This is a genomic window from Streptomyces sp. NPDC047000 (assembly GCF_040644295.1).
In the GTDB taxonomy this organism is placed as follows: Bacteria; Actinomycetota; Actinomycetes; order Streptomycetales; family Streptomycetaceae; genus Streptomyces.
This window is the reverse complement of sequence record NZ_JBEYWE010000046.1, coordinates 1-46,787: the sequence shown is the minus strand read 5'-3', so window position 1 is coordinate 46,787 and position 46,787 is coordinate 1. Positions and strand designations below refer to the sequence as shown.

Sequence of the window (46,787 nt, the reverse complement as noted above, 5' to 3'; positions counted from 1 at the left end):
CGTTCGGGCGGGCGTTCGCGGTCCGGTTCTCCTCCGCGACGGCCCTCGTCGCCGTCCTGGTGAGCGCCGCGATCGGAGGCGTACTGCTGTGAGACACCTCGCCCGGACCGCCCTGCTCGCCCTCAGCGGCCTCGGCCTGCTGCACGTCTCCCTCTTCACCGACGACTACCTCCGCTACGTCAAGGAAGGCATGCGCCCGCTGCTCGTCGCCTCGGGCGCGGTCCTGCTCCTGCTGGCCGCCGCGGAGGCCTGGTCGGTACGTGGCGAGGCACACCGCGGCGGCGACACGCACGGCGGTGATCACACCCACGCCGACGGCGATGCGCCCGGCGGCGACGACACGTACGGTGACGGCGAGGCGCACCGGGGCGGTCACGAGGGCCATGACCACTCCGCCCTGCCGAGGATCGCCTGGCTGCTCCTGCTCCCGGCGCTCAGCCTGCTCTTCTACGCCCCGCCCGCCCTCGGGGCGTACACGGCCTCCCGCGAGGACGCCCGGAAGGTGACCCGGCAGGACGCGTTCGATCCGCTGCCCGCGACCTCACCGCTGCCGATCACCCTCACCGACTTCACCGAGCGGGTGCAGCAGGACCGCCGGCGGGCCATCAAGGGCCGCACCGTCCTGATGACCGGTTTCGTCACGCCCGTCAAGGGCGGCGGCTCCTGGGACCTGACCCGGATCATCCTCAGCTGCTGCGCGGCGGACGCCCAGTCCGTGAAGATACGCGTCCACGGCCTTCCGGCGCCCGCCGCCGACACCTGGGTCTCGGTGACCGGCACCTGGCACCCCGGCGGCACCCTGGGCACCGCCTCTGCCCCCGCCGCGCTGGACGCCCGCACGGTGAAGAAGGTCCCCAAGCCCGTCAACGGCTACCAGGACGCCCTTCCGATCGGCACGGCCCCCTGACCCACGCCGTACCGCTCACGCCGTCCTCGGCCGTGACGGTCCGGCGCAGTTCGACGCAGCACAGACCGGGACGGGAGGTGAGGACGGCGGTGAGCCGGTCGTCCTCGCCCGCGGCGGCCAGATAGGCGCGCAGGAAGGCGTGGTTCATGCCGCACACCAGGTCCGGCGCCTGCGCGGCCACCGGATGGAACGGGCAGTTGCGCAGCACCGTGCGCCCGGCGCCCTCCTCCGCGGGTTCGAAGCCGAGCGAGCCGAGCACGGCCCGGACCCCGCTCACGTGCGCCTGGGCGCCGAGCCTCCCGCCCCGCTCCCGCGCCACCCGCAGCGCCGCCTCCCGGGCGCTCTCGCCGGGCCGCTGCGCGGTGATCGCCTCGGCCAGCAGCGAGGCCAGCAGTTCGTGCCGGTGCGGAGGCAGCCGTACGGCCAGGGTGCCGGGGACGGGCTCGTAGAGCCGGGAACGGCGGCCGAGCCCGGCCCGGTGCGGGCCGCCGCCCGGCGTGCCGTGCCCGCCGCGGCCGGACCGCAGCAGCCCCGACGCCACCAGCTTCTCCAGATGGAAGACCGCCAGCTTGCGGGACATCCCGAGCGCCGCGGCCACGTCGTCGCGGGTCACGGGATGCGGGGCACGCCGTACGAAGTCCAGCAGCCTGCGCCGCGACTCGTCGCCCAGGGAGGCGAGCGCGGTCGTCGCGTCCAGGCCGGACGGCTGCGCCGTACCGGCCGCGGACGAATCGGACGTCACCCGTTCACCGTAACCCCGGCCGCCGCCGGAGGGACGGCCCGCCGGGGCGGGCTTGACTTCGAGAGCGCTCCAGCGGCTAGCCTCACCGCCCTGCGACAGGACGCGTCGGACGGAGCCAGCCATGCGTGTGGGTGTGCACATCAACCGGTTCAACCACCCGGGCGGCGGGCCCGCGCTCGGCCCGGAACTGGCCGCGGTGGGTGCCGCGGCGGAGGCGGCGGGGGTGGGCTGGCTGTCGGTGATGGACCACTACTTCCAGATGGAGTTCAACGGCGGCGCCGAGGACGCCATGCTGGAGGCGTACACGACCCTCGGCTATCTCGCCGGGCACACCTCCACGGTCCGTGTCGGCGCGCTGGTGACCGGGGTGACGTACCGCCACCCGGGACTGCTCGCGAAGATCGCCACGACGCTCGACGTGCTTTCCGGCGGGCGGGCCACGCTGGGGATCGGCGCCGCCTGGTACGACCGTGAGCACCACGGCCTCGGCGTGCCCTACCCGCCGCTCGCGGAACGGTTCGAGCGGCTCGAGGAGACCCTGCGGATCTGCCTCCAGATGTGGGACCCGGAGAACAACGGGCCCTTCGAGGGCGAGCACTACCGGCTGGCCGAGACGCTGTGCGTGCCCGCGCCGGTCAGCTCCCCGCACCCGGAGATCATGATCGGCGGCACGGGCGAGAAGAAGACCCTGCGGCTGGTCGCGCAGTACGCGGACGCCTGCAATCTGATCGTCGCCGACGCCGGCGAACTGCGGCACAAGCTCGCTGTGCTGCGCGGCCACTGCGACACGCTGGGGCGCGACTACGACGCGATCCGCAAGACGATCGTCCACTTCGGGGAGGGCGTCGGGAAGGAGGACCTCGACGCGTTCACCCGGGAGATCGCCCCGTACGCCGGGCTCGGCGTCGACACCGTCGTCCTCGCCCCCAGGGTGGACGAACCCGCCGGCTGGATCGAGCGGTTCGCGGCGCCTGCCGTGACGCGGCTGGCCGGGATCGCCTGACCCGGCGGATGCGTGGAGGGGGCCGGGGACCGCTCGTCGAGCGGTCCCCGGCCCCCTCCGGCGCGCCGTGGGACGATCAGACCGCGACGGGCTCGCCCGCGAGGCCCTGCAGACGGGTGACGACGTCGGTCACCTGGGCGGCGACCTCGGCGTCGTCGGCCGGGTGGGTCTCGGCGAAGCGGACCACGGAGCCGGGGATGGAGAGCTTGATGTCCTCGATCACCTTGCCGCCCGCGATACCCGCGGCCTTGCGGGTCTCGTCCTGCGCCCACACGCCGCCGAACTGGCCGTAGGCGGTGCCGATCACGGCGACCGGCTTGCCGGTCAGGGCGCCGGCGCCGAACGGACGGGACAGCCAGTCGATGGCGTTCTTCAGGACGGCCGGGATCGTGCCGTTGTACTCGGGGGAGAACAGCAGGAACGCGTCGGCGCCGCCGGCGGCCTCGCGCAGCTTCGCGGCGGCGGCCGGGACGTCACCCTCGACGTCGATGTCCTCGTTGTAGAACGGGATGTCCGCGAGGCCCTCGTAGAGGACGACCTCGGCGCCCTCGGGCGCGAGCTTGACGGCCGCCTCGGCGAGCTGACGGTTGTGCGAACCGGCGCGGAGGCTGCCGACGAGCGCGAGGATGCGAACAGACATGGGAACTCCAAGGGGGGCAGAAAGGGCACAGAAAGAGGCACCCGACGGGTGCAGGACGGGCGCACGGCCTGCCCTGTAACACCGCCGCAATAATCCGGACCGGGGTCCGTTTCTTATGTCTAGCATCCTAAGCGGACCGGGGTCCAGTTTTGTTCCCATGCTTTACGCTGTCTTCATGTCCCGCGCACTGCCGCCCTTCCCGCAGCCCCAGGAACCCGTCGGCACACCCCGGTTCCTGGAACTCGAGGCGGCTGCCCCCGACGAGCCGTGCCTGCGCGCCGACGCGGCCCGCAACCGCGCCCGCCTGCTGGAGGCGGCCACCCGGCTGATCGCCGAGCACGGCGTCGCCGGGGTCACGATGGAGGCGGTGGCCGCCGCCGCCCAGGTGGGCAAGGGGACCGTCTTCCGGCGCTTCGGGGACCGCACCGGACTGCTGATGGCGCTGCTCGACCACTCCGCGCGCCGGCTCCAGGCCGACTTCCTCGCCGGACCGCCCCCGCTGGGTCCCGGCGCGCCGCCGGTCGAACGGCTGCGGGCGTTCGGCACGGCGGTGCTCTACCGGACCGAGGAACAGCTGGACCTGCAACTCGCCGCGCAGCCCGACCCGGCCCGCCGGTTCGCCAACCCGCCCTTCGCGGCACTGCACATGCACGTGAGGATGCTGCTGCGGCAGATCGTGCCGGACGCCGACTGCGACCTCCTCGCCCACACCCTCCTCGACCGCCTCGACCCGGCGCTCGTCCACCACCTGACCAGGCAGCGCGGGATACCGCTGGAACGGCTCGAGGCCGGCTGGACCGACCTCGTCGCCCGGGTGACCCGCACCGAGCCGCCGGCCTGCTGACCGCCGTCCCCTCCGGGTCGCGGACCCGTCCCCTCCGGGGCGTGGTCCCGTTGCCGCCCGCGGCCCCTTTCCGCCTGCAGTCCCTTCCCGGCCCCGGCCCCTTTCCGGGGGCGCCCGTTCCCGGCGGCGGACCACCGCCCTCATGCCGTTCTTGTGACGACCGTTACCCCGCCGCACTGCGCCGCCCCGGCTTCTGCCAAGATGCCGTACGTCATGGTGCAGATACCGAATACGTCCGCCGCCTCGACGCCCGCGCAGCGCTCCGTTCCCACGAGCGCCGACGTGGCCCGCCTGGCCGGCGTCTCACGTGCGACCGTCTCCTACGTCCTCAACAACACCAGCGCCGTACGGATCAGCGAGCCCACCCGGCGCCGCGTCCACCAGGCCGCGAAGGAACTCGGCTACGTGCCCCACGCGGCCGCCCGCAGCCTGCGCGCCGGACACAGCCGGATCGTGCTGCTGCCCGCCCCGGCCGTCCCGGTCGGTTCCCTCTACAGCCAGTTCATCAGCGACCTGCAAGGGGCGCTGGGCCGCCTCGACTACACCGTCGTCCACTACGGCACCGCCGGCCTGCGCGGTGACGACGCCGCCCGCGCCTGGGCCGAACTGCGGCCCGTCGCCGTCATCGTGCCCGGACCCGGGCTGGGAGCCGAGGGCGTCGCCGTACTCAAACGCTCCGGCGCCCGCGCCGTCGTCACCCTCGGACCCGAACGCCTGGAGGGCGCCCACACCCTTCTGATGGACCACGAGGCCATCGGCCACCGCGCCGTGGAGCACCTCCGCGTCCGCGGACGGCGCCGCCTGGGGATCGTCGTCCCCGAGGAACCCGGCCTGGAGATCTTCTCCCGGCCCCGCCTCGCGGGCGCCCGCCGCGCCCTGCGGGGCACCGACGCCACGCTGACCGAACTGCCCCTCGCCTACGACGAGGAGTCCGCGGCGCGGCTCGCGGCCCGCCGCCGGGAACTCCGCATCGACGGGGTGTTCGCCTTCAACGACGAGTACGCCATGCTGCTGATGCGCGCCCTCCAGGACGACGGGGTCCGCATCCCCGAGGACACGGCCGTCATCGGCGCCGACGACCTGACGCTCGGCCGGCTGCTGCGCCCCAGGCTCAGCACCGTCCGTCTGGAGGTGCCGTCGGGCCGCGAACTCGCCGAACTGGTCGACCGCGCGGTCCGCGACCCCGGTGCCGCGCCCGAGACGTACCGGGTGCTCGACTCGGCGGTGGTGCATCGCGAATCCAGCTGAACGGCTCCGGCCAAGCGCCCGGTTCACGAAAGGCATGGCACCCTTCCGGACAACATGTCTACGAAGAAAGCGAGTTGGTGCAGTACAGGGCACAACAGCAGGCACGTTCGCGCTCGATCATGACTAAGATGCTGCACGCTCATTCAGACGGGGATGCGTTCGAGCACCGGATGCGGCTCCTGTCTGCCCCGGCTCACCGCACCCCGTCACACGGCGGCCGGCCGGACCGGCCGCCGGCGCTGGGCCCTGACGGCAGGGCCCACGAGAGTCCGCGGTGATCGAACGGAGCACATTGGCCATGTCGTTGCTCGAGCCGAAGACCTGGCAGTCGGCCCACCCCCGCCCCCTGTCGGGACCTGAGTACACCGTCACCGAGCCCGCCACCGGCGAGGCGCTCGGCACCGTCACCCTCGCCGCGGCCGAGGACGTCGCCCCGGCCACCGAGATCGCCCGCGCCGCGCAGCGCGAGTGGGCGCGCGCCCCGCACTTCGTCCGTGCGGCCGTACTGCGCAAGGCCGGTGACCTGTTCACCGCGCACGCCGGTGAACTGCGGGAATGGCTCGTCCGTGAATCCGGCTCCATACCCGGCAAGGCGGACTTCGAACTGCACGTCGCCGCCCAGGAGTGCTACGAGGCCGCCACCCTGGCCTCCCGCCCCACCGGCCAGGTACTGCCCACCGAGGCACCCCGGCTGTCGTACACCCGCCGGATCCCGGTCGGCGTCGTCGGGGTGATCTCCCCGTTCAACGCCCCGCTGATCCTGTCGATCCGCTCCGTGGCCCCCGCCCTCGCCCTGGGCAACGCGGTCGTGCTGAAGCCGGACCCGCGCACCGCGGTCTGCGGCGGTCTCTCCCTCGCGGCCGTCTTCGCCGAGGCCGGCCTGCCCGAGGGCCTGCTGCACGTCCTGCCCGGCGGGGCCGGCACCGGCCAGGCCCTGGTCGCCGACCCGCTGGTCCCGGTGATCTCCTTCACCGGCTCCACCGCCGCGGGCCGCGCGGTCGGCGAGGCCGCGGGACGCCGTCTCAAGCGCGCCCACCTCGAACTCGGCGGCAACTCCGCCCTGGTCGTCCTGGAGGACGCCGACCTCGACGCCGTGATCTCCACGGCCGCGTGGGGCTCCTTCTTCCACCAGGGCCAGATCTGCATGACGACCGGCCGCCACCTCGTCCACCGTTCCCGCTACGACGAGTACGTCGAACGCCTCGCCGCCCGCGCCGACTCCCTCGCCGTCGGCGACCCGCACCGTGCGCAGGTCCACCTCGGCCCCCTCATCGACGCGCCCCAACTCGCCAAGGTGCACGGCCTGGTGGAGGCCAGCATCGCGAACGGCGCCCGCCTCGCGGCGGGCGGCACGTACGAGGAGCTGTTCTACCGGCCGACGGTGCTCGCCGACGTCGACGACACCGCCCCGGCGTACACCGAGGAGGTCTTCGGCCCCGTCGCCCCCGTACGGCCGTTCGACACCGCCGACGAGGCCGTCGCCCTGGCCGCCGACAGCCCCTACGGACTCTCCCTCGGCATCGTCACCCGGGACACCGCCCGGGGCCTGGAACTCGCCGAGCGGATCCCCACCGGGATCGTCCACATCAACGACCAGACCGTGAACGACGAGGCCGTCGCCCCCTTCGGCGGCATCGCCGCCTCCGGCACCGGCGCCCGATTCGGCGGCGAGGCCAACGTGGAGGCCTTCACCGACCTGCGGTGGACGACGACGCGCGGGGACGTGGCGACGTACCCGTTCTGAGGCCTATCGACCCACGGCGCGCGGGCCGGCCCGCGCGCCGACCGGGCTCAACGCGCCGACCGGGCCGGGTTCCGTACCGCCCGCCCGTCCGCGCGCCAGGTTGGCCGCCCGCCGTCGGCGGTCTACTCGCCGTCGCCCGCCTGCCCGGCCGCCTTCGCCTGCTCGGCCTCCACGGACCTGCGGACCTCGTCCATGTCCAGCTTCCGGGCCTGTCCGATGACGTCCGTCAGGGCGGCCTCGGGCAGCGCCCCGGGCTGCGAGAACACCGCGACCCGGTCCCGGACGATCATCAGCGTCGGGATCGACTGGATGCCGAAGGCCGCCGCCAGCTCCGGCTGCGCCTCGGTGTCCACCTTGCCGAACACCAGGTCCGGGTTCTCCCGCGCGGCCTTCTCGTAGACGGGGGCGAACATACGGCACGGACCGCACCACGACGCCCAGAAGTCGATCAGGACGAAGTCGTTGTCCGTGACCGTCCGGTCGAAGTTCTCCTTGGTCAGCTCCACGGTGGTGGTCATGACGCAGATCCCTCATTCCTCATGTCGTCCCCCTGTCAGGGTGAAACGGTCCGCACAACACGGCCACCCGTGCCGCTATTCCGCCCGGCACGCACCCACCGGTCAGCCCCGCACCTACCCATGTGGCTCCCGCGCACGCCACCCACCAGACTGGGCCCCATGACGGAAACGGAAAACAGCGTGTACGACGTCGTGGTGCTCGGCGCCGGACCCGTGGGGGAGAACGTCGCGGACCGCACCCGGGCGGCCGGACTCTCCACCGCGGTCGTGGAGGGCGAACTGGTCGGCGGCGAATGCTCGTACTGGGCGTGCATCCCCAGCAAGGCCCTCCTGCGCCCCGCCATCGCCCGCGCCGACGCCCGCCGCGTCCCCGGCCTGCGCCAGGCGGTGCAGGGGCCCCTCGACACCGCCGCCGTACTCGCCCACCGCAACTACGAGACCTCCGACTGGCACGACGACGGCCAGCTCGGCTGGCTGTCCGGCATCGGCGCCGACCTCTACCGCGGCCACGGCCGCCTCACCGGCCCCCGCACCGTCTCGGTCACCGGTCCCGAGGGCGAGCGGCACGTCCTCACCGCCCGGCACGCGGTCGCCGTCTGTACCGGCACCCGCGCCGCCCTGCCCGACCTGCCGGGTCTCGCCGAGGTCAAACCCTGGACCAGCCGCAACGCCACCGGCGCGCAGTCCGTGCCGGACCGCCTCGTCGTGGTCGGCGGGGGAGTGGTCGCCGCCGAGATGGCCACCGCCTACCGCGCCCTCGGCTCCGAGGTCACCGTCCTCGTCCGCGGCAAGGGCCTGCTGCCGCGCCTGGAGCCCTTCGCCGGAGAACTGGTCGCCGAGGCCCTCACGGAAGCAGGCGCGGACATCCGCACCGGCACCTCCGTCGAGTCCGTCACCCGGGACGACGGCACCGTCGTGATCGTCACCGGCGACGGTGAGCGCCTGGAGGCCGACGAGATCCTCTTCGCCACCGGCCGCGTCCCGCACACCGGCGACATCGGCCTGGAGACCGTCGGCCTCGAGCCGGGCTCCTGGCTGCCCGTCGACGACACCCTGCGCGTCGCCGGCAGCGACTGGCTCTACGCGGTCGGCGACGTCAACCACCGCGCCCTGCTCACCCACCAGGGCAAGTACCAGGCCCGCGTCGCGGGCGCCGCGATCGCCGCCCGCGCCGCCGGCGTGCCCGTCCTGGAGACCGACGCCTGGGGCGCGCACGCCGCCACCGCCGACCACGCCGCCGTACCGCAGGTCGTGTTCACCGACCCGGAGGCGGCCGCCGTGGGCCTGTCCCTGGCCGAGGCCGAGCAGGCCGGCTGGCGGGTCCGCGCGGTCGACGTCGACATGGCGTCCGTGGCGGGCGCCGAGCTGTACGCCGACGGCTACCGGGGCCGCGCCCGTATGGTCGTCGACCTCGACACCGAGACGCTGCTCGGGGTCACCTTCGTCGGCCCCGGGGTGAGCGAACTGATCCACTCGGCGACCGTCGCCGTGGCCGCCGAGGTGCCCGTCGCCCGGCTGTGGCACGCGGTCCCGTCGTTCCCGACGATCAGCGAGATCTGGCTGCGCCTGCTGGAGGCGTACCGGGACAACTGACGCCCCTTCATGGCGATGTGACGTGACGTCAGGGCGCGGGCGGCTCGAACTCGAACCCGAGCTCCCGCGCCGCGGCCTCCGGCGTCGGCTGCGACCAGCGCAGCGCCGCGGCCTCGTTCGACGCCAGCGAACGCGGCTCCGCACGGTCGAGGTAGAGCGTCCCGTCGAGATGGTCCGTCTCGTGCTGCACGATCCGGGCGGGCCAGCCGCTGAGCACCTCGTCGAACGCGCGCCCCCGCTCGTCCTGCCCGGTCAGCCGCACCTCGGTGTGCCGCGCCACCACCGCCTGGTAGCCGGGCACACTGAGGCACCCCTCGTAGAACGCGGCACGCCCCGGCCCGGCGGCCTCGTACGACGGATTGACCAGCACGCGGTACGGCAGCGGCACCCGCCCCCGCGCCACCCGCACCTCGTCCGGTACCGGCGCCGGATCCTCGACGACCGCCAGCCGCAGCCCCACACCGACCTGCGGCGCGGCCAGCCCGACCCCGGGCGCCGCGTGCATGGTGACGCGCATCGCCTCCAGGAAACGGGCCAGCAGACCGGGCTCCAGCTGTCCGTCGAACGGCTCGGCGCCACACCGGAGCACCGGGTCACCGGCCGCGACGATGGCCAGCGGACCACCGGCGGAGAGAAGTTCCTCGACCCGTTCGGCAAGGGGTGCACGATCACGCGGAGTTGCCATCGGGCCAGCATGCCACGCGGCGGTCACGCGGACGGCACGACGACGCGGAGATCCGGTGTCCGCCGCCCGGCGGCGCGGTCCGCACGCACAGCGCCGCGAGGCCGTACCACCCCGCCGCCCACCCGGGCCGACGGGTGCTGCCGCTTTCCTCCGGCCCGAACCACCGGACAGGCCCTAGATTGGTCGGCATGAGCAATCTTGATCGCGAGGCGGTTCCCGCGGTGTGCGGCGGCCGCGGTTTCGTGGTGGCGGAGCCGGTGCGAGAACTCCTCAGCCCGCGCCGCGTGCGGCTCGGCGAGTCGACCGAGGTCCGCCGGCTGCTGCCCAACCTGGGCCGGCGCATGGTCGGCGCCTGGTGCTTCGTCGATCACTACGGACCGGACGACATCGCCGACGAGCCCGGTATGCAGGTCCCGCCGCACCCGCACATGGGCCTGCAGACGGTGAGCTGGCTGCACGACGGCGAGGTGCTGCACCGCGACTCCACCGGCAGCCTCCGGACGATCCGGCCGCGCGAACTGGGCCTGATGACCTCCGGCCGGGGGATCAGCCACTCCGAGGAGAGCCCCAGGCCGCACGCCCGCCTCCTGCACGGCGCCCAGCTGTGGGTCGCCCTGCCCGACGGCCACCGCCACACCGACCCGCACTTCGAACACTACGCCGAGCTGCCGGTCGTCACCGCACCCGGCCTGACGGCCACCATGATCCTCGGCACCATCGACGGCGCCGCCTCGCCCGGCACGACGTACACCCCGATCGTCGGCGCCGACCTGGCCCTCACCGGGGGAGCCGACGTCCGCCTGCCCCTGGAACCGGACTTCGAGTACGCGGTGCTGTCCATGTCCGGCGAGGCCCACGTCGACGGCGTACCGCTGCTGCCCGGCTCGATGCTCTACCTCGGCTGCGGCCGCACCGAACTCCCGCTCCGCGCGGACTCGGAGGCCGGCCTGATGCTCCTGGGCGGCGAACCCTTCGAGGAGGAGCTGATCATGTTCTGGAACTGGATCGGCCGCACCCAGCAGGAGATCGAACAGGCCCGCCAGGACTGGACGGAGGGCACCCGCTTCGGAGAGGTCAAGGGCTACGACGGCGCCCCGCTACCGGCCCCCGCCCTCCCGGCGACACCGCTGAAGCCCCGGGGAAGGGCTCGCTGACCTGGCGCGATGCCCGACTGAACGGCGACAGGCCGGCGACTCGCTGTCTCCCCACGGGTCGCCGTCCCGTCGCGTCCGGAAGAGCGGCCGGGAGTGCTGCAAGCCCGATGCGAGGGCGGTGCGGCATTCCACGGTATGTCCGTCCGCGGGCGGCCGCGGCAGGACTCTTGCCGACCCTTTGCCGACTTTACTGACGTGTCATCAGATATTCTCGAGAGGTACGTCCTTCCGTTGTGGTCGCCAGGCCGGAACCGAACACGTACGTGGGTCCAAGCCGGACCGATTCTGGTGGAACCACGTGCACCGACAGAGCCATACGTGGTTGGGGTGGCCGGTCAGCCGACCGGCGAGGGGTGCCCGCTCGTGCGGCTGCCGGGCCAGGTACGCCTCGGTGGTCGTGCGGATGTCGGAGCGGGTGAGCGGCACGTCATCACCTCGGGACGGCGGAAGGGGAGGGCTGAGAGGTCCGCGGCCGTCGAGGCGGCCGGTTCGGGGGGCACTGAGGGGGCGTCGGGGCGGCTCATGCGGGGGTCTCCTGCTTGTCACCGTCCGGCTCGGACGTGATCTGGTAGGACAGCAACTGCTGGAAGAGGCCTGGCTGTCGGGAGAGGTGGGCGTAGGTGCCCTCCTGGACGATGCGGCCTTCGTCGAGGACGACGATGCGGTCGGCGATGGCGACATTGGTGATGCGGTGGGTCACCAGCAGCACCGCCCGGTCCCGGGCGAGGGTCCTCAGCCGCTGGAAGATGCGGAACTCGGCACGGGGGTCGAGGTTGGCCGTGGGCTCGTCGAGGACCAGCAGCCCGGCCTGACGGAAGAATGCCCTGGCCAGGGCGATGCGCTGCCACTGGCCGCCGCTGAGTTCCTCCCCGTTGAGCCACTCGCGGGCCAGGAGGGTGTCCAGGCCGGCGCCGAGCTTGTCGACGACCTCGTCGGCGTCGGCCGCCTCGCACGCCTCGTGGACGGCCGCGTCGCCGCGCGTGGTGGGCTGTCCCTGGGTCACGTTCTCGCGCACGGTCAGCGGCCAGTGCGCGTAGTTCTGCGGCACGAGGGCGACCTGCTGCCACAGGGCCTGCGGGTCGCAGTCGCCGGTGGGGACGCCGTCCCAGAGCACCTGTCCGCCTGTGGGCAGGTAGAGGCCGCTGACCAGTTTCGACAGCGTCGACTTGCCGGAGCCGTTGAATCCCACCAGCGCGGTGACCTCGCCCCGGCGCAGGGTGAGGGAGACGTCGGACAGGGCGTCGCCGTCCTTGCCGGCGTAGCGGTGGGTGACCGACCTGACCTCGATCGTCTCCGGCGGCTCGGGGCGGTGCGGGCCCCGGCGCATGCGGAAGCCGCCGGCCTTGTCGAGGAAGCCGGTCCAGTCGTCCATGTACAGCCCGGTCCGTACGGCGCGGGCGCCGACGGCCACCAGGCCGCGGACCGACATGCCGACGGTCTGCAGGGCGAAGACGGCCGTGCCGGCATGTCCGACGCTGATGCGGCCGGTGGCGAGCAGCCACACGACAGCCGCCCACACCACCGCCGACCCCAGACCTCCGCACACCGCGCCGAGCAGGGACATCCGGGCGCCCTGGTCGGCCGCGGCCCGGTCCTCGTGGTTGATGCGGGCGACGGTGTGCCGGTACCGGCCGGAGAGGAAATCGGTCATGGTGCCGGCGCGGATCTGGTCGGCGGCGTCCTTGGTGTAGATGTGCCAGCGCAACACCGACAGCATCCGGTTGTCGCCGTTGCTGCGGAGGTTCGCCAGGTAGCGGACGCGCGCGGCGCTGACCTGGGCCAGGGCTTGCGGCAGGCTGGCGGCGACGAGGAGGGGGAGAAGGACCCAGTGCACGCCGGCGAGGACGAGGGCCCCGGCGAGGAAGCCGGCGGCCGAGGCGATCAGGTCCTGGCCTTCGCTGATCAGGTCGCCGGTGACCTGGGCGCCGCGGTCGGCGGCTTCGCGGTCGCGGTTGAAGCCGGGGTCGTCGTACGCGCACAACTCGACCTCGGCGCAGCCGGTGAGCAGCATCTGCTCGGCCTCGCGGGACATCAACGGGCCCAGCCGGGAGGAGAGCCAGTTGACGGTGATGCCGAGGAGCGCACGCACGCCGGCGGCACCGGCGAGCAGGGCGACGGAGGGCCATGCCTGGAGGAGCCGGTGGTAGACGTCTCCGTCGCGCAGCAGGGCGGTCAGGGTGCCGGCGATGGCGACCAGGCCCAGGGCCTGCATCACGCCGGTGACGGTCTGGCACAGCAGGAGGCCGGCGGTCGCCCGGCGGTCGACGCGCCAGGCCAGGGCCAGCGAGCGGCGCACCAGTTGCGGCAGGCGTCGGGCCATGTCGCGCATCCGGATCGAACGGCCGGCTGCCTCGCGGCTGCCGGTCAGGTCGACGTACCGCATCTGCGGCTCGGGAGCGGCCGGGGGCGTGCCGGCCGCCGCCGAGGGGGCGGACGCGGACGGCGCGGTGGAGGAGGCGACGGGCGCTGCGGGGGTGGTGCGCGGTCCCGGAACGCTGTCGGCTGATGCATCGGTGGGCTCACTCATGCCGCCCACCCCGTATCCGGACGTTCTGAGGTGAGCGTGCCGTCAACGCTGTACGTGATCAGGCCGGGCCGGCGTTCGATTCCGGGAGGCTGCTGCAAGGGGGCGGGGGTGGGGTGCACGGCGTTCCTCCGTCTGGGCGTCGATGTGGCACTGATGCTCTAAAAACGCGCTGGATCTGGTCCCGTCACGGCCCGATCGGGGGGTATTCGATGAACGCGAGTTCTCATGCCGGGGGTGGGCCGTGCGGGCTCTGGGGTGTCGCCGCTCAAACTCGTTCGATCAGGTCGGATCACTCCTTCGGGGGGTTGCGGACACCACGGATGAGCCTGAGCACGATAGGTGTCGTATGCGCACGACAACTGTCGTCATCCGCGTCCGGCCTCCGCGTGTCATCGGGAAACGGCGTTGTCGGTGGGCTGTGCCAGGGTGTGCGTCGTGGATGAATCGGTGGAGCGTGTCGACGGCCTGGATCGTGTGCTGGGGGTGGTCAGCCGCCGGGAGGCCGTCCGGGAGGGTTGGCTGCATCGGGTCGCCGTGACGCTGTGCCGTGATGATCGTGGCCGGATCCTCGTCCACCGGCGGTCGGAGCAGGTGTCGCGCTTCCCCGGGTTCTATGAGGTCGTGGTCGGTGGCGCCGCACATGTCGGCGAATCCTATGAGCAGGCTGCCGCGCGGGAGCTGGCCGAAGAGCTGGGCATTCGTGCGCTGCCGCGCCTACTGTTCACGTTCGTCAACCGCAGCGGTCTGAGCCCTCACTGGCTCGGCGTGCACGAAGCCGTGGTGCCGGACGCCGTGGTCCCCGATCCCGACGAGGTCGCCTGGCACGGCCGGCTGACCGAGCCGGAGCTCGGCTCGGCCCTGTCGGAGTGGCGCTTCACCCCTGACAGCCACGAAATCTTCAGACGGTATCGCGCGTTCCGGAGCGCGCGGTCCTGACCCTTCCGCCGCTCGGGCCGGGATGCCTGCCCGCGGCCGACGCGCCGTGTGAGAGGGGATGTTCGTGATACGGAGTACGGATGCTTGGCCGACTCCCGCTCGTTGAGCGGCTCGATGGCTTGCGGTCCGTGCTCTCCCGGAACGAGGTTCTGACCGAGGTGATGACCAGGGCGGCGACGTTGGAGGGACGAGTGGCCGGAGCTCACCGTGCTGCCGTGGCCGGGCTGACGTCCCCCTCGTACCCGGTCGTGCCCCGCGGTGGCCGAGGGCGGCGGCACGCCGCACGACAGCGGGGGTGTCTCGGCCGGTGCGCTGCCGTTGTTCGCATCCGGGAGACCGACGCGCCGGCACGGGTACGGGATGCATGGTGTCCTCCGTCGGGGGTTCGGGTCGGCACTCTGCTCTGAAAAACGTGCCGGATCGGAGGGCGTCACGGCTTTTTCGAGGCAATCGGCGAACTGATGTTCCGATAGGGCCGGTTGGCTGCGGCGGGTGGCGGCCGACGGATTCCGAACTCGTTCGATGGGGGGCGGGTCACCCGGCCGGGGGCTTGCCGACGGCTGATCGGAGAGCGCCGGGACGGGCGGCGTCGCATGGTTCACCCGGCCGGCGTGCTGCCGGCCGGGTGAACGGGCCCGGACTACCGTCCGCCGAGCGCCTTGTCGAGGGTGAGGGCCGCGTTGATGAGGGCGAGGTGCGTGAACGCCTGCGGGAAGTTGCCCAGTTGGCGCCCCGTCGGGGCGATCTCCTCCGAGTACAGGCCCAGATGGTTGGCGTACCCGATCATCTTCTCGAACACCAGCCGCGCACTGTCCGTCCGCCCCGCACGGGCGAGGGCCTCGACATACGCGAACGAGCACAGCGAGAACGTGCCCTCGGAGCCGCGCAGCCCGTCGGGCGAGGCGTCCGGGTTGTAGCGGTAGACGAGGCTGTCGCTGACCAGTTCCCGCTCGATGGCGTCCAGGGTCGACCCCCAGATCGGATCCTCGGCGCTGAGGAACCCGACCGTCGCCATGCGCAGCAGCGAGGAGTCCAGTACGTCACTGCCATAGTGCTGGACGAAGGCCCGCTGCTGGTCGCTCCACCCCTTCGCCATGACCTGCTCGTAGACGGCGTCCCGCTCGGTCTGCCACCGTCCGGCCGCCGACGGCCAGCCCTTCCACCAGGCGAGGCGCAGCGCGCGGTCGAACGCCACCCACGACATGACCCGGCCGTAGGTGAAGTTCTCGCGTCCGCCGCGGGTCTCCCAGATGCCTTCCTCCGCCTGGTCCCAGTGGTTGGCCAGCCAGTCCAGGTTCGCCCGCATCGCGGTCCAGCCCGTGTGCCCGATCTGGATCCCGTGCTGGTGCGCGAAGCAGATGCTGTCCAGCGCCTCGCCGTAGATGTCCAGCTGGAGCTGTGTCGAGGCGCCGTTGCCGATCCGTACCGGCGAGGAGCCCGCATAGCCCTGCCAGTGGCCGAGGGTCTGCTCGTCCAGGTCGGACGAGCCGTCGACCCGGTACATGACGTTGAGCGGGCCGGTGTCCCCGCCGCTGCCGGCCTGCTCCTTGACCCGGTCGTCGAGCCAGCCGATGAACGCCCGCGCCTCCTCCGTGAACCCCAGCCCCAGCAGGGCGTACACGGAGAAGGAGGCGTCCCGGATCCAGGTGAAGCGGTAGTCCCAGTTGCGTACTCCGCCCAGTTGCTCCGGGAGAGCCGTTGTCGGAGCGGCCACCAGGGCGCCGCTGGGCGCGAAGGTCATGAGTTTCAGCGTGACGGCGGAACGCTCCACCACCTCGCGCCAGCGCCCGCTGTAGCGCGACTGCGCCAGCCAGGAGCGCCAGAACGCCACGGTCTCGTCGAAGAGCTGCCGGTACGCGTCCGGGCGGACCTCGGCGGGCGGCCCCTCGGCGCCCATCTCCAGGACGAGGCCGTGCTGCTGACCGGCATCCAGCGCCAGCGAGAGGTGCAGGTCGCCGTTCCGGTCCGTGAGGACGCCGGCGAACCGCTCGTCCTCCGGTTCCCTGATGGGGTGCACGGTGAGTTCCGTGCCGTCCTTCGCGGCGAAGACCGCTCCGTTGCGGGTGATGTCCAGCGTGTGCTCGCTGCGTCCGTAGTCGAACCGCGGGGCGACCTCCACCTCGAACGTCATGCTGCCGCGCACACAGCGGACCAGACGGACCAGCCGGTGGCGGAAGGTGACCGTCGTCCCCGTCACGGGCATGAAGTCGACCACCTCGCCGGCGCCCGCCTCGGTGATGAACCGGGTCACGAGGACCGCCGTGCCGGGCAGGTACAACTGCTTGATCGTATGGGTCCGGTGGGCCGGACGGACCGTGCAGTGGCCGCCGTTCTCCGCGTCCAGCAGCGCCCCGAAGACACTCGGCGAGTCGAACCGCGGGGAGCAGAACCAGTCGACCACGCCCTCGGTGCTCACCAGCGCCGCGGTCTGCAGATCGCCGATGAGACCGTGGTTCTCGATCAGTGGATAGCCGTCCATCGGGGCGCACCTTTCGGTAGGTGGTTCACCGGATACCGCTAATGGGCCTTCCAGTTCGCGTTGTCGGGGATCGATTTCTCAGGAATCCGCACATGGATGACGGACGGGCCGTCCGAGTTCTCCAGCGCACCCCGCACGGCGTCCCCCAGTTCCCCGTACGTGCCGGCCTCCCACCCCCGGCAGCCGAAGACCTCGGCCAGCTTGCCGTAATTCCACCGGTGCAGCAGACACGGCTTGTAGAACGGTTCGTCGGAATGGAAGACCGCCGCGTCGGCGAGCCACTGCTCCACGGCGTAGACGCCGTTGTCGATGACGAAGATGACGGGATCGAGCCCGAACCGGGTCTGGGTCGAGAGGCATTGGGCGGTCATCTGGAATCCGCCGTCGCCCGAGAAGACCAGCACCTTCTGGTCGGGGCGCTTCGCCAGGCAGATACCCGTCGCGGCCGGTGCGCTGTAGCCTATCGACGAGTACGACGACTGGACGACGAACCCTCCCGGGGCGGGCACCTCGAGCAGCAGGCTCCCGAAGTAGTTCATGCTCGCGTCGGCGCCGACGATGGTGTTCCTGCCGATGTACTGCTGGACGTAGGTGTAGAACCCCTGGTACGTGATGGCGTCCGTCTCGCCCGCGGCCGGTGCGCCGTGAGCCGAGTTCCCCGGAAGTTTGCCCGCTCCGGGGGCGATGTCCGCCGCCAGGATGCCGTCCATCAGATGTTCCAGCGCGACCTGTCCGCCGAAGAAGGTTCCGAGCTTGACCGCGTCGAACGACGCGAACGCGGTCTTGTCGTAGTCCGGTTCCCAGCCCAGCGAGTTGATGTCCGTCAGCCACACACCGAGGGCCAGTACGAAGTCCGAGGCGGCGGCCAGATCCGTCACGGCCGTCGACGACGCCTGGCCGTCGAGCACACCGGCGAACAGCGCGTCGTCCTCGGAAAGGACGGCCTTGCTGAGGAGTTCCGTGACGAAGGGGACGTTCAGCTGCTGGATCAGCCTCGCGGCCTTGTCCTGGAGGCCGAGCCGGTCTATCTCCACACCGAGCCAGACCAGCGGGTTCTCGGCGCTCTCGAGCCGTGCGCGGATCTGTGCGACCGACTGGTCCAGGCTGGTCCCGTCCGACAGGGTCCTGGTCGGCTTCAGGACACCCCTCGGCGGCTCGCACGCCAGGTCGACCATGTCCTGGAGCAACTCGATGTAGATCGGCCGTCGTTCACTGATGCACTTGGTCAGCGCGTAATCGATCACCGTCGGGGCGAGGTCCGGATCGTCGATGCGTACGGCTGCGACCGTGAGGTGCTCGAACGACTGGAGATCTGTTTCGCGCCCGCTGATGAAATGGTGTGCGCTGAAGCCGGTCTGCTCGAACGTGATGGTCTTCTTGACACTCGGTGTGCCGTTGATCAGCACGAGCGGCACCTTTTCGACATAGGCGCCGGCGACCGCGTTCACGGCACACAGCGCGCCAGCGGAGTAGGTGACGCAGAGGGCGCCGATTCCCTTCAGCCTCGCGTATCCGTCCGCGGCGTAACCGGCGTTCACCTCGTTGACTTCCTCGATGATCTCGATGCCGCCCGGTGCGACGCACCGGTTCAGCCATTCGATCGAGTAGTCGCCCGCGATGGCGAACAGGTGCTCCAGGCCGAGTTGACGGAGCCGGTCCACCAAGTACTGTCCTACCGTGCAGCTCTCGTTCATGGCGGGAACACCTCCGTGGTCAGTAGTCGCTCGCGCCGCCGAAAAGCCGGGGCAGGTAGATGTCGAAAATTCCCGGGCAGCGGCGTTCCGGATACCGCTGGAGCAGGAAGTTCTTGAAGGCGTCGTCCGCCAGCCCGTCACCGACGGCCTGCCGGGCGGTGGAGAGGTATTCGATGTTGCGGGCGACCTCGTTCTTGTCGGCCGGCAGACCGTGCCCCGGCAGGAACAACCGGTGGTCCGACACCAGCATGTCCTGCAGCACCCGGATCCAGTGGTCCATGTGTTTCGTCAGATACAGATGCGTGCCGCTGTAGATCAGGTCCTGTGCGACGTACACACCCGTCTCGGGAAGACTGAGGGTGAGCTGGTAATCGATCTCGCTGTCCGTCACCCGGTCGAAGACGTATCTGACCCCGTCGATCGTCTCCTCGCCGGGACCGACGACGTGTTTGGGGACGACCACGTGCTCCGGGAGGAGGTCACCGAGTTTCCAGTGGTCGCTCCTCGATTCCTCCCCGTGCTCCTCGATGAAGGCCATGGTCTCGGGCAGCGCGTGGACCGGGACGTCGGTGAACGCGGCCCCCAGCCCGAACCAGTGGTCGGGGTGCCGGTGGGAGAGGTACAGCCTCTCGATCGGCTTGCCCAGACTGTCCGCGTAGTCCCTGAACGCCCTCGCACAGGGGGCGAGGAACTGCGCGTCGACGAGCACCAACCGGCTTCTGGTCTCGATGATGTGGGTGGCGTTCGCGATGTTGTCGTAGGCGAAGGACGCGACGCAGGTGTGGACGCGGACGTCGTCCGTCCGCTGCACGACCATGACGATGGGATCTGGCAACTGAGCCGGCATGAGAGCCCCTTAGGGGTGAGGGGTTATGCGGTCCGCTCCCGCAGTTCCTCCAGCGCGGCCCCGGCGACGTCGTAGGCGCTGTCCACGCCGGGCACCGGGTCGTCCTCGCCGGGGCGCCAGAAACGGCGGCGCGCCATGCGCATGGAACTGTCGAACGGCGGGATGGCGTTGAACACCTCGATCAGGTACGGCCCGTGGTACACCGGCTCGATCTCGTCCGAGACGATGTCCCACGGGATCCAGCTGTCCTTCACGGCGCCCCGGTCGGGTGCGGAGATGTGGACGTAGTAGAGCCGGTCCTGCCGCACCGCTCGCGCGACGTTCTGCCTGAAGACCGACGGACCCTGGCTCTCCATCACGACCTGTGCGGTGTCGATGGCGACGCCGCCCTGCGGCTGTTCGAGGCCCTCCAGGAAGTCGAGTACCTCCGAGACCATGTTGGGCGGTGGCGTCTCCCAGCTCTTGACGGGCTCGACGGCGAGCCGCACCTCGCGCGCCGTGGCGTACTCGACCAGCTCCTCGAAGACGGAACGCGCCGCGTGGTAGCGCGGCTTCATCCAGTCCTGCAGCGCGTCGCTCCAGATCGGCTCGTCGGTGTCCGTGAGCGGGAAGACGCCGTAGGGGTAGATGAACGGGCCGGACATGACGGAGTCGCCGCCCAGGATCCGGGTGATGTCGACGCGTGACTTGAGGTAGGACAGGGCCTGCCTGCGCTGCTCCTCGTACGGCGACGTCGGGTCGAAGGTCCGCGTGGTCCCGACGTTGGTGGTGAACTTCGCCTCCCCGAGCCCCGCCCGCTCGAACGCCTTCCGGAGGCCGGCGTACCGGTCGACCTCGAGCTTGTGGTCGACGGTCGCGGGCCGGGAGGCGATGTGCACGTCGAAGCCGTCGTAGCCCATGTCGGTCAGGGCCTTCAGATGGTCGACCAGGATCCGGGTGTACCGCGTGTCCTGCGGCCGCAGATCGGCCGTGAACATGAAGAAGCTGAAGAACACGTCTCGTCCGGGTGTCGCGTTCATCGTCACCACCCCAGGACGTCGGTGAGATAGGCGCGGGCCTTCTTGGCGTACTCGAGCGGGACGGCCTTGTTCGGATCCTGCTCGGCCTCCACGACCAGCCACCCCTGGAAGTGCGCGTCGGCCAGCACCTCGAGGATGGGCCGGAAGTCGATGGCGCCGTCTCCGGGCACGGTGAAGACACCCAGCTCGATGCCCTCCTGGAAGGACAGGCCCTCTTCCCGTACCCGGCTCACGATCTCGGGCCGGACGCTCTTCATGTGGACATGGCCGATACGGTCGGCCCAGGCCCGGGCCAGGTCCAGCGGATCGTCGCCGGCGAAGGCCATGTGGCCGGTGTCGAGCAGCAGATGCACCAGGTCCGGATCGGTCGAGGTCATCAGCCGGTCGATGTCGGCGCGGGTCATGACGCCGGTGCCCATGTGGTGGTGGTAGCTGAGCTTCATCCCGGCCGAGCGGGCGATCGAGCCGAGCTCGTCCAGGCCCGACGTCAGGGCGTCCCACTGGGCGTCGGTGAAGACCGGGCGGTTGGCGAACACGTCCACCGGAAGCAGGTGCGACGAGGCGCCGAACTCCGCCACGACCAGTTCGGTCCCGCCCAGCGCCCTGACGTGGGCCAGCGTCTCCTCGAACGAGGCGATCGTCTTCCGACGCATCTTGCCGATCGTGAAGTACGTGCTCGTCCAGGGCTCGGACACCCGCAGACCGCGGAGATCGAGGGCGGCCTTGAGCTCGGCGGCGTCCGAGGGGTACTTGTGCCCGATGCTGCAGCCCTGGAAGCCGGCGAGCGCCATCTCGCTCACGGCCTGGCCGAAGGGGATACCCGCGTCGATCGTGTCGAAGTCGTCGTTCCACCACAGGGTGCAGCAGACACCGAGCTTCACCTTGTCCGGGCTGAGGCGGTCGGCCAGCTCTGTCATCGTGTCGCCCCTTTCAGATACCGCTCCGCGATGCGGGGCGGCTGGGCCCAGGAGCCGTAGCCGGGTGCCTTGGCGCCCGGCGGATTGGCCCCGATGGCCCGCCACAGCAGTCCCTCCTGGTAGGAGGCCGCGGTGACCGTGGAGGTGCCCGCCGCACTCCGGGCGCCGTAGCGGTCGGTCCACTCGGGTGGCAGCGCGTACCACATCCCGGCGTACCAGAGTTTGATCACATTGCGGGCCACCGGGCCGAGCCGGTCGTCGCTGAAGATCCGGTGGCGCAGGGCCCGGTCGAACCGGTCCCGGTCGAGCGGGTGCCGGGCACGGCTCCCGGCACCACGGGAACCACCGGCAGCACCGTCACCGCGGAAGCCGTCGGCTCCACGGGAACCACCGGCACCACCGGCCGCGTCGGACCGGGCCGCCCGGTGGGCGTCCAGAAGGCCGTTGACGACCTCGTCGCCGCAGGCGGCCCGCACCTTCGCCAGATATCTGTGGGCCATTCCGGTGCCGAGCAGGTCCGTCTCCTCGAAGGCGGTGAGACCGGCGGACAGAAGGAGGAACTCCTCGAACGACGGGGCGGTCATCGCGTCACCGCCCGGATCGTCCCGGCGGCGTCCACCGTGTCCCGCGGCTCGGGCCCGGCCGCGCCGGGGATCTCGAAGGTGGGCGCGGCGTGCAGGCCGTCGCTCCCCGGCAGCGGGGTGCGCACCAGCCGGGCGAACCCGTCGCGCAGGCGGAACATCTCGCAGACGGCGTCCTGCAGGAGGGCCGGCCGCCCGTTGAACGCGTCGGTGAGCAGGGCCAGGAAAGCGCCGTATTCGGCGTTGAAGTCCTCGGCGACACGGGCGAGTTCCGAACCCGGCGGGTAGTCGGCCAGCCGGGCGCTCACCTTCACCTTGTACACGTCGTCCCAGGAGATGCTCAGCGGAGGTCCCGAAGGCGCACCCGGGTGGTCGCCCACCTGGTAGTACCGCCCGAGCTGCAACTGCCGGTACCGGTAGTAGTGGGCCAGTTCCCCGTCCGCGTCGTAGATGCCCGAGTCGAGGCCCTCGCCCTGGGCGGCGATGAAGCGGAGCGCGCTCTGGGCGGACTCCAGGCCGGAGACGACGATCATGGTCCCGCCGCCGGAGTAGAAGTACTCCGGCCCCACCTGGAGGGCCGGATCCCCGCGGAAGAGTCCGGGATCGCCGGCCGCCACCTTCTCGAGTCCTTCGATGATCTCCTCGTAGAACTCGCCGATGCTGTAGAAGCGCATGCCCTCGGCCGTGGGGCTGGAGACCAGGAGCGGGTTCCCGCCGTCCGGTGTGCTCAGCAGCCGCGCGTCGGGACTGGGCGCCCTGCCCGGCCGCTCGATCTTGCAGAACGTCTCGATCGCCTCGGGGGAGAAGGGCCGCAGATCGACGGTGAAGTCGTCCTCCCCGTCGGGCAGGTAGGCCGGATAGGACGGGACGAAGCCGGGGCGGGTCAGGTCGGGTTTCCCGCCGATGGCGTTGAGGACGTTGGCGACGAGGGTCAGGTGCAGCATCTCCTCCACCGCGGCCACCCGGATGATGTGGGCGGCGTCGGAGTTGGTGGTGGACCGTATGGAGTAGTACGCGGTCAGGTACGGGGGGATGGTCGCGTGCTCGAGCGCCATCGCCGTGTTCAGGTAGCTGACCAGGTCGTCTCGGTTCTCGATGGTCGAAACGGTCACCGGACCCGCCTTTCCTGGGACTGCTGCCGGGTGGTACCGGCCGCCGTGATGCCGACCGGTGCGGTCTCGGAGTCGAGCTGGGCCAGCATGGCCCGGACACTGCGCAGGCACAGGGCGGCGATGGTGAGCGTCACGTTCGACGTGCCCACGGTCGGCATGCTTCCCCCGCCGACCAGGTAGAGGTTGCCGTGGTCCCAGCACCGCTGGTCCGCGTCGACCACCGAGGCCGACGGGTCGCGGCCCATCATGTGGGTGCCGGCGAGATGGTTGCCCCCGCGGATCTCGTACCCCTCACCGTCGTGGACGGCGTAGCCCCAGAAGTTCGGGTCGTACGCGGTGTGGTCCTCGGCCCCCAGCCGGGCGAAGATCCGTCTCGACAGCTGCCGGGCGTACGCCACCCCCCGCATCGTGTACTCGGGGACGTCGTAGGTGAGGACGGGCCGCATGTTCCCCAGCCGGTCGGTGAAGTCGGGGCTCACGGTGATGCGGTTGCCCGGGTCGGCGGGGACCTCCACCATGAACGCCATCTGCAACTGGCGGGACACCCGGTCCACCAGGCCCTGGCGGAGGGACTCGCCGTAGCGGCCTCCGGAGTCGACCAGGTCGATCAGGTCGGTCATCGGCGCGCCCCGGGCCCAGCCCCAGCCGTCGTTGTGGATGTCGACGCCGAACGCCGCCTGGCGGCTGCGGAAGCGGCCCCCGCGCAGGTCGGTGATGCCGCCCGTGCAGTTCGTGCCGCGGAAGGTGCCGGCCACCTCCGGCAGCAGACCCCACGTCAGCAGATAGGCGTGGTCCATGAAGTTCCGCCCCATCAGGCCGCTCGAACCGGGCAGGCCGGAGGCCAGCATCAGCCGGGGGTTCTCCACCGCGTTGGCGGCCAGGACGAACAGCCGGCCGCGGGCCCTCATGGTGGTGAAGCCGGGGCTCTCGGGCCGGTCGTAGCGGCGGTACTCGATCTCGGTGACCCGGCGCGTGTGCTCGTCGATGTGCACCTTGTGGGCCACCGCCTGGGCCACCAGGTCGACCCGGCCGCTCTGGAGGGCCACGGCGAGGGTCTTCCCGGCGTTGTACTTGGCCTGCACCGGGCAGAGGGGCACGCAGTTGTTGTTGCCCTGGCAGCGCTCGCCGACCTCGACCTGGTACGTGCTCACCGCGCCCTGCGGCACATAACCCTTCCCGCCGTCGTAGGCCGGGTTCGGTATCCCGTTCCGGCCCTGCGGGAACGGCCGGACCCGCAGCTCCCGCAGTTCCCCGTCGAGGTGGACCGGCATCCCGTCGACGTCCTTGGCGACCGTCCGGTCCAGATAGGACAGGGGGATCCCCCTCATGGGGAAGACGTAGCCCTCGTCGAAGGTGATCCCGAGGTACGCCTGGTCCTCCACGTCGGCGGAGACGCCGATCTCGCGTTCGGCCTCGTTGTAGTACGGGGCGAGATCCTCGTAGGCGAGCGGCCAGTCGGCCCCCTCGCCGTAGAGCGTCCGCATCCGGAAGTCCTCCGGCAGCATCCGCAGCGTCTTGCCCTCCCAGTGCATGGTGGTGCCGCCGAGCACCCGCGTGTACGTGGTGTCGGTGGCGAAGGGCCCGCTCTGCACGATGTACGACGAGGCGTCGGGCGCACCCGGGGTGATGGGCCGTGCGTCGGTGCCGCGGGGCATCGGCGCGTTGGGGACGGCCGGGTAGGGGGCCTGGTTGTCCTTGCTGACGGCCGAGTAGAACCGGTCGAGATAACTCTCGTAACCCCTCAGGGTGAGGTCCTCGGCCGGGCCCGCCTCGAGTATCAGCACCCTCTTGCCGGCGTCGCTCAGCCGTGCGGCGACGAGGGCGCCGGATATCCCGCCGCCGACGATGACGGCGTCGTAGAGCACTTCGGCGGCCGCCGCCGGGTCGGTGCGCTGCGGCGCTCCCTGGGGAAACTTTGTGTACACAGGGCGGTCACTCCTCCACTGCCATGTCTGGCCGGGACCGAACTCCGTTGTGTCTGCTGGGTGTCTGCCGCGGATGCGCCTCGGCGGTCGGCGTCGTGGCCGGGCCGATACGAAAGGGTCGGAACCGGCCGTGTCCATGGGCTGCCGCGGGACATCTGGGGGAGCGAGCCGGACGGACGGCGCAATCGGGCGCAGTTGTTCACGGCGGCATCGGTGGTCGGGTTGCGTATCGGTGCCGCTCCTGGTGGAGCGGTGCGCAGACCACTGCCGCGTCTCCGACGATACGCGGGAACCGTCAAGATCGCCGAGTGGGCCGCGGGCATGTGCCCCGGTCGCGGCCGTCGCGCCGGTCGCCCGGGCCGGCCCGGCGGCACGGCCCGCCCGTCGCCGTGCCCTGCCGCCCGTCGCCTTCCGCACCGAACTGAACGGACGTCAGATGTGCGGGCCCGGTCGGTGACCGTGTTGCGGTCCTCCCCACCGGTGTTTCCATGGAAAGAACGCATGCGTGAGCGCGAGCAGATATCCGCGGGGCACACGTCCGCGCGGAGGGAACGGACCTCATGCCCACCAAGGTGATCCGCCATCCGGAAGGAAAGGAACGGCCGCACAGCGCCCCCTGGTACACGTTGTATCCGAGGCGTTGGTGGTCCCGGATCTCAGGGAGGACGGGCAGAAGGTGGCGCACGTTCAGGACGGAGAGGGAGGCGCGCAGGAGCACCGCCACGGTGCACAGCTGGCGCCCGGGATGGTTCTCCCTCGGCCCCCTGCTGCGTGCGTACGCCCTGGTGGGGACGGTCCTGATCGGCGTCTGGGTGGGGCTGGCCGTCTACGACTATGCGGACGGCGGTCATTCGCGGTTCGACGAGGCACTGAAATCCCCGTGGTTCGACGCCGTCTCCCACATCGTGGGCCCTGTGCTGACGGGTTCCCTGCTGCTGGCGTTCTTCCTTCTCTACTGGTACCACAGGACCAAGAAGCCGCTCGTCGACAAGGCGCGTACCCGTCCGCATGAGCTGGTCCCCACGGCCGGGACCCTCGTCAACCGGATCGTGGGACGCCGCGAACTGTCCCAGGTGATGGCTCAGACCCTGCGTAATCGGAAAACCCGAAAACCGTATCTTCTCGTCGGTGGTGTGGGTGTCGGCAAGACGGCGGTCCTGGTGGAACTCACCCGGGTGCTGGCCCAGCAGTCCGCCGTCCCGGTGCCCATAAGCCTGCGCGACATGAAGGGCGACGGCGAACTCGACTTCGAGGAGATGGCACGGCGCCGCTTCGCGGAGGAAGCGGACCAAGGAGTGCTCGCCGGCAGCAACATCGACAAGACGTGGCGGCAACTGAGGCTCGACGACAAGGTCGTGGTCATCGCCGACGGTCTGGAAGAGGCCCTTCTCGACGAGAAGTACCAGGAGGACCGCGACAACGTCATCCGGCGGGCGATCGAGCGGGCGGACCGCCAGAAACTGCCCCTGGTCATCGCCTCGCGCCCGCACGCACCGCTGGAGGGCACCCGGGCCGCGATCGCCGACATGGAACCGCTGAGTGAGGAGGCGGCCCTCGAATACCTGGTCCGGGATTCCGGCGAGCTGGACGAGCGCCGTCTCGACTGGGTGGTGGAGACCGCCGAGGTCGTGGACTCACCGATCTATCTCCGGATCGCCCGTCTGCTGCAGCAGCGCGGGCTGCTGGAACACCTGACCCTCCGCGACGAGAACGAGCGCCTGGACACACGCAGCAACGACTGCTCCACCCTCAGACTCGGTTTCCTCAACACCTACCGCCAGGCCATCGAGGACGGGCGTGTATTCGACGATCTGGTGATGGACCGCGGGGAACGCCGGGAGACCATGTGGGTCGTGTCGGCACTGGCCTGCCTGGGACTGCTGCAGGACAGTCTCGAGGTGACGTTCGACGACTTCGTCAGCGCGCACGTGGACGACCTCCGCGACCGCGGACAGTCCGGGAACTCGCCGCGGGAAGGGAACGGTCAGCGGGAAGTGCCGGACGACGCCCGGCGGTACGGAACGCGCCTCACGGTGTCCCCGGCACAACGCGAGGCGATATGGGCCGTGTTGCGCCGGAAGATCGGCGGATCCGCCCCCTGGCTCAACGCGTTGGACTATCCCGGCGAGTGCCGGACCGAACTGGCGAGATACACCGCCGACGGGCAGCTCCTCGGACTGGTGTACGGCCGTAAGAACAGGGTCCGGTTCCCGCACAGCATCCTCCAGGCGTATCTGGGTTACCGCCTGCTGAGGGAGGTGGCGGACGACAAACTCGTCGCGGTCGTCGAACCGGCGCTCCGGAGCCCGGGTCCGTCCCGCGAACTGCTCATCGCCCTGGTGCTGCTCTCACGCCACCGGGCCGGTTCCCCCACCACCCGGCCGGCCACCGTGTCGCACACGGCTCTTCGCGCCCGGAGCGGTGACGGAACGCCGCCGAGGCTGTCCCGGCTGCTCAGCGAAGCCGCGGCCAACCGGCACGACGCGAAGTACTTCGACCTGTACTCCGCGGCCCTGGAGATCGACTGCGTCGATCCGGTGCCGGTACAGGACGAACTGGCCCGGGAACTCGACGAGCAGTGGGAGGACCTCGACATCAGAGGCGATCAGCGGACCGTCGAGGACGCGAAGCTGAGGCTGGCCCGGAACTTCGGGGCCGCGCTGCGGGAACGGGACCGCCGCAGCAGGGGCGACCAGCCCCGCTCGGGGCGCCCGGGACCCGCACGGCGCTCGGAACGCTCAGGTCAGGAGCCCGCGCGGCCGCCTCTTCCGTACAAGCGCCTCTTCCAGATCGGTACCCATGAGCCCTCCCACGCCGTCAGGATCGCGATCGCCCATCAGATAGCCGCCGGTGGCGACGCGGCCTTCCAGGACATGCGCACGGAATTCCCCCTCGGATCCGATCCCATAGCCCAGTACCTGGAGAAGTTCGGCGAAGCCAAGCGGAAGCTCGACGACGACTACACCGCCTGGCTCAACGAGGAGGACGCGAACCCCGCCGCCGACCCGGAGGCGGCGGAGAAGAGACAGCGCAGACACGACGAGATCGTGGAGGAGTACGAGCGGAGCCGCACCATGTGGTCCCGCCACTTCACCCTCCGGGCGTGGCTCGTTCCCATGCTCGTCGGCTCCGTCTCCGACAAGTACCGGGACGAGGCCAAGGAACGGCTGAACCTCTGGCTGCGCAACCTGAGCACCCCGCCCGGCCGGCAGACCCCGCTCATGCCGCTCTCCCTGGAGAACGCTCTGGCCCAGGGCTTCAAGAACGCGGCGAACCGCAGGAGACGGCACCCGGACGCCTACGAGGAGACCCGGGCCCACCTGGTGAAGCAGGCGGAGAGGATGCTCACCTGCAGCCGCTACTGGTACGCCCAGCTCAGTCTGCTCCACGCACTGTGCCTGTGGGAGCTTCCCGACACCGTCGGACGCGCCGACGGATCCGGCGCGGGGAAACGGCACCGGCGCCGTTCCGCGGCACCGGCGACCGACCTCACGACGGGCGGCGACCCGGCGTCCGGCGGCCCCCTGGAGCCCGTCACGTCGGTCACCCGATGGCTCGCGATGGCGGGCAGCGCACACGGCACCCCGGCCTCTGCCGGTGCCGCACACGAACGCCGCGCCGAGAAGGTCCTCCACCCGTTCGTCGCCGAAGCCGGCGATCTGGCGACCCTGGCCCTGGAGACGGGACACCCCGAGCGGTTCATCTGGATCGACGAGAACGGGGCCACCGACAGCGTCGGTTCCGCCCCGGCCGATCCCGAGCGCTACCGCAAGCACAATCTGTGGATCGCCCCCTCCGTGGGCTGGAGCAGCCTGCACCCCCGGGCGCAGCGCCTCGTCGCCGACGTACTGGTCATGCTCAACCTCACCGAGGGCAACGGGAGCCCGGACGACATCGAGGAACGTCTGGAACTCGCGGACAAGGACCGGCTTCCGCACTGTCTCACCCACGACCGCAGGCTGCTCCACCCGGAACGCGGCGTCGGCCGGGCCGACAGGGACGAACCCCGCACCACCTGTGTGTCCTCGTGCGAGTTCCGTCTGTGCCCCTATCCCCTGAAGGCCGGGGACGCCCAGGCGGAGATGGCGGAGCTGTTCTGCCGGCAGCAGCAGGCGCTCCTGCACAGCCGCTTCCGCTGGCGCCTGCCGGCCGTCAGCAGGCACACCGCGCCGTGGGTGAGCATTCCCGTCAGGGAACTGCACGCCTTCTGGGAGGCGATGGCCAACCGGAACCGCAGGACCACCGACGAGGACGAGCACCTTCTCTGACGGATCCGACCGGCCGGCCCGCCTCGGTCCCGTCCGTACCCGCCCGTACCCGCTTCCGTCGAACTCCTGACACCGGTGCGGGACACGCGCGTACGGCGGCTGCGGCCCGCGGAGGCCGGAGCCGCCGGTGATCCTCTCGGAACACCTCGACGGAACCCTCCGTGACCGTTTCATGGTGCCCCGTGCGGTGCTCAACCCAGCCGCGCCGAGCGATACTTGACATGCGGGAACCATCCCGTGGAGACCGGCGGCAGGAGAGGCGGCGATCCGGTGGGCGACGGGGGCAGAGGGCTGGGCAAGGTCGAGGTGCGGATCAAGTGGGACCCGAGTCCGTTCGGGGAGGCACCACGGCATCTCGACATCATCGCCACGACCTACGCGGCGGACGATCCCCACGGGCGGCCCGTGTACGTCGTGCACTGCGACAGCCGCTCCCCGGACGGCACCATCAACATGAGCCGGCACAGCCGGACCGGTCTGGGACTGGGCTACGTCGAGGCGATGAGCTTCGAACTCGACCGTCTCGCGCCCTCCTTCGCGCGGGTCGTCGTCGGGGTCGCCATCCATCAGGACCCCGTTCCCAGGACCTTCGGCGACATGTCGAACGCCGGGGTGCTGGTGGTCGACGGATACCGGGAACTGCTGAAGGACGACTTCGCGCGGTTCGCCGGGTCCACGTCCGTGACCGTCGCGGAGTTCGTCCGGGACACCGCCTCGGGGGAGTGGGAGTTCCACGAGGCGCTCCGCGGGTTCGACAGCGATCCGGTGGGCTTCACCGCGGAGATGGGCTCCGCGCCGCAGCCCTGACAGGCCGCCGGGGCGTGTGCCGCGGGCGTCCCCGGGTGCCGTCCGGGGTCCTCCCGCGCCCGCCGCCCGGCGGTGTCCGGCGGCGGTGTTACGTTGACCGCATGGCTCTGCGCAACGCGGTCATGGCCGCTCTGCTGGAAGGCGAGGCGTCGGGATACGACCTGGCCAAGGGGTTCCAGGCATCCGTCGCCAACTTCTGGATGGCCACCGCCCAGCAGATCTACCGCGAGCTGGAACGCATGGAGGGCGAGGGACTGGTCGCGGGGCGGGTCGTGCCGCAGGAGCACCGGCCCGACAAGCGGCTGTACTCCCTCACCGGCGCCGGGCTCGACGCCGTCCGCGCCTACACCGCGGAGCCGCCCGCCCGCCCCACCGCCATCCGGGACGAGCTGATGGTCAAGGTCCAGTGCGTCGACGTCGGCGACCTCGACGCCGTCCGGGCCGCCATCACCGACCGCATGGAGCTGGCGGCGGCGAAGGCGGCGCGGTTCGAACGCGGCCGGGTGCGGCTGCTGGCCGGGCGCGGCGAGGACGAGTTCTTCCGCACGGCGGAGCGGGTCGGGCCGTATCTGACCTGTCTGCGCGGGCTGGCGCTGGAACGGGAGAACCTCGCGTGGGGCGAGCGGGCGCTCAAGCTGCTCGACCGGCGGGCCGAGGCGCTCGGCCGGCGCCCGGCCCGGCCGCCCGCCCCGGCGGACCAGCCGCGGATCAGCCCAGTCTCGTGAGGAGTTCGGCGGCCAGGGGAGCGGAGGACGCCGGGTTCTGGCCGGTGACCAGGTTGCGGTCCACGACGACGTTCGGCACCCACGGCTCGCCCACCTGGACCGCCACGCCCGCGTCGGACAGCCGTGTCTCCAGCAGCCACTCGGCCTTGTCCGCGAGACCGGCCTGGCTCTCCTCGACATTGGTGAACGCGGCCACCCGGTAACCGGCGAACGCGTTCGAACCGTCCTCCTTCGTCGCCGCCAGCAGCGCCGCCGGACCGTGGCACACCACGCCGAGGGGCTTGCCGGAGGCCAGGGCGTCCGTCAGCAGCTTCCCGGAGACGGCGTCGACCGCCAGGTCCTCCATCGGGCCGTGGCCGCCGGGACAGAACACGGCCGCGTAGTCGTCGAGGTCGACGTCCGCCAGCCGGACCGGGTGCCGCAGCTCGGTCATCGCGTCGAGGCCGTTCCTGATCTCGTCGGCCTTGTCCTGGCCGCCGTTGGCCTCGGCGGTCAGGCTGCCCCGGTCGACGACCGGCACGGTCCCGCCGGGCGTGGCCACGACGATCTCGTGGCCGGCCGCCTTGAACGCCCGGTACGGCGCCACCGCCTCCTCGGCCCAGAACCCGGTGGGGTGCTTGGTGCCGTCGGCGAGGGTCCAGAAGTCCGCGCCGGTCATCACGAAAAGGATCTTGGACATGATGGTTCTCTGCTCTCCCGTATCTGCGGATGGAGACGTGGGTGCGGAAGCTCCGCCGGCGGTGGGCCGGCCCCGGTCCCGTCTCACCACGCGGCCGGCTCCCGCTTCCGTCCCACCACGGCACCTGCCCGTTCGGACCGGCCTGAACCTCCTGCGGGCGGCCCCTTCGCCCGTGGACCCCCGGACCGTCAGCCCTTCGCCCGGCGGCCGCTGCGGCGCGGGGCGGGCGGAGCGCCGTTCAGCAGCGTACGGCGCCGCTCCTCGCCGTCCTCCTCCACCTGGACGACCACCCGCCGCAGCAGACCGGCGAGCTCCCGGCACTCGGGGCCGGTCAGCCGCGCGGTGACGAACGCCTCTTCCTCGTTGAACGCCGGGAACACCCGGCCCATGAACTCCTCGCCCTCCTCGGTGAGGGCCAGCAGCACCAGCCTGCCGTCGGTGGGATGTCCGGTACGGCGCAGCAGCCCCCGCGACTCGAGCGTGCGCGACACCCCGGTCAGGGTGCCCTTGGAGATCCCGGCCTCCTCGGCGACGTGCCGGGTCTCCGACTCGCCCCACACCCACACCACCCACAGCACCAGGAACGCGGTCCAGGTCAGGTCCGAGTCGCGCAGTACCGAGTTCTCCAGGTGCTGGCGCACCGCGGCGGCCGCCCGGTAGATGTTGGCCACCGCCGCCATCTGCTCCCGGCGTACCGGAATGCCGCCGAGCTTGGCCTCCGCGAGTTTCTCCGCCTCCGTGATGGATCGCTGGCCGCGCACGGGCGTTCCTCGCCTCCTGGATCTCGTCGTTCTCGTGGATCTCGTGGTTCTCGTTTGGGCCGTGACGTCGGTGGAAAGCGTCCGGCAGCAAATTGTAAGCACCGGGCCGGACGGCGCGGGCGTGCCGATGAACCCCCGACCGCCTCCACACGTCTAACCACCCGGACCGAGGGGACGGACCGACCATGGGGGGACGATGCACAGCACACCTTCGGCCGCCGCGCTGCTCAGGGGTGCCGGAGCCCTGGGGCGAATGGTGCGGGGCGAGTGGTACGGCATCGTCGTCGACCCCGTACGCCAGCTGGTGCGCCGGGGGCTCACCGGGCTGGTGCTGGCCTTCACCGCCTGCTGCGGCGTGATCTTCTTCCACGCCCTCGCCCAGCGCCCGTCCGGCGCGGTCGCCGTCCGGCTGCTCGGCGGGGTCCGCGGCGACCTGCCGCTCGGGCTGGCCCTGCTGCGCACCCCGGTGTCGCTGTACGTCCCCGCGCTCGATCTGCCGGTGTGGGCGGGCATCACCCAGCTGTTCCTGGCGTTCGCGCTGGCGGAACTCGCGCTCGGACGCCGGCGCACCCTGGTCATCGCCTATGCGACGACGCTGGCCGGCACGCTCACCGTACGCCTGATGATCGCGCTCGGACCGGGCCGGTACGGCGGGCTGGGGCTGCCGCCGTCGGCCGGACACGTCCTCGACACCGGGCCGTCCGCCGCGGTGGTCGGCCTGTTCACCTATCTGGCCGTCGTACGGCGCGCGCCCGTCGTGTTCACCCTGACCGGCGCGTCGATGGTGTGGGAGTCGATCGCCGTGCCCAATCTGGCGGGCCGCGAGCATCTGATCGCGGTCGCCGTGGCCCTCGTCCTCGGCCTGGCGCACGGACGGCGCGTCCCGCACCGGCTCCGGGCGCCGACGACCGCGGTCGTCCGCCGGCCCGCGGCCCTCCCGGTGGATCTGGCCGTTCCGGCCCCGCTCACGGTGCCGGTGCCCGCACGTGTCCCGTGCCCCAGGCCGCCCCGTCCGGTCACGGTCGGCTCTCTGCGGCAGCCGGACCGGGAGCCGTCCCCCTCAGCATGATCATGCGCGACACGACGAAGGTCACCGGGATCGCGGCGGCGGACGTGATCAGCGGGGCGAAGCGGTGACCGGCGTGCAGGACGTCGACGATCAGATACATGCCTGCCGTGGTGAACAGGAAACTGGTCGCGTTCGTCAGCGGGAAGAGCAGGAATTTCCGCAGCGTCGGCCGGGTGCGATAGGTGAACCTGGCATTCAGGAAAAAGGACCCGGTCATGCTCAGCACGAATGCCACGGTGTGCGCGGCGAGATAGGGCAGACGGATGAGCAGGAGCAGATAAAGACCGTAGTAAATGCCGGTGTTGACGACCCCGACGGCGGCGAAGGCGGCCATCTGCCGGGGGACACCGGCCCTCCTCGCGCCCTCCGCCGCCCGCCCGGCCCTCGTCTCCGTGGTGGTCTCCGTGGTCGTCTCCGTGGTCATCAGGGGATCAGGTCCTTCGTCGTGTCCAACGCCGGACGGCCCTGCGCCGGTTCCGTGTTGGCGGCCTTCACCAGGAAGTGCGGGCGTCGCTTCACCTCGTAGTAGATCCGCCCGGTGTACTCGCCGATCACCCCCAGCATCACCATCTGGACGCCCGCGAGCGCGGTGACCGCGGTGATGATGGTGACATAGCCGGGCGTCCGCACACCGTCGACCAGGGCGGCGATCACGATCCATGTGGTGTAGCCGCCCGCGCACAGCAGCAGGGCCAGGCCCAGGTAGAGGGCGGCCCGCAGCGGGCGGTTGTTGAAGGAGAGGAGCCCGTCGAGACCGTAGTTGAGCAGACCGCGGAACGTCCACGAGCTGTGCCCGTGCTCGCGCGCCACGTTCTCGTACGCGAAGGCCGTGGTGGGGAAGCCCACCCAGGAGAACAGGCCCTTGGAGAAGCGGTTGTGCTCCGTGAGGGACAGTACCGCGTCCACCACGCGCCGGGACAGCAGCCGGAAGTCCCCTGCTCCGTCGACGAGTTCGACGTCGATGAGCCGGTTGACCAGACGGTAGTAGAGCCGGGCGGTGGCGGTGCGGACGGCGCCCTCACCGTGCCGGGTGCGCCGGGCGATGACCTGGTCGTAGCCCTGTTCGCCCAACCGCACCATCCGCGGGACGAGTCCGGGCGGATGCTGGAGGTCGGCGTCCATGACGACCACGGCGTCACCGGAGGCGTGCCCCAGTCCCGCGAGCAGGGCCGCCTCCTTGCCGAAGTTGCGGCTGAAGGAGACGTACCGTACGCGCTGGTCGGCCTCGGCCAGCCGCTTCAGGACGGTGAGGGTGCGGTCGCGGCTGCCGTCGTCGACGTAGACGAACTCCATGTCGTGGCCCAGCGGGAGGAGTTCCTCGGCGACCCGCTGGACCTCCGCGTGGAAGCGCGCGACGACGGCCTCCTCGTTGTAGCAGGGTGCGACGATCGAGATGAGCACGGTGTTCCCCCAGGGGTGCGGTGCGGCGGTCGGTCTCAGCGAGCGGTGGTCGGCAGCTCGTGCGTCTGTTCCTGCGCCGAGGGCGGTGCGGTGGTCCGCCGCAGGCGCCGGCGGACGGCGGGCAGGGCGGCGTACAGGACGAGAGCCAGCAGGCAGACGCCCCCGGCCCAGGTGCCCAGCCGCAGGCCGGGCGGATGGAAGGTGCAGGTCAGCTCGGTGGCGGAGCCGTCGAGAGGGACGGCGATCAGGCCGTGGAACGACGCGGCGGGCACGGCCGCACGGTCGCCGGTGGCGCAGCGCCAGCCCGCGATCCGCGGCGCCGCGACGACGGCGATCCCGCGGCTTCCCCGCGGGAGCCGGGCCCGCACGGTGCCGTCGGAGACGCTCACCCGGGTGGCACCGGTGGCCGTGAGGCGGGCGACGGCGGTGCCCAGCCGGGCGGTGTCCAGGCAGCCGACCGCGCCGGGCGGGACCCGGTCCGCGCGGCCGGGGAACAGATCGATGAGGACCCGCCCCGACGCGGGCACGGTGCCGAGCCGCTGCATCGCCGCGCGGCTGCGCGCATACGCGGACCTGAACCGCCCCGTCAGGGAGCTGTCCCGGAGGCGGGCCGTGCCCGCGAAGGACGGTGCCCACAGCTGGACCTTGCTGCCCGCCGGACAGCGGGTGCTGATCGTCGCGGCCGCGGGGACCGCGGGATCCGCCGACGGCGTGGTGCGCACCGTGAACCGGGGGACGGTGTAGACGCGGGTGCCGAGCAGCAGTTCCTGGTTGCGGTACGGCGACGGCCCGAAGGCGCCGGCGAGGGCCGTGGCCGGCCGTACCGTGACCAGCGGCGGCGCCGCCTGCCGTACGGCCGTCGTGCGGGTGCCGTCCTGCGGGAACCAGTTCTGGTGCGGGTCCGGCGGCGAGTGCACCCGGGCGCCGACCGAGAAGACCGCGTCGGTGACGGCGTTGTCCAGGCTCTGCAGGTTCCTGGCGCGAGAGGTCCAGCCGTCGCCGAGGGCGGTGAGCGTGCGGCTGAGGACGTCCGAGGTGAGACTGCTGTAGTACTGGGCGCCCTGACCGCCCACCATGAGCGGGTCGTTGGCGACGGTCTGTTCCCGGCCCGGCTCGGTGCGGTACCGGGGCCAGGCGCCGGCCCCGGCAATCGCCGCCGCCTGCGTCTCCTGGCGTGCTCCCCAGGGCGCGTAGTCGTCCATGTGCCCCAGCCGCACCCGGTCGGCGACCGCGGCCGTCGCGGCGGCCTCCCCGAACTGGGTGCACAGCAGCAGCGCCACCGCGAGCCCGGCGACCCGGGCGCGGCGCGCGCCGGTGCGGGTGCGGTCGGCGTGACGCAGCAGGGCGAGGCCGAGCAGCGCGCCGAGGGCGGCGAGCACGGCCAGCGGCAGGACGAAACGGCGGTGTGCCAGGGCGCTGCCGCTCGCCACGGCGGTGACGACGGCGACCAGCGCGGCCGCCGCGCCCAGCGCGCGCCGGTCCGGGGTGCCGTGGGCGAGGGTGTGCCAGGCGGCGATCACCAGGAACGCGCAGAGCACGAACGTCTGGCGGTAGGGACTGCCCTGCGGGGTGGTGAAGGCGTGCCACACCAGATGGGTGGGGCCCCACTGCATCGACAGCGTCATCAGGACCACCAGCAGCGGCCAGCCCGCGCGTACCCGCCCGGGTGCCGCGCGGTGGAAGGGCAGGGCGAGGGCGAGCAGCAGGGCCGTGGTGCCGACGAAGACGGCCGGGGTGCCGAATGTGTAGGTCGTCGGCAGCAGCCGGGCCAGCAGGTCCTCGGCGGGCACCGGCACGAAGTGCCTGACCCGGCCCGGATAGGCGTGCCGGGTGCCGAAGTACACGACCGCCACCAGCGGCGCGGCGAGACCGACGCCCAGGCCGGTGCGCACCGCGGCCCGGGCCGCCGCGGCCAGGGTCCGGCGGCGCGGCAGCCCGGCCAGCCACAGCCTCAGCAGCAGCACCGGACCGGCGCCGAGCGTGGCCATGTACCCGGTGTAGAAGTTGGCGGTCCAGGCGAGCGCCACGACCAGCACGCCGAGCACCCGGTGCCGTCCGGTGATCGCCCACTCCCCGGCCAGGATCAGCAGCGGGAGGAAGACCAGACCGTCGAGCCACATCGGGTTGTACACGGAGTCCGCGAGGGTCCAGCCGCACAGCGCGTACGACGCCCCCAGCAGCCCCGCCGCCCACCAGCGGCCCGGTTGCAGCCGGGGCAGCAGCCAGGCCATCGCGGCCGCGGCGGCCGCCGCCTTCAGCAGGGTGATCACATACACGGCCAGGTCGATCTCGTCGCGCGGGAAGAGCGCGACGAGCGGCGCCAAGGGGCTGCTGAGATAGGTGCCGAGATCGGGCAGGAAGCTGGAGCCGTACCCGGACTGCCAGTTGATCAGCAATCCGCCGTCCGCCCTGCCGTGCAGCAGGTCCCACAGATGGGCGTGGAAGGGCACGTACTGGTTGCCGAGGTCGTTGACGTCGCGGGTGCGGGGGCCGAACGGGAAACTGCCGGCGATCGCGTCACCGGAGCACAGCGCGGCGACGGTCAGCAGCGCGGCGAACAGGGCGGCGGTGCCCGCCGTACCGCGCGGGGACCCGGGACGCGGCAGCCGCGGCCACGGCCTTCCGGGACCGCGCGGAATACCGCCGGGCTCCGGTAAGGCGGTCGTGGGCAGGACTGAGTACGGCATTCGCGTGGACCCCCAGCGGAATACGGGACGTCATGTCTTTCTTCCGGGGGTGCCACTCCCCGCGCGTCATTCGATGCGCACGGTCAGACGGGGCACAGGCCCCGTTGGTTGTGCCCCGGAAGGAAAGTGGCTCCTGAAATCAGGAATTCTTTATGGGGGTACGGATGGTTGGGAAAGGAATTCGGTCCGTTCGGAGTCGGGATCGCGTACCGCGGGTGTCCGGGAGGTGAACCCGCGGCCCCGGACGTGGGTGTTCCCGTGCCTGCCGACATCAGGCACGGGAACACCGGTCACACGCCGCCGCGCACGCTCAGCGCGACGTCAGCTTCCAGAGGTGGTCGGCGGTGCCGTTGTCGTCCCACTGGAGGACCTGGGCGCCGGCCGACGTGCTCATGCCGTCCACGCCGAGCAGCAGACCGCTGTTGTAGTTGGCGATCTTGTAGTAGCCGTCACCGGACGGGATCAGCTGCCAGAGGTGGTCGGCGGTGCCGTTGTCACCCCAGATCAGCGCGGTGCCGCCGTCCGTGGTGCCCGCGTTCGTGATGCCCAGCAGCAGCCCGCTCGCCTTGTTGGCGATCTTGTAGAGGCCCGAGCCCGCGGCCGTCAGCGTCCAGGACTGGCTGCTGCCGCTGCCCGGCGCCGCCTGCACCACCGAGGTGCCCTGCGCCGTGCCCGCGCCCTGGGTGTCCAGGGCGAGAGCGCTGTTGCGGTTGGTGATCTGGTACGTCCCGGCGAGGGAACCCGAGGTGCCGCTCGGGCTGACGGTCAGGTGGTAGCCGTCGGAGGCGTTCATCGCGACGGGCACGGTGACCGAGCCGCCCGAGACCGTGAAGTCGGTGTCATAGACGGTGACCGGCCCGGACACCGCGGTCGTACGGCCCTTCGAGGGGGTGTACTCCAGTTTGACGTGCACCGTGCTCCCGAACGCGGACAGCGAGCCCAGCCCGTCGACCCGTACGGCGTTCGCCCCGGCGCCGCCGCCGAAGACCACGCTGATCTGCCGGCCGTCACCGGTGAGCGAGGCGGCGCCGTCGATGCCGGTCTGTGCCGGGGGAGTGGTGACCAGCATGGTCCCGGACATCGCGCCGTACCACTTGTAGAGCCAGTACGCCCCGTTGGGCGAGCCGCCGGTGTCGGTCAGGGTGTCGCCGAGGGTGCCGTAGCGGTTCCAGAAGGCGAGTTCGGCGTCGTGCACACCGGTCCGCTCGAACTTGGCGATGTATCCGGCCAGCGGGCCCGGCACACCGACCTCGGACGGGGTGCCGTACTCCTCGATGGCGATGGGCCGCGGGCTGATCCCGAGGCCCGCCTCCAGGGCCCGGTAGGCGCTCACGTGCGCGGCGATGTCCTGGGAACCCTGCAACTCGTGCCAGGCGATGATGTCGGGCACGGTGCCGGACGCCTTCGCGTCGGTGAGGAACGTGCTCATCCAGCTCTGGTTCCAGGCGGAGTGGCTGGGGCCCTGGACGGGGGTGCTCGCGTCCTTGGCCCGGACCTCCTTGTACGTGCGCGCCCAGCCGTCGTCGAACGCCCCGGCGGCCGAGGTGTTCCACGTCCAGTCGGGCTCGTTCCACAGCTCGTACGCGGCGATGTTCGTGGCGCCGGACGACTTCACCGCGGCCACCTGCTTGTCCACGGCCGACAGCCAGTCGCTCCAGCTCACCCACTTGTAGGGGAAGTCCGGATACCAGTCCGGCATCCGTACGACCACCTTGGCGCCCGCCCGCGCCGCCTTGGCCGCGACCTTCAGCGCGTCACCGGCGGGAGCGGGCTCCCCGTTGGGCAGTTGCGAACCGCCGGGTGCCATCTGCACGAACGTGTTCGGCTTGAGCGGGGTGACCAGGCTGTCGGCGGGTGTGGAGTCGGTGGCCAGGCCGTAGAGGCTGCCCGTGGCGACATGGGTGACCGAGCGCAGCGACTGGCCCGCGTTCACCACGAGGGTGGTGGCCGCGGTGGGGGCGGCGTGGGCGGGGACGGCGGTGGCGAGGGCGGCGGTCAGTACCGCCGTCGCCCATAAGGCCGCCGGCCGGCCGCGGTGCCTTCTGCCGGCGGACACGGAAGGGGGTGTGCGGCTCATGCGGGTTCTCCTCTGCCGGAGGTGACGGGGGATGTCCTGACGGTGCGGCTGCGGACGTCCGGACGTCCGGGACGGCCGGTCCGGGGCGGGCGGTCGGGGACGGCCGGTCCGGGACGGACGTGCGGGCGGTGCGGAGGTGATCCGGTGCGGGAGTCAGTCCTTCACCGCGCCCGCGGTGATCCCCGCGGCCACATAGCGCTGGGCGAGGACCAGCAGGACGGCGGCGGGGACGGACGCGACGACGGCGGTCGCCATGATCGCGTTCCACTCCTGGTTGTTGTTGCCGATGTAGCGGTAGATGCCGAGGGTGATCGGCTTCAGATCGCCTCCGCTGTCGAGGGTGTTGGCGAAGACGAAGTCGGACCAGGCCCACAGGAAGGCGAAGAGGGAGACGGTGACGACGGCGTTGCGGCTCAGCGGCAGCACCACCGAGCGGAACGTGCGCCACGCCCCGGCCCCGTCGACGCGGGCCGCGGAGATCAGTTCGCCGGGGATGCCCGACATGAACGCGGCGAAGATCATGACGCCGAACGGCACGGCGATGGTCGAGTCGGCGACGACCAGGCCCCACCAGGAGTTCAGCAGCCCGGCGTCGAGGAAGATGCCGTAGAAGCCCATCGCCATGACGATGCCGGGGATCATCTGCGCGATCAGCAGGGCCAGGCTCAGGACGCCGCCGCCGCGCGGGCGCAGCTTGGCCAGGGCGTATCCGGCGGGCGCCGCGACGACGAGGGTGACGGCGACCGTGCCGAGGCCGATGAGCAGACTGGTGCCGAGGTAGGGCACCTGGTCGTCGAGGACCGCCCGGTAGCCCTCGAAGGTGGGGTGCAGCGGGACCAGGGCGGGCGGGTCCTTGCGCATGTCGCGCTGCGGGGTGAGGGACACGTTGAGCATCCAGTACACCGGGAACAGCATCAGCGCGGTGAGCAGCAGACCGACCAGGGTGTTCAGCCGGCTCCGCAGGACGGGGTTCACGCCTCGGTCCTCCTCTGCAGCCGCACGTACAGCAGTCCGAAGGCCAGCGCGATGACGATGAGGATGTTGCCGACGGCCGCGCCGGGGCCGAACTTCGGCAGCAGGGTGCCGAAGCCGAGCTGGTACGACCAGGTGGCCAGGGTGGTCGAGGCGTCACCCGGACCGCCCTTGGTCATGATCCAGATGAGGTCGAACACCTTCAGCGTGTAGACGAGTCCGAGCAGCAGGGTGATCGCCGACACCGGCCGCAGCAGCGGGAACGTGATGTGCCAAAAGCGCTGCCAGGCACCCGCGCCGTCCAGCGCGGCCGCCTCGTACAGCTCGGCGGGGATGTTCTGCAGGCCGCTGTACAGGACGACCAGGTTGAAGGGGATGCCGATCCAGATGTTCGCGATGATCACCGAGGTCAGCGCCCAGTCGGGGGAGGTGAGCCAGCCGACCGGGTCCGCGCCGACCAGACGGAGGGCGTAATCGACCACGCCCGACTCGCTGTTGAACATCCACGACCAGGTCGACGCCGACACGATCAGCGGCAGCAGCCACGGCACGAGGAACAGTGCCCGCAGGACCGCCGAGAGCCGGAAGTGCCGGTTGAAGAAGACCGCGAGCCCCAGTCCGGCGGCGTACTGGAACACCAGGGACACGGCCGTGAAGACCACCGTGTGACGCAGCGCGGGACCGAACGACGGGTCGTCCAGCACCCGCTGGAAGTTGCGCCACCCGGTGAAGGGCGCGTCGCCCGCCACGAACGACCGGACGGTGTAGTCGCGCAGGCTGAGGTCGAGGTTGCGGTAGAGCGGATAGACGTAGAAGGCGGCCAGGTAGCAGACGAGCGGTGCGACGAACGCGAACGCGGTCAGGCGGCTGCCGCGGCGGTGCCCGCTCGGCAGCGTCCGCGTGCCCGCGTGCCCGCCGCCTTCGGCGCTCCGGGACCCCCCGGCTCCCTGGGGCCCCTCGGCCCGTGCGACGGCCATGCCGGCCATGTCAGCCCTTGCCCTTCTCCGCGCTCGACTGGGCGGTGGCCAGGGCGGCCCCGGCGTCCTTGCCGCCGGACAGGGCCGACTGGACGGCGGTCCACAACGGCTGTGAGATCACCGGGTACTTGGTGCCCAGGCCCCCGCTGGTACGGCCACGGGCGGCGGCCACGGCGGCCACCCAGGGCTTCAGCCCGGGGTTCTTCGCGACCTGCTCGCCCTGCACGGACTTGGTCGGCGCGACGTACATCAGCGTCGTGTCGGTGGCGAGCAGGTTCGACGGCGAGGTCAGACAGGTCACGATCTTCTTGCTGACGTCGTAGCGCGCGCTGTCCTTCTGCACCGGCACCGTGACGAACTCGCCGCCCGTCGGCACCGGCGCCGCGCCCCCGTCCCGGCCGGGGATGCTGATGATCCCGTACGGGAAGCCCGCCTTGCCGGCGTTGCCGAGCTGCCAGGTGCCGTTCTCCGAGAACGCGTACTCGCCGGTGGCGAACTCCTGCCAGCTGGTGGTCTGGGTGTTCTGCAGGACGTCCTTGGGCGCGTACCCCTGCTCCACCCAGCCCTTCCACAGCGACAGCGCGGCGACCCCGTCGGCGGAGTCGAGCTTCGTGAGGTCGCCGCCCGCGCCCCAGAACCAGGGCAGGAACTGGAAGCTGCCCTCCTCGGTGTTGATCGCGGAGAAGGTGATGCCCTTCTTCCCGGCCGCCTTCACCTTCTTCAGCGCGGCCGTCAGCGTCGCCCAGTCCCTGACCGAGGCGGGGTCGACGCCCGCGGCGGTGAGGATCTTCTTGTTGTAGTAGAGGGCGAGGGTGTTGGCGCCGATCGGGACGCCGTAGGCGGCGCCGTCGAGGGTGCCCGCGCCGATGACGTTCTTCTGGATCGACGAGGTGTCGATGCCGAGATCGGCGGTCTTGTTGAGGATGCCCGCCTCGACGAGGGTCGAGACGACGGGGTTGTCGACCAGCATCACGTCGGGCGCGTTGCCCTGCTGCGCGGCCAGCAGCGCCTTGTTGCCGAGGTCGGTGGTGTCGTAGGCGGTGCGCTTGAGCTTCACCCCGGCCTGCGTGCCGCACGCCGTGACGCGCCTGCCCCAGGCCGAGGAGGCGTCGAACTGCGGGTAGGGGTCCCAGAAGGTGTACGTCCCGGTGGCGCCGGAGGATCCGGAGGAACCGGAGCCGCCCTGACAGGCGGTGGCGGAGACGAGCGTGCCGACCGCGGCGAGCGCGGCCAGGAGCGTGCGGCGGGTGGGTGTCACGGGGCGACCTCGTTGTCGTAGTGCCGGAGTCGTAGTGCCGGAGCTGGGGGCGGGTCGGGGGTGAGGGGTGTCAGGAGAGCGGCAGCCAGACGCGCATGGCGCCGTCCTCGCGGTTGGCCCACGCGTGGTACGGGACGGCGGTGAGCTCGACGGAGTCCCCGTCCCCCTCCCCGTCGCCGGGCGCTGCCGCGCTGCCGGGGCCGGCGTCCGGGGCGGTGCCGTAGGGCCACCAGCCACGGTCGGCCGGGCGGCGGCGCCGGCCCGCGGCGACGACGGTGGTGACGCCGCCGAGCAGCTCGGGCCGGTGTTCCACGGTGAGCGGACGGGTGGGGTCGAGGACCAGGTCGTCGAGGCCGCCGCCGGGGTGGTCGGCCTGCTCCAGGCAGTACACGAGCGGTCCGCGTTCGACGGCCACGCAGCCGCGTACGGCGTCCACGCGCGGGTCGGCGGCGGTGAGCCGGGGCTCCAGGGCGAGGTCGAGCACCACCCGGTCGCCGGGTGCCCACTCCCGCGTCAGCCGCAGCCAGCCGTCGGTGACGGGGGCGTCGTCCTGGTCGTACGCCGACTCCCCGCAGCCGACACGGAACGCGCGGCACCACTGCGGGATGCGCAGCGCCAGGGTCCAGGGACGGCCGGAGGGGGTGTCCTCGACGGTGAGGGCGACCGTGCCGTGCCAGGGGTAGCCGGTCTCGGCGCGTACGGCCAGCGGCCCGGCGGCGTACCGGCCGCTGGTGAACTGGTGTATCTGCAGGCCCTGTTCGTCGCCGCTGGCGAAGTAGTGCCCGAGTCCGGCCAGCAGGCGCATCGCGTTGGGCGGGCAGCAGGCGCAGCGGAACCAGCGGGTGCGGCGGGCCGACTGGTCGCCCCCGGGGTCGGTGTGGCCGTCGCGGACCTGGAGCGGGTTGACGTACAGCCAGCGTTCGCCGTCCAGGGAGACACCGGCCAGGAAGCCGTTGTAGAGGGTGCGTTCGACCAGGTCGGAGTAGCGGGCCTCACCGGTGAGCAGGGCCATGCGCCAGCTCCACTGGACGGAGGCGATGGCGGCGCAGGTCTCGCAGTAGGCGCGTTCGTTGGGCAGTTCGTACGGGTCGCCGAAGTCCTCCCGGTCGTGATGCGCGCCGAGGCCGCCGGTGAGGTGTGTCTTGGTGGCGGTCATCGCGTGCCACAACCGCTCGGTGGCGGTCCGCAGTTCGGCGTCCCCCGTCTCGGTGGCCAGGTCGGTGGCCCCGGCCAGCAGGTACAGCTGCCGTACGGCGTGACCCTCGACGTTCACCGCCTCGCGCAGTGGTACCCGGTCCTGGCAGTACGCCTCGTGCCCCAGCAGCCCGTGTCCGTGCCGGTCGACGAAGTAGGCCGCCAGCTCCAGATAGCGCCGCTCACCGGTTTCCCGGTACAGCTCGACCAGCGCGGTCTCCACCTCGGGGTGGCCGTCGATGCCGTCGACGGGCCTGCCGCTGCCGGGCGGCCCGAACACCGAGCCGATGTGATCGGCGAACCTGCGCGCCGTGTCGAGGAGTCCGGTGCGCCCGGTGGCCCGGTGGTGGGCCACACCCGCCTGGAGGAGATGGCCCGCGCAGTACAACTCGTGCCCCCAGCGCAGGTCCTGGTAGCGCTCGCCGCCCTTGACCAGCTGGAACCAGGTGTTGAGATAGCCGTCGGGCTGCTGTGCGGCCGCGACCAGGGCGACGATCCGCTCCACCTCGGCGGCGAGCTCCGCGTCGTCCGGGCGGTGCTGGGCGAGCTGCCAGGACGCGGCCTCCAGCCACTTGTAGACGTCCGTGTCCACGAACGGGTACGCGCCCCGGAACGCGCCCTCGGCCGTGCCCGCCGCCAGCCGCAGATTGTGCAGGTTCCCGGCGGACTCCAGCAGACCGGGGCCCTGCGGTACGGAGACCCGGGCGTTGGTCTCCTGCCGGGTGTGCCAGAAGCCCGCGGTGATGTCGACGGCGGCGGGACGGAACGCGGCGCGGGCGTCCGGACCGAGGCGCACCGGACCCGGGGCAGCGGCGGGCGGCGCGGCGGGCGGGGCCGGCGGTGCGGCGGAGGGTGCGGTGGAGCGGGTGCGGGGCATGGCTCTCCGGAGGTGAGGAGCGGGCGGGGACCTGGCGACGGGACGCACATCCCGGGGGCCGGGATGTCCGGTATCCCGAACGCCGGTCGAGGCCACGATGCTGACGATGGAACCGTGGTGCGCAACCGTTTTCTCAGGCAGTAAGTACAGGGCAGCTCAACGGTGCGGTCAAGGGCCACGACAACGGTTCACCGGTTTTTTCCCGGCCCCGTCAGTGGTGCCGTGCGTCAGGCGTGATCCCGTGAGCGCTCCTGGCACTTCCTCGCGATGCCTGTCACGATGGCAGTCGTCAGCGTCGTGAGGAAAAGGTTTGCCCGTGCCGTCCGTGTCCCCGTCCGCCCCAGGTCCCGCCCCCTCCGCCCCGGCGTCCTCCGGGACCGCCCCGGCGTCCTCCCTGACCGGCCGGGCGAGGCTGGCCGATGTCGCCGCCCTGGCCGGGGTCAGCGTCGGCACCGCGTCGAAGGCGTTGAGCGGCGGCGGCCGGATGCGCCCCGAGACCCGTCAGCGGGTCCTCGACGCGGTGACGGAGCTGGGCTTCCGGCCCAACCAGCACGCGCAGAGCCTGCACAGCGGCCGCAGCTGGACGGTCGGCCTGATGACCACCGACGGCATCGGCCGCTTCAGCACCCCCGTACTGCTCGGCGCCGAGGACGCGCTCGGCGCCGGGAAGATCTCCGTGCTGCTGTGCGACACCCGGGGTGACGCCATCCGCGAGCAGCATCATCTGCGCACCCTCACCGACCGCCGCGTCGACGGCATCATCGTCGCCGGCCGCCGCACCGATCCCCGGCCGCCGCTGGCCGGCATCGACCCGTCGACCCCCGTCGTCTACGCGCTCTCCCCGTCCACCGGCCCCGCCGACACCTCCGTGGTCACCGACGACCGCGGCGGCGCCCGTCTCGCCGTGGAGCATCTGCTGGCCACCGGCCGCACCCGCGTCGCCCACGTCACCGGCCCCGAGCACCACCAGGCGGCCCGCGACCGCGCCCGCCACGCGATCGGCCACCTCGCGGACGCCGGACTCGAACTCTCCACCGGACGCGTGCACTTCGGCGAGTGGAGCGAGGCGTGGGGCCGCCGTGCCGCCGACGCCGTCCTGCGCACCGCGCCCCGCACGGACGCCGTCTTCTGCGGAAACGACCAGATCGCCCGCGGGGTCGCCGACGCGCTGCGGGAACGCGGGACGGACGTGCCCGGTGACATCGCCGTCGTCGGCTACGACAACTGGGACACCATGGCGCTGGCCTGCCGTCCACCGCTCACCACGATCGACATGAACCTCACCGAGATCGGCCGGATCGCCGCTCTGCGCCTGCTCCGCGCCATCGACGCCGAACCCGAACCGGGCGTGCACACGGTGCCGTGCCGTCTGGTGGTGCGCGAGTCCACCTGACGGGCCGCCGGACTCCGGCCGGTGTCATCCGTTTGCGGCGGCGTGTGCGCACCGCGCGGGCGGGTGGTCTCGCGTATCTTCGGCCGGACACCGACATCCGGAGCAAAAATGTCAAAAACGGATGACATGGTTGAAGCGGCGGTACGGCAGGCGGAGCGCCCGGCACCCGCCGTCCCGGCCCCGGCCCCCGCCCGGACCCGCGGGCTCATGACCGCTGTCGCGGTGGCGGTCGCCGTGACGGCGGCCGTGCTCCTCCTCTCCGCCACCGGCGGGCTGCACCACCCCGCCGTACTGGCCTGGCGCACCGTCTGTCTGGCCGTCACCGTGCAGGCCCTGCCCTTCCTGGTGCTCGGCACCGTCCTGTCCGGCGCCATCAACGCCTTCGTCCCGGCCGACCTGTTCACCCGGGTGCTGCCCAGGCGGCCCGCGCTCGCCGTCCCGGTGGCCGGGGTTGCCGGAGTGGTGCTGCCGGGTTGCGAATGCGCGTCGGTGCCGGTGGCGGGCAGTCTGATCGGGCGGGGTGTGAC

The 46,787-nt window shown here is 71.6% G+C and carries 37 protein-coding genes; 14 read left to right on the top strand and 23 right to left on the bottom strand.

The window, feature by feature from the left end; translation table 11 throughout:
* Positions 1–88 precede the first annotated feature (88 nt).
* Positions 89–907, top strand: a complete 819-nt coding sequence (locus ABZ862_RS37030; protein ID WP_360968567.1) for a TIGR03943 family protein — start codon at positions 89–91, stop codon at positions 905–907.
* Here ABZ862_RS37030 and ABZ862_RS37025 read toward each other — a convergent pair.
* Positions 864–1,649, bottom strand: coding sequence for a transcriptional regulator (locus tag ABZ862_RS37025; protein WP_360968564.1), 786 nt, complete (start codon positions 1,647–1,649; stop codon positions 864–866). The genes ABZ862_RS37030 and ABZ862_RS37025 overlap by 44 nt on opposite strands.
* Positions 1,650–1,770: 121 nt before the next feature.
* Between ABZ862_RS37025 and ABZ862_RS37020 the strand changes: the two genes are divergently transcribed.
* Positions 1,771–2,652, top strand: coding sequence for an LLM class F420-dependent oxidoreductase (locus ABZ862_RS37020; protein WP_360968561.1), 882 nt, complete (start codon positions 1,771–1,773; stop codon positions 2,650–2,652).
* 76 nt (positions 2,653–2,728) lie between these two features.
* On the opposite strand, the gene ABZ862_RS37015 is transcribed toward ABZ862_RS37020, so the two are convergent.
* Positions 2,729–3,292 (bottom strand): NAD(P)H-dependent oxidoreductase, encoded by a 564-nt coding sequence (locus tag ABZ862_RS37015; RefSeq protein ID WP_360968558.1) that lies wholly within the window; start codon positions 3,290–3,292, stop codon positions 2,729–2,731.
* A gap of 157 nt (positions 3,293–3,449) precedes the next feature.
* Here ABZ862_RS37015 and ABZ862_RS37010 point away from each other — a divergent pair, with 157 nt between their 5' ends.
* The 3 genes from ABZ862_RS37010 (at position 3,450) to ABZ862_RS37000 (ending at position 7,128) form a co-directional block, all read left to right on the top strand.
* Positions 3,450–4,136, top strand: a complete 687-nt coding sequence (locus ABZ862_RS37010; protein WP_360968556.1) for a helix-turn-helix domain-containing protein — start codon at positions 3,450–3,452, stop codon at positions 4,134–4,136.
* 213 nt (positions 4,137–4,349) lie between these two features.
* Entirely contained in the window at positions 4,350–5,384 is a 1,035-nt protein-coding gene (locus ABZ862_RS37005) for a LacI family DNA-binding transcriptional regulator (RefSeq protein WP_360968553.1), read from the top strand.
* 298 nt (positions 5,385–5,682) lie between these two features.
* Positions 5,683–7,128 (top strand): benzaldehyde dehydrogenase, encoded by a 1,446-nt coding sequence (locus ABZ862_RS37000; protein ID WP_360968549.1) that lies wholly within the window; start codon positions 5,683–5,685, stop codon positions 7,126–7,128.
* A gap of 122 nt (positions 7,129–7,250) precedes the next feature.
* Here ABZ862_RS37000 and trxA read toward each other — a convergent pair whose 3' ends face one another.
* Complete coding sequence (gene trxA / locus ABZ862_RS36995) at positions 7,251–7,646, bottom strand: thioredoxin (RefSeq protein WP_360968546.1); 396 nt, start codon at positions 7,644–7,646, stop codon at positions 7,251–7,253.
* Between the two features lie 159 nt (positions 7,647–7,805).
* On the opposite strand from trxA, the gene ABZ862_RS36990 reads away from it, so the two are divergent.
* On the top strand, positions 7,806–9,239 hold the full coding sequence (locus tag ABZ862_RS36990) for an NAD(P)/FAD-dependent oxidoreductase (RefSeq protein WP_360968544.1): 1,434 nt from the start codon (positions 7,806–7,808) through the stop codon (positions 9,237–9,239).
* Positions 9,240–9,267: 28 nt separating this feature from the next.
* Here ABZ862_RS36990 and ABZ862_RS36985 read toward each other — a convergent pair whose 3' ends face one another.
* A complete protein-coding gene (locus tag ABZ862_RS36985; RefSeq protein WP_360968541.1) occupies positions 9,268–9,924 on the bottom strand; it encodes a peptide deformylase in 657 nt (218 codons plus the stop codon).
* A gap of 188 nt (positions 9,925–10,112) precedes the next feature.
* Between ABZ862_RS36985 and ABZ862_RS36980 the strand changes: the two genes are divergently transcribed.
* Positions 10,113–11,078: a pirin family protein gene (locus tag ABZ862_RS36980; protein ID WP_360968538.1), complete on the top strand. Its 966-nt coding sequence runs from the start codon at positions 10,113–10,115 to the stop codon at positions 11,076–11,078.
* Between the two features lie 520 nt (positions 11,079–11,598).
* On the opposite strand, the gene ABZ862_RS36975 is transcribed toward ABZ862_RS36980, so the two are convergent.
* Entirely contained in the window at positions 11,599–13,461 is a 1,863-nt protein-coding gene (locus ABZ862_RS36975; RefSeq protein WP_360968578.1) for an ABC transporter ATP-binding protein, read from the bottom strand.
* A gap of 570 nt (positions 13,462–14,031) precedes the next feature.
* On the opposite strand from ABZ862_RS36975, the gene ABZ862_RS36970 reads away from it, so the two are divergent.
* On the top strand, positions 14,032–14,541 hold the full coding sequence (locus ABZ862_RS36970; protein ID WP_360968535.1) for an NUDIX domain-containing protein: 510 nt from the start codon (positions 14,032–14,034) through the stop codon (positions 14,539–14,541).
* A gap of 640 nt (positions 14,542–15,181) precedes the next feature.
* On the opposite strand, the gene ABZ862_RS36965 is transcribed toward ABZ862_RS36970, so the two are convergent.
* The 8 genes from ABZ862_RS36965 to ABZ862_RS36930 are packed head-to-tail and all read right to left on the bottom strand — an operon-like array spanning position 15,182 to position 25,115.
* The gene (locus tag ABZ862_RS36965; RefSeq protein ID WP_360968531.1) at positions 15,182–17,020 is read right to left on the bottom strand and encodes a glycoside hydrolase family 15 protein; all 1,839 of its coding nucleotides are present in this window, start codon (positions 17,018–17,020) and stop codon (positions 15,182–15,184) included.
* 38 nt (positions 17,021–17,058) lie between these two features.
* Positions 17,059–18,714 carry a thiamine pyrophosphate-dependent enzyme gene (locus tag ABZ862_RS36960; protein WP_360968529.1) on the bottom strand — a complete coding sequence of 552 codons (1,656 nt, stop codon included), beginning with the start codon at positions 18,712–18,714 and terminating at the stop codon, positions 17,059–17,061.
* A gap of 19 nt (positions 18,715–18,733) precedes the next feature.
* Positions 18,734–19,561, bottom strand: coding sequence for an MBL fold metallo-hydrolase (locus ABZ862_RS36955; RefSeq protein WP_360968526.1), 828 nt, complete (start codon positions 19,559–19,561; stop codon positions 18,734–18,736).
* Positions 19,562–19,584: 23 nt separating this feature from the next.
* Positions 19,585–20,580 (bottom strand): TIM barrel protein, encoded by a 996-nt coding sequence (locus tag ABZ862_RS36950; protein WP_360968523.1) that lies wholly within the window; start codon positions 20,578–20,580, stop codon positions 19,585–19,587.
* Between the two features lie 2 nt (positions 20,581–20,582).
* Positions 20,583–21,497, bottom strand: coding sequence for a myo-inosose-2 dehydratase (gene iolE / locus ABZ862_RS36945; RefSeq protein WP_360968520.1), 915 nt, complete (start codon positions 21,495–21,497; stop codon positions 20,583–20,585).
* Positions 21,494–22,081 carry a hypothetical protein gene (locus ABZ862_RS36940; protein ID WP_360968518.1) on the bottom strand — a complete coding sequence of 196 codons (588 nt, stop codon included), beginning with the start codon at positions 22,079–22,081 and terminating at the stop codon, positions 21,494–21,496. Before ABZ862_RS36940 ends, iolE begins: the two co-directional genes overlap by 4 nt.
* Positions 22,078–23,190 carry a ferritin-like protein gene (locus tag ABZ862_RS36935; protein WP_360968515.1) on the bottom strand — a complete coding sequence of 371 codons (1,113 nt, stop codon included), beginning with the start codon at positions 23,188–23,190 and terminating at the stop codon, positions 22,078–22,080. The genes ABZ862_RS36940 and ABZ862_RS36935 overlap by 4 nt, the downstream gene beginning before the upstream one ends.
* Positions 23,187–25,115, bottom strand: coding sequence for a GMC family oxidoreductase (locus ABZ862_RS36930; protein ID WP_360968512.1), 1,929 nt, complete (start codon positions 25,113–25,115; stop codon positions 23,187–23,189). Before ABZ862_RS36930 ends, ABZ862_RS36935 begins: the two co-directional genes overlap by 4 nt.
* A 725-nt stretch (positions 25,116–25,840) precedes the next feature.
* Here ABZ862_RS36930 and ABZ862_RS36925 point away from each other — a divergent pair.
* The 3 genes from ABZ862_RS36925 to ABZ862_RS36915 all read left to right on the top strand — a co-directional run bounded on the left by ABZ862_RS36925 (position 25,841) and on the right by ABZ862_RS36915 (position 30,915).
* Positions 25,841–29,383 (top strand): ATP-binding protein, encoded by a 3,543-nt coding sequence (locus tag ABZ862_RS36925; protein ID WP_360968509.1) that lies wholly within the window; start codon positions 25,841–25,843, stop codon positions 29,381–29,383.
* Positions 29,384–29,653: 270 nt separating this feature from the next.
* Positions 29,654–30,190, top strand: a complete 537-nt coding sequence (locus ABZ862_RS36920) for a TerD family protein (RefSeq protein WP_360968575.1) — start codon at positions 29,654–29,656, stop codon at positions 30,188–30,190.
* A 101-nt stretch (positions 30,191–30,291) separates the two neighbouring features.
* Positions 30,292–30,915, top strand: a complete 624-nt coding sequence (locus ABZ862_RS36915) for a PadR family transcriptional regulator (RefSeq protein WP_360968506.1) — start codon at positions 30,292–30,294, stop codon at positions 30,913–30,915.
* On the opposite strand, the gene ABZ862_RS36910 is transcribed toward ABZ862_RS36915, so the two are convergent.
* Both ABZ862_RS36910 and ABZ862_RS36905 read right to left on the bottom strand, forming a co-directional pair.
* Positions 30,899–31,594: a type 1 glutamine amidotransferase domain-containing protein gene (locus tag ABZ862_RS36910; RefSeq protein ID WP_360968504.1), complete on the bottom strand. Its 696-nt coding sequence runs from the start codon at positions 31,592–31,594 to the stop codon at positions 30,899–30,901. The two genes, ABZ862_RS36915 and ABZ862_RS36910, sit on opposite strands and share 17 nt — an antisense overlap.
* A 188-nt stretch (positions 31,595–31,782) precedes the next feature.
* Positions 31,783–32,355 carry a MarR family transcriptional regulator gene (locus tag ABZ862_RS36905; protein WP_360968501.1) on the bottom strand — a complete coding sequence of 191 codons (573 nt, stop codon included), beginning with the start codon at positions 32,353–32,355 and terminating at the stop codon, positions 31,783–31,785.
* A gap of 196 nt (positions 32,356–32,551) precedes the next feature.
* On the opposite strand from ABZ862_RS36905, the gene ABZ862_RS36900 reads away from it, so the two are divergent.
* Positions 32,552–33,424 (top strand): hypothetical protein, encoded by an 873-nt coding sequence (locus ABZ862_RS36900; RefSeq protein WP_360968498.1) that lies wholly within the window; start codon positions 32,552–32,554, stop codon positions 33,422–33,424.
* Here ABZ862_RS36900 and ABZ862_RS36895 read toward each other — a convergent pair.
* The 8 genes from ABZ862_RS36895 to ABZ862_RS36860 form a co-directional block, all read right to left on the bottom strand.
* Positions 33,372–33,758 carry a GtrA family protein gene (locus ABZ862_RS36895; protein WP_360968495.1) on the bottom strand — a complete coding sequence of 129 codons (387 nt, stop codon included), beginning with the start codon at positions 33,756–33,758 and terminating at the stop codon, positions 33,372–33,374. The genes ABZ862_RS36900 and ABZ862_RS36895 overlap by 53 nt on opposite strands.
* Positions 33,759–33,847: 89 nt before the next feature.
* The gene (locus ABZ862_RS36890; RefSeq protein ID WP_360968492.1) at positions 33,848–34,825 is read right to left on the bottom strand and encodes a glycosyltransferase family 2 protein; all 978 of its coding nucleotides are present in this window, start codon (positions 34,823–34,825) and stop codon (positions 33,848–33,850) included.
* Between the two features lie 35 nt (positions 34,826–34,860).
* Positions 34,861–37,512 carry a YfhO family protein gene (locus ABZ862_RS36885; protein WP_360968489.1) on the bottom strand — a complete coding sequence of 884 codons (2,652 nt, stop codon included), beginning with the start codon at positions 37,510–37,512 and terminating at the stop codon, positions 34,861–34,863.
* Between the two features lie 310 nt (positions 37,513–37,822).
* A complete protein-coding gene (locus ABZ862_RS36880; protein WP_360968486.1) occupies positions 37,823–39,445 on the bottom strand; it encodes an RICIN domain-containing protein in 1,623 nt (540 codons plus the stop codon).
* 297 nt (positions 39,446–39,742) lie between these two features.
* Positions 39,743–40,504, bottom strand: coding sequence for a carbohydrate ABC transporter permease (locus ABZ862_RS36875; protein WP_360968572.1), 762 nt, complete (start codon positions 40,502–40,504; stop codon positions 39,743–39,745).
* Positions 40,505–40,560: 56 nt separating this feature from the next.
* The gene (locus ABZ862_RS36870) at positions 40,561–41,538 is read right to left on the bottom strand and encodes a sugar ABC transporter permease (RefSeq protein WP_360968483.1); all 978 of its coding nucleotides are present in this window, start codon (positions 41,536–41,538) and stop codon (positions 40,561–40,563) included.
* 10 nt (positions 41,539–41,548) lie between these two features.
* Positions 41,549–42,796 (bottom strand): extracellular solute-binding protein, encoded by a 1,248-nt coding sequence (locus tag ABZ862_RS36865; RefSeq protein ID WP_360968480.1) that lies wholly within the window; start codon positions 42,794–42,796, stop codon positions 41,549–41,551.
* Positions 42,797–42,866: 70 nt separating this feature from the next.
* On the bottom strand, positions 42,867–44,867 hold the full coding sequence (locus ABZ862_RS36860) for a beta-L-arabinofuranosidase domain-containing protein (protein ID WP_360968478.1): 2,001 nt from the start codon (positions 44,865–44,867) through the stop codon (positions 42,867–42,869).
* A gap of 394 nt (positions 44,868–45,261) precedes the next feature.
* On the opposite strand from ABZ862_RS36860, the gene ABZ862_RS36855 reads away from it, so the two are divergent.
* Both ABZ862_RS36855 and ABZ862_RS36850 read left to right on the top strand, forming a co-directional pair.
* Positions 45,262–46,260 (top strand): LacI family DNA-binding transcriptional regulator, encoded by a 999-nt coding sequence (locus ABZ862_RS36855; RefSeq protein ID WP_360968570.1) that lies wholly within the window; start codon positions 45,262–45,264, stop codon positions 46,258–46,260.
* A 126-nt stretch (positions 46,261–46,386) separates the two neighbouring features.
* Positions 46,387–46,787 (top strand): permease (locus ABZ862_RS36850; RefSeq protein ID WP_360968475.1); only part of this gene is annotated, 401 nt, incomplete at its 3' end.

Coding starts and splice junctions, on each gene's coding strand:
- ABZ862_RS36990 (WP_360968544.1), top strand. CDS start 7,806: ATGACGGAAACGGAAAACAGCGTGTACGACGTCGTGGTGCTCGGCGCC.
- ABZ862_RS36885 (WP_360968489.1), bottom strand. CDS start 37,512: ATGCCGTACTCAGTCCTGCCCACGACCGCCTTACCGGAGCCCGGCGGT.
- ABZ862_RS37020 (WP_360968561.1), top strand. CDS start 1,771: ATGCGTGTGGGTGTGCACATCAACCGGTTCAACCACCCGGGCGGCGGG.
- ABZ862_RS37015 (WP_360968558.1), bottom strand. CDS start 3,292: ATGTCTGTTCGCATCCTCGCGCTCGTCGGCAGCCTCCGCGCCGGTTCG.
- ABZ862_RS37010 (WP_360968556.1), top strand. CDS start 3,450: ATGCTTTACGCTGTCTTCATGTCCCGCGCACTGCCGCCCTTCCCGCAG.
- ABZ862_RS36940 (WP_360968518.1), bottom strand. CDS start 22,081: ATGACCGCCCCGTCGTTCGAGGAGTTCCTCCTTCTGTCCGCCGGTCTC.
- ABZ862_RS36975 (WP_360968578.1), bottom strand. CDS start 13,461: ATGCGGTACGTCGACCTGACCGGCAGCCGCGAGGCAGCCGGCCGTTCG.
- ABZ862_RS36980 (WP_360968538.1), top strand. CDS start 10,113: ATGAGCAATCTTGATCGCGAGGCGGTTCCCGCGGTGTGCGGCGGCCGC.
- ABZ862_RS36955 (WP_360968526.1), bottom strand. CDS start 19,561: ATGCCGGCTCAGTTGCCAGATCCCATCGTCATGGTCGTGCAGCGGACG.
- ABZ862_RS36985 (WP_360968541.1), bottom strand. CDS start 9,924: ATGGCAACTCCGCGTGATCGTGCACCCCTTGCCGAACGGGTCGAGGAA.
- ABZ862_RS36950 (WP_360968523.1), bottom strand. CDS start 20,580: ATGAACGCGACACCCGGACGAGACGTGTTCTTCAGCTTCTTCATGTTC.
- ABZ862_RS36910 (WP_360968504.1), bottom strand. CDS start 31,594: ATGTCCAAGATCCTTTTCGTGATGACCGGCGCGGACTTCTGGACCCTC.
- ABZ862_RS36965 (WP_360968531.1), bottom strand. CDS start 17,020: ATGGACGGCTATCCACTGATCGAGAACCACGGTCTCATCGGCGATCTG.
- trxA (WP_360968546.1), bottom strand. CDS start 7,646: ATGACCACCACCGTGGAGCTGACCAAGGAGAACTTCGACCGGACGGTC.
- ABZ862_RS37000 (WP_360968549.1), top strand. CDS start 5,683: ATGTCGTTGCTCGAGCCGAAGACCTGGCAGTCGGCCCACCCCCGCCCC.
- ABZ862_RS36895 (WP_360968495.1), bottom strand. CDS start 33,758: ATGGCCGCCTTCGCCGCCGTCGGGGTCGTCAACACCGGCATTTACTAC.
- ABZ862_RS37005 (WP_360968553.1), top strand. CDS start 4,350: ATGGTGCAGATACCGAATACGTCCGCCGCCTCGACGCCCGCGCAGCGC.
- iolE (WP_360968520.1), bottom strand. CDS start 21,497: ATGACAGAGCTGGCCGACCGCCTCAGCCCGGACAAGGTGAAGCTCGGT.
- ABZ862_RS36860 (WP_360968478.1), bottom strand. CDS start 44,867: ATGCCCCGCACCCGCTCCACCGCACCCTCCGCCGCACCGCCGGCCCCG.
- ABZ862_RS36900 (WP_360968498.1), top strand. CDS start 32,552: ATGCACAGCACACCTTCGGCCGCCGCGCTGCTCAGGGGTGCCGGAGCC.
- ABZ862_RS36960 (WP_360968529.1), bottom strand. CDS start 18,714: ATGAACGAGAGCTGCACGGTAGGACAGTACTTGGTGGACCGGCTCCGT.
- ABZ862_RS36870 (WP_360968483.1), bottom strand. CDS start 41,538: ATGGCCGTCGCACGGGCCGAGGGGCCCCAGGGAGCCGGGGGGTCCCGG.
- ABZ862_RS36915 (WP_360968506.1), top strand. CDS start 30,292: ATGGCTCTGCGCAACGCGGTCATGGCCGCTCTGCTGGAAGGCGAGGCG.
- ABZ862_RS36875 (WP_360968572.1), bottom strand. CDS start 40,504: ATGCTGTTCCCGGTGTACTGGATGCTCAACGTGTCCCTCACCCCGCAG.